Source organism: Pantoea sp. nfd-35 (assembly GCF_056892255.1).
In genome coordinates, this window is record NZ_CP122403.1 from 1,668,061 (window position 1) to 1,725,731 (window position 57,671).

A 57,671-nucleotide genomic window follows, 5' to 3' on the forward strand; every position below is an offset into this window, starting at 1 on the left:
TGCTCAGACGTCGGCGCATGCCTTTGCCAGCCAGCTTGATGCTGTGCTGCTGCTCGTGGTGAATGCCAAACAGGTTAACACGATCCTGTTTGGCGAGCAGGGGCTGGCCGCCAGGCTGAAGCCGGGCACGGCGGTAATGGTTTCTTCCACCTTGTCCGCGCAGGATGCACAGCAGATCGCCGCAAAACTGGCGGACTATCACCTCCTGATGCTGGATGCACCGGTATCCGGCGGGGCGGCCAAAGCCGCCAGCGGCGAGATGACCGTGATGGCGTCCGGCAGCGACGAGGCGTTTGCTGCTCTGCAACCGGTACTGGATGCGGTGGCCGCGAAGGTTTATCGCGTCGGCACGGAAATCGGTCAGGGATCGACGGTCAAGATTATTCATCAGCTGCTGGCTGGCGTGCACATTGCCGTCGGGGCCGAAGCCATGGCGCTGGCCGCCCGCGCCGGGATCCCGCTGGAGACGATGTATGAGGTGGTGACCAATGCGGCCGGCAACTCGTGGATGTTCGAAAACCGTATGCGCCATGTCGTCGATGGCGACTACCGACCGACATCCGCGGTAGATATCTTTGTCAAAGATCTCAACCTGGTCGCCGAGACGGCGAAAGCCCTGCATTTCCCGCTGCCGCTGGCCTCCACCGCACTGAATATGTTCACCGAGGCCAGCAATGCCGGTTATGGCCGTGAGGATGACAGTGCGGTCATTAAAATCTTCAGCGGCATTACGCTGCCTCAACGCGAGGGGGAAATCTGATGCGGTTAGGGGTCATTGCCGACGATTTTACCGGCGCAACCGACATTGCCAGCTTTCTGGTACAGAACGGGCTTTCTACCCTTCAGTTTAACGGCATCCCGAAACAGGCCGCTGTGCCGGATGCACAGGCCATTGTGGTCAGCCTGAAATCGCGGTCCTGCCCGCCCGCGCAGGCCGTCAGCCAGTCGCTTGACGCGCTGCGCTGGCTGCAGGCGCAAGGCTGTGAGCGCTTTTATTTTAAATACTGCTCCACGTTCGACAGCACCTCCGCGGGCAATATCGGTCCGGTGACGGATGCGCTCATGGCCGCACTGGATGAGACGCTGACGGTGATCTGCCCGGCGTTGCCGGTGAACGGGCGCACCGTTTATCAGGGTTATCTGTTTGTGGGTGAACAGCTGCTGTCGGATTCCGGCATGCGCCATCATCCGGTCACGCCAATGACCGACAGTAACCTGCTACGGCTGATGGAGAGCCAGAGCACGGGAAAAGCCGGGCTCATCTCTGCGACCACGATAGAGCAGGGTGCAGGCGCGATATCACGGCAACTTGAGCAGCTGCGTGCTCAGGGGGTGAATTACGCGGTGCTTGATACGCTTACTGAGCAACATCTGCTGAACCAGGGCGAAGCACTCACCTCGATGCGGCTGGTCACGGGCGGCTCCGGGCTGGCGATTGGCCTGGCGCGCCAGTGGTCAACGACCCACCGCGATGACCCGCAAGCACAGCGCGCGGGTTACCCACAGGGCCAACGGGCGGTAGTGCTCTCGGGCTCCTGCTCACAAATGACAAACCGCCAGGTCAATGCCTATCGCCAGCAGGCATCCGCCCAGGAGATCAGCGTGTCGCGCTGCCTCAGCGACGAAAAGTACGCCGAGGCGTTATGCGACTGGGTCGCAGAGCATGCTGATGAGCCCCTCGCACCCATGCTCTATGCCACCGCGGATGCGCAACAGCTGCAGTCGATTCAACAGCACTATGGCGCACAGCGCAGCAGTGAGGCGGTGGAGCAGCTGTTTGCCCAGATAGCTCGCACGCTGAAGTCCCGGGGCTGGCAGCGCTTTATCGTCGCAGGCGGCGAAACCTCTGGCGTGGTCGCCCAAAGCCTGGGCGTGACTGCATTCCATATTGGTCCGGTGATTTCGCCCGGCGTGCCCTGGGTGAGAGATATCGGGCAGCCGTTGTCACTCGCGCTGAAGTCAGGCAATTTTGGTGATGAACAGTTTTTCCGCCGCGCACAAACGGAGTTTTCCCATGACTGAACAACAGGCCCGTGAAGAGATGGTCAGGCTGGGCGCATCTTTCTTCCAGCGCGGTTATGCCACCGGATCGGCCGGTAATCTTTCGCTGCTGCTGGACGATGGCACCCTGCTGGCGACGCCCACCGGCTCCTGCCTGGGCGAACTGGATGCCCAGCGCCTGTCTAAAGTGACGTTACAGGGGGAGTGGATTGCCGGGGATAAACCCTCAAAAGAGATCGCCTTTCACCGCGCGCTCTACCTGAATAACCCCGACTGCCGGGCGGTGGTTCACCTGCACAGTCACTACCTGACCGCGCTCTCATGCCTGCAAAATCTGGACAGCCAGAACTGCATCCGCCCGTTCACGCCCTATGTGGTGATGCGGGTGGGAGACGTGCCGGTGGTGCCCTACTATAAACCCGGCGACGCGCGACTGGCGGAGGACCTGGCTCTTCTGGCGCCGCGCTACCGTGCTTTTCTGCTGGCGAACCATGGTCCGGTCGTGGTGGGCAAATCCCTGCAAGAAGCGGCGGACAATACCGAAGAGTTGGAAGAAACCGCACGCCTGATGTTTACCCTGGGCGACCGGGCCATTCGCTATCTTACCGCCGACGAAGTCGCCGAACTCAGGAGCCGATAATGCCAACGTTTGCAGCTAACTTATCTACCCAGTTCAATGAGGTGCCCTTTCTGCAGCGCTTTGCCGCCGCTGCACAGGCGGGCTTTGACGCGGTTGAATTTCTGTTTCCTTACGACTATCCGGCTGAGCAACTGAAAACGCTGCTCGATGACAACGGGCTTAAACTGGTGCTGTTCAATACCGCACCGGGCAACGTGGCTGCGGGGGAATGGGGGGTTTCAGCCATTCCCGGCCGGGAAGCGGAGGCAAGAGCCGATATCGACAGGGCTCTGGACTACGCGCTGGCGCTGGATTGCCCACAGGTGCACATCATGGCGGCAACCGTCCCTTCCGGTGCCGATCGCCAGCAGTATGTTGAGACGTTCATCGGTAATATGCGTTATGCAGCAGAACGCTTCGCCCCACACAACATCCGGTTGTTAATCGAAGCGTTAAATCCCACCACTAAACCCCATTATCTCTATGCCAGCCAGTATCAGACGCTGGAGATGGTTGAGCTCATCGATCGTCCCAACGTCTTTACCCAACTGGATCTGTTCCATGCCCAGATGGTGGACGGCAATCTCAGCCACCTCATTCGCCACTACGCCGGGCGTTATCAGCATGTGCAAATCGCCGCCGCGCCCAGTCGTCATGAACCTGACGAGGGCGAGATCAACTATCCCTGGCTGTTCAGCCTGCTTGATGAGGTGGGTTACGAGGGCTGGATCGGCTGCGAATATTTCCCGCGCGGGGACACCGTGGAAGGGCTGAGCTGGCTGGCGCCCTGGGCGAAACACCGCTGAGTTAAGGTTAAAAAATCACACCGGTGCTGCGGCAGCGGTGCAGTTCTGGTCGTCTTTAAAACGGACCAGCACCAGGTAGAGCTGTAGCCAAAAAACGCTAAAAAAGATAACTATTCCAGAGGTTTACTATGACGACTGCGTTGCTGTTAGCCATTGCGACCGCCAGCATTGTGATTTTGCTGTTGCTGGTCATTAAAGCCAAAGTCCATCCCTTTGTCGCCCTGTTGATTGTCAGCCTGCTGGTGGCGATCGCCACCGGTATTCCGGCTGAAAAAATCATGGAAACCATCATCAGCGGTATGGGGGGATTGCTGGGGCACATCACCATCATTATCGTGCTGGGAGCCATGCTCGGGGCGATTATCGAAGCCTCGGGCGGCGCCGAGTCGCTGGCGCAGCGCTTCAGCAAAACGCTGGGCCTGAAACGCACTGTTGCTGCACTGACCATGGCCGCCTTTATTCTGGGCATCCCGGTGTTTTTTGAAGTGGGTTTTATCATTGTTATCCCGCTGATCTACGGCTTTACCAAAGTGGCGCGGGTTTCTCCCCTGAAGTTTGGCCTGCCAATGGCCGGTGTGATGTTAACGGTACACGTGGCGCTGCCCACCCATCCGGGGGCCGCGGCCGCTGCGGCCATTTTGCACACCGATATGGGCTGGCTGATGATGTTGGGGATTCTGGTCTCGGTGCCGGTCGGCATTTTAGGTTATTACGTCGCAAAGGTGATGAACCGTCGCCAGTATCATCTGTCGGTCGAGGTGCTGGAACAGCTGCAGATGGCGAAGCCGGAAGGGGCGCAGAAGAAAAATGAACCTGCACCGCCGGGTGCGCTGACCATCAGCGGTTTGATCGTGGTGCCGATTGTGCTGATTGTATTAGGTACGCTGTCTCACTCGCTGCTGGCGCAGGACAGCCTGCCAGGTAAAATCATGACGGTGATTGGCACACCGCCCATAGCGCTGCTGATTGCGTTGGGCCTGGCCGCCTGGCTACTGGGCATCCGCCGTGGCTGGAGCAAAGATAAGCTGGAAGATCTGACCGGCCGGGCCATCCCCGGATCGGCGAGCGTGATTCTGGTGGCGGGCGCGGGTGGGGCCTTTGGGAAGGTGCTGGTGGAGTCCGGCGTCGGTAAAGCGCTGGCGCTAGCGCTGGAAACGCTGCACCTGCCATTAATCCCCGCGGCCTTTATTCTGTCGCTGGCGCTGCGCGCCTCGCAGGGGTCGGCTACCGTCGCGATTCTTACCACCAGCGGACTACTGACGCAGGCCGTGACCGGCATTGATGATATGCACCGCGTTCTGGTCACGCTGGCAGTGTGCTTCGGCGGGCTAGGGCTGTCTCATGTCAACGATGCGGGCTTCTGGGTGGTGACGCGCTATCTGGGCCTGTCGGTAGCGGATGGATTAAAAACCTGGACGGTACTGACAACCCTGATGGGGATGACCGGTTTTGTTCTGACGTGGGCGCTGTGGTTTGTGATTTGATATGTTGGCCGGGAAAGGCGATTCGCGTTTCCCGGCCAGTCTGAGCGTCAGGACACCAGTTCCTGCGCATACAGATACAGCGCTTTTAACTGGGCCAGCTTTTCCTGATCGCTTTCATGCAGGCTGGCCAGCGATTCCAGCTCCATCAAAAACGACTGCACCTTATCCGGATTCAGTACTTCGCGACGGTGCTGCAGCCAGCGCTGTTGTTCAGCATCATCCAGGGTGCCGGGGAAGTTCCGCGCCCGATAACGAAACAGCAGCTTCGCCACGCGCGGACTGTCAAACGTCAGATCCAGCGCGGGCAGGTTAGCCGGCGCCGTCTGGCGAATAATGTTCATGCCCGCCCGATCGGCATCGCTAAAGAAGCCATCGTAGAGCTGGGTATCCACATCATCCGACGGCGTAAAGGGTTCCGCATCGGCAAATATCGCCACCAGCTTTTCACGTATTTCAGGATGCTGACGCAGCGTCGCCAGATTATCCAGACAAGACTTGCGATCGATGCCCAACCGCCCGGCATCTTCAGGCCGCAGGGTATTCGCCGGAGCCAGCACGGGGCACTTATTGATGTGCACCAGCTTAACGGGGATGGCTGATTGATCGCCCAACTCGCTTTTGCGCGTATACAGACGTTCGCGCAGGCTGTCGGCATCCAGTGTTAAAAGCGGCGTCATATCCCCGGCCAGGTCCACCACGATTAGCGCATTGCGGTTATCCGGATGCCAGGCAAGCGGTACCACCCAACTGGTATTGCCGCGTGCTGCGCCAAACATCCCGGAAACGTGCACCAGCGGCTTCATCTGTGGAATATCGATCAGGGTCATGAGTTTGTTTTTGTTGCGATGCGTAAACAAAAACTCGAACAGCTTAGGCTGTTTCTCTTTCACCAGTTTCGCCATCGCCAGTGTGGCATAGACATCCGACATCGCATCGTGGGCGTTTTCATGGGCTACGCCGTTGGCTTTGGTCAGGTGCTCCAGCCGGAAGCTGGGAAAGCCGTCTTCATTTTCGGGCCAGTTGATGCCTTCGGGCCGTAGCGCATAGCAGGCACGCATCACGTCCAGTAAATCCCAGCGCGAATTACCGTTTTGCCAGCTCCAACCGTAGGGATCGTAGAAGTTGCGGTAGAAAATATTGCGTGTCACTTCATCGTCGAAGCGCACGTTGTTGTAGCCCACCACGCAGGTTTGTTCGGCGGTGAACAGGGCATGAATGCGGGCGGCAAACTCGGCCTCGCTGACGCCCCGCGAGGCGGCAATTTGCGGCGTAATACCGGTAATCATTACCGCTTCAGGCTGGGGCAGATAGTCGTCCGGCGGACGGCAGTAAAACACCTCTGGCTCGCCAACCGGATTAAAGTTGCTGTCGGTACGTAACCCGGCAAACTGCGCCGGACGATCCCGTGACGGACTGGTGCCGAAGGTTTCGTAATCATGGAATAAGAAAGTGAATTCAGAGGCGGGCACGTCGCTGTCCTGTCTGCAAAAAAATCAACGTTCAGGATAGTCTTCTGCGCTCGCCAGCACAACCGTACTGACCAAAGCTGCGTGGTGGCACCCGGCAGTTCATATTTTTTTTCAATTTAATTAAACCTTCTTAAGGCTTTTGCCGTAAAACGTCCGGCTGTTCCCGTCTGTTTTATTTGTGCAACTAAGGATGAAGTGTTGAAAAGGCGTCTGTTAATTACCGTAACTGTTTTTTGGGCTTCGCTGGCACAGGCCGACGATATGCCGTTTCCCGTGACGCCGCCGGCGATCGATGCCGCATCATGGGTGCTAATGGATGCCACCACGGGGCAGGTGCTTACGGCGGGCAATCCTGACGAACGCCGCAATCCGGCCAGCCTGACCAAGTTAATGACGGGCTATGTCGTTGACCGCGCCATCGATCAAAAGAAAATTACGCGCGACGATATGGTCACCGTGGGGAAAGACGCCTGGGCCGCAGGCAATCCGGTCTTTAAAGGTTCATCGCTCATGTTCCTGAAACCGGGCGATAAGCTGAGCGTGCGCGACTTAAGCCGCGGTGTCATTATCGATTCGGGTAACGATGCCTGCGTGGCGCTGGCCGATTATGTCGCGGGCAGCCAGGACAACTTTGTGAAGTTGATGAATCATTACGTGGAGAAACTGGGCCTGACCAATACCCATTTCGAAACCGTCCACGGTCTGGATGCGCCAGGACAGTTCTCCAGTGCGCTGGACATGGCAAAGCTGTCTCGCGCCATCATCGACGGCGAGCCGGATTTCTATGCCATGTACCGTGAGAAAACCCTGACCTGGAATGGCATCACTCAGAACAACCGTAATGGTCTGCTGTGGGATAACAGTCTTCACGTGGATGGTCTGAAAACAGGTCATACCGAAACCGCAGGATTTAATATCATCGCCTCAAATGTGGTCGGTCAGCATCGCCTGATTGCCGTGGTGATGGGCGGTAAAAGCGCGAAAGGGCGCGAAGAGCAGGCGCGTAAACTGCTGGTCTGGGGCCAGAATACGTTCGACACGGTCCAACTGTTCCATGCGGGCAAGAAGATCGGCAGCGAACACGTGTGGTACGGCAATCCGCATCAGGTTGAGGTGGGCACGGCAAATGATGTTTACCTGTCGCTCCCGCGCAGTGAAATTCCGAACGTGAAAGCCAAATACGTGATTAACCGTAGCGATCTGGAAGCACCGCTGAAAGCCAATGAGAACATTGGTGAGATTCAGGTCATGGATAAAGACAAGCAGATTGCCAGTTATCCGCTGGTGGCGCTCAGTGCCGTTAACGAAGCCGGCATGTTTAGCCGCCTCTCCGACTATCTGAAACGTAAGTTTTAATCTCAGGCCACGCGCACCTGCCTGCCGGGCAGGTGCCGCGAGGGCTCGCATCGCAGGACCCTATTGCCACCTGAACGTTTTATTTTGCTGATTTACCGCCACAGGTTGGTGATAATGGCCCAATGTGTCACGTATTGACTAAAATATTGACGGCGCGCCAGGACTCACACGGTGCATCGCGTAGAATCACCTCTTTACCCGCGGACAGCTATCTTGCGCTCTGATAAGCCCATCTCTAATCTGGAATTCTGGTTATATCGCCATTACCGCAGCGTGCACGGCTTGCGCATCGCGGTGGCGTTTCTTTTTGCCTTTTTGTTTGTGCGGATGACCGGCATTCCCGAAGGCACCTGGCCGCTGATTACGCTGGTGGTGGTGATGGGGCCGATCTCCACGTGGGGCAATGTGTTTCCCCGCGCCATTCAGCGCATTGGCGGCACGATTGCCGGGTCAATTTCGGGATTGATTGCGCTCAAGCTGGAGATGATTTCGCTACCGGGCATGCTGGCCTGGTGCGCGCTGATCATGTTTATCAGCGGCTATCTGACCCTGGGAAAGCATCCCTATATGGCGCTGTTGATTGGCATCACGCTCTGCGTAGTGGTCGGCGCGCCAATGGGGGATTTCACCGTCGCCATGTGGCGTGGCGGCGATGTGATTTTAGGCTCGCTGCTGGCGCTGATATTTACCGCTGTCTGGGCACAGCGCGCCTACATTCACTGGCGTATCCAGCTTTCGGATACGCTGGGCGAGATGGCAAAAATCTATCATGCAGGGTTTTCCGCTAACCTGGTGGAAAAGCCGCGACTGAATAAGCCCTTTGGGAAGCTGCTCTCCAGCGTCATCAAAATGCGCGCGCTGCTGGAGCCGTCCAGCAAAGAAACGCGTATTCCTAAATCGGTATTTGAAGCGATTCAGACCATAAACCGTAATATGGTGTACACCATTGAGATGCAAATTAATGCCTGGTGGGCATCGCGGGAAAGCCATCTGATTATGCTGAATGCGCCGACGCTGCGCCGTACCCAGCAGATGACGGAAAACGCGCTACGAACGTTGTCGGAGATGGCGGTGAAAGGGGAAACCTATGACATCATCGCGGCCAACCATGAGTTAACGGAAATCGTCAATGAACTTAAGCAGTTGATCGCCAGCGGCAGTGACCGTCTGGAGGAGACGCCAATTTATGGCTATGTCTGGTTGAGTCTGGAGCTGGCGAAGCAACTGGAGCGCATGACGGACTTACTGCGTCTGGCGCTGCGTAAATAATCACCTCAGACAATGACTTAATGCGGAACCCGGTTTTTTTGCGCTAAGATAAGAGCCAGTCCGAATTTAGCTGTGAGAATTGCCCTTAAGGCTGGCTAGCCGCTAAGCTGATCGTTTTGACTCTCTCCCTGCTTTAGCAGGCTTAAAGAAAGGTGCCATCATGGAAAATGCCAAGCAATCATTTCAGGACGTACTTGAGTTTGTCCGTACGTTTCGCCGCAAGAACAAACTGCAGCGTGAAATTGTCGATAATGAGAAGAAAATTCGTGACAACCAAAAGCGTGTTCTGCTGCTGGACAACCTGAGCGAATACATTAAACCCGGCATGAGCGTGGAAGCGATACAGGAAATCATCGCCAGCATGCGTGCGGACTATGAAGATCGCGTGGATGAATACATCATCAAAAACGCCGACCTCTCGAAAGAGCGCCGTGAGCTGTCTAAAAAGCTCAAGACCATGGGCGTGGGTGAAACCAAAGCGCCGTAAGGGCGCGCGAATAACGGAAACCCTTCGCTGCTGATAACCGGCCCGCGCAACCTTCAGGTTGGGCGGGCTTTTTTTATGGCTGGTAGACGTCGCTGAAGACTTAGCGGGTCAGCCTACGTGCAATCTGCTGGAGTTGACGCGCCAGATCCGATAAGTCCAGGTTTTGGCTGGCGGGCGCTGCGGTGGTTTCTCTGATCACCAGCATCGGCTCCAGGGTACGTGACGCCACCGCTTCACCCCGCAGTTCGGCCAGCACCTGATCCACGCTGTGGGTGCCGAGCTGCTGAAGATCCTGGCGAATGGTGGTCAGTGGCGGCTGGTACCAGGCGCTTTCTGCCGTGTCATCGTAGCCGACAAGAGAAATATCGCCCGGAATCGCCACGCCGTGCTGATGTAGCGCCCGCATCGCGCCCAGCGCCATCTCATCATTCGCCACTAAAAGCGCCTGGGGCAGGGCATTCGGGAGTTGCGCCAGCATCGCCTGATAGCCGGATTTGGCGCTCCAGTCGCCGCGCAGGACGCAGCAGGGAGATAACTGATGCTCTGCCAGCGCCTGACGCCAGACCGCTTCGCGCTGACGAGCCGATACTGAGCGCACCGGGCCATTCAGCAGGCCAATTTGCCGGTGCCCGAGCGCAATCAGATGTGCAACGGCGGCACGCGCCCCTTGTTCGTTTGAATACTGGCAATGAGATACGAGAGCATGGGGATCGGCATCCAGAAACAGTACCGGCTTTTTACCGCACATCACGCGGATTTTTTCCGCCTCGGCCGCCTCTAACGGCATATTGATCAGCACCGCATCCACGCGCTGGGCCATCAGTTCATTCACTGTCGCTTCCGCATTATCCTCACTGTCCATCGCGATCACCAGGTGATAACCGGCGCTGGCGGCGCGCTGCTGAATGGCCGAAGCAATCTGCGCCGGGGCCATCAGGGCCAGGTTACTGGTTGCAAGGCCTAAGGTTCGGGTCGCTTTTCCCGCCAGCTGCTGTGCGACCCGATTGGGCACATAGTTAAGCTGCTGCATCGCCGCTTCAACTTTTTCACGGGTGCGGGGGGAAACCTGCTCAGAGCGGTTAAGCACGCGAGAAACCGTTTGATAGGAAACGCCAGCCAGTTGGGCAACATCATCAAGGGTCACAGAGCGGGACGTCATTATTCCTCCAAAAGATGAGGCAGCGAGTGTAACAAAATTCCGTTACTCGCGCGTCCTGCGACGGCGCGGCTGCTTTCCCATCACATCCGTGTTTAACGGTTCTGTTGATAGATTTGCAGGTTAACATTTACCGCATTCAACAGTGGCACAGTCATACCATGACGACTGGCTCGTAGCAGCAGGTCGCCAATGATCGTATCGGCTTCAATAGCAAAACCCTGGGTCAAATCACGATACATGGAGGAGGTCATCGGCGTCGACGGATCGTTCAGCAATTCATAAATTTTTGCGGTAACGGCAGGGCGGGGCTGATAGCCCTCCGCGCAGATAACCTGAAGCACCTCGCTGTAAATGCCCTGAAGCAGCATCTCGCCACCGGCCTGGGCCAGTATCTGTTGCGTGTTCCCCCGCGCCAGACAACACACCGCGCCGAGCGTGCTTAACAGCAGCCATTTTTCCCATAACTCACCGATAATATTGTCGGAAAAAAACGTTTCCACGGCACTACCACGTAGCGCGGCATCGACCTGCTGCAGTCGGTCATCGTTGTTGCCATCCAGTGCGCCGTAATAGATCTGGTGTAAGGGCGTCAACTGCACCACATGGCCTTTATCGTTCAACGTGGCGTTGATTTTGCACAAGCCACCGATCACCCGATCGGCACCGAAGTGGGTGAGCAAGGTGTCAATATGTCGCATGCCATTCAGAATCGGCATGATCAGGGTTTGTGGCCCAACAGCCGGCTGGATGTCGTGAATCGCCTGCGCCAGGCCGGTACTTTTAACCGTTAAGATGATTAAGTCGTAATGCGCGTCAAGCCTGGCGGCGGTGACCAACTGGGGTTCAAGCGTTTCCTGCCCTGAGCGGGTTTGCAACACCAGGCCGGTTTGTTGTAACTGATTAAAACGGCCTTCACGGACCAGGAAGGTCACATTCTGCCCGGCCTGTATCAGCCGTGCGCCAAAATAGCCGCCGGTTGCCCCCGCACCTACAATCAAAATACGCATCCCTTCTTCCTCCATTGAACGCATCTGCCCAGATGCAGGGCAGTGATTTACGTTATGCGTTAAAACCCAATCTGCCCGCAAGCATTATTACAATCTGCACCCACACAGAATAGTGCACTGACCGCAGTCAGGTCAGCGCAAGCTATGTCAAAATTCTTGAATGTAGCGCTTAAGGATATTCACTATCCGTCACGGCGCGGCTGGCGTAACCTTATTTCATTGAGGTTTATCACGCGAAAGCATTGTTCTTTCGTCAGGAGACGTAACAGATGAAAAAGATTGGTTTTCTCTCATTCGGCCACTGGACGCCATCATCGCAGTCCGCCACGCGTTCTGCTCAGGACGTGTTGCTGCAGTCTATAGATTTAGCGGTAGCGGCAGAAGAACTCGGGGCCGATGGTGCCTATTTCCGTGTGCATCACTTCGCCCGCCAACTTAGCTCGCCGTTTCCACTGCTGGCAGCGGTCGGCGCTCGCACCAAAAAAATTGAAATAGGTACTGGCGTTATCGATATGCGCTATGAAAATCCGCTCTATATGGTGGAGGATGCCAGCGCTGCCGATCTGATTTCCAACGGTCGCCTGCAGTTGGGCCTGAGCCGCGGCTCGCCAGAGCAGGTGATTGAGGGCTGGCGGTACTTTGGTTATGCGCCGCAGGAAGGCGAGACGGATGCGGACATGGGCCGTCGCCACACAGAAGTTTTCCTGGATGCGCTGCGTGGCGAAGGTTTTGCCAAACCGAATCCACAGCCGATGTTCCCGAATCCACCGGGCCTGCTGCGTCTTGAGCCGCTGTCTGAAGGCCTGCGCGATCGCATCTGGTGGGGTTCGGGCTCCAACGCCACGTCAGTATGGGCGGCGAAGATGGGCATGAACCTGCAAAGCTCGACGCTCAAAGATGATGAAACCGGCGAGCCGTTCCACATCCAGCAGGCAAAACAGATCCGCGCCTACCGTGAAGCATGGAAAGCGGCGGGGCACTCGCGTAAGCCACGGGTTTCCGTCAGTCGCAGTATTTTTGCGCTGGTGAACGATATGGATCGGGCTTACTTTGGCCGCAGTGGACAGGATCAGGATTCAGTCGGTTTTCTGGATGAGAAAACCCGCGCCATCTTTGGTCGCAGCTATGCCGCCGAGCCGGAAAAACTGATCAAACTGTTGGCAGAGGATGAGGCGATTGCTGAAGCGGATACACTGCTGCTCACTGTACCGAATCAGTTGGGCGTGGACTACAACGCACACGTCATTGAATCGATTCTGAAGTACGTGGCGCCGGAGCTGGGCTGGCGTTAAGCCTGCTTGATCTTGCCAGATTAATAACCCCACACAGTCCTCGCTGCGTGGGGTTTTTACTAAAATAATAATGCCTCTTCTACTGTAATATTTCTCACATTCCCCGCCGATAATATTGCTGGCCAGTGCAGCGAGATGTTTAGCGTTATTAACCTCTGAAACTATCAGCCGCTGAAAACATCAGCTTTCAGATTTATCTCAATAATACATTGTTAGTTGTAAATGAATTGACATGAAGTTGTGTTAATTTTATTAATGTATAAAGGCCTTCAAGGTTAACTGTATTCTGGTTACCTGACATATTCATATTTACTGAGAAAACTCTCAGGCGTTACTATTTCTGTTAGCACGATGCAACAGCATTGATATGCTGCTGCCTGTTTCTTAATTCAAATGGCTCTAAATTCTGTCTGAACCTGCCGAATATAACGGATTGCAACACCCGTTTCATCATTATCACAGCGTAATCGGAAAAAATTAATGGCGATTGATATTTATTTGAAAGTTGAAGGGACTGCTGGAGAATCACAGGACAGCAATCATAAAGGATGGACCGACGTGCTCTCATTTAACTGGGGGGCTTCGCAACCCGGTAATATGGCGGTAGGTGGCGGTGGCGGCTCAGGAAAAGTGAATTTCAACGATCTGCGTGTTAAAGCGTTAATCGACAAATCCACTGCTGCCATTCTTAAATACTGCTCCAGCGGAAAGCATGTTTCAAAGGTAGAACTGTCGGTTTGCAAAGCCGGTGGCAACCAAATTGAGTACACGAAGATTGTGCTGGAAGATGTACTGGTTACGGCAACGGATTTTAACGGAGTAGGGCAAGGTGACACCATTGTGGTGGACTACGCCTTTCAGGCATCCAAAGTGTCTACCAGCTACTGGGAACAAAGTGCCAGCGGTACCAAAGGGGCGGAAAGCAAAGCCGGTTGGGATATTAAACAAAATAAAGAGAGCTGAGTTAATCCGCCCTTAAAATAAAGGTGAAAAATGGCTATTGATATCTTTTTGAAAATAGATGGAATTGAAGGTGAGTCGCAAAATGCAAACCATAAAAAATGGATAGATGTTCTGTCATTTAACTGGGGCGCGCAGCAACCAGGTAATATGTCCGTTGGCGGTGGTGGCGGTGCGGGAAAAGTGAATTATCGCGATTTAAGCGTTGAGGCATTGATCGATAAGGCCACACCGGCGTTAGTGAAATATTGTGCCAGTGGTAAACATCTGCCAAAAATTCAGCTGTCTGTTTGCAAGGCAGGCGGGCAGGAAGTGGAATATACTCGCATCACGCTTGAAGATGTGCTGGTTACGCAGACTGACTTTACCGGCATTGGTCACGCGTCCACGCTGGGTATGCAGTATTCCTTTCAAGCCAGCAAGGTTGCGCTGGAATACTGGGAACAGGCTTCTCAGGGAACGAAAGCCGCTTCTGTGCAGATGGGTTGGGATATCAAGCAAAATAAAGAAAGCTAATCAAAGGAACTGTTACATCTTAAAAAGAGGTTATTATGGCATTTCCAGGCATACATGTGATTGAGGGACTCACGACGAATCCCAGTTTAAATTCTGATACTTCAGGCAGCTTTTTACCCTCTGAAATTCTCAAAGAATCATTGATTCTGATGAGTTCGCTTGAGCCGATGGAAATTGCCAGTCTTTCTAAAAGGGAAACCAGTGTTATTGCCAGTGCGTTGAACGATTATAAAAATAACAGTAACAGTCGTTTTAAAAATCCTCCCACAGAGCAGGCTACAGGGCGGCGGCCGAATGGTGAGATAAAGCATATTAACAATCGCATACTCGGCATTCCTGTACAGCATTATAATACCACTTCAATGGGAGCCGTTGCGTTAAGTTCAGCCACCTTATTGGCAATCTTTTGGACCTCAACTGCAGGTTTGTTTAGCATCGTTGGACGAAGTATCGTCCCTGCTGTGGCAAGTCTTGGGGGAATTGGTTTATCGTACCATTCAAATAACCGCACCCTGTCAATTAATCAATTAGCTGCGCATTTGAAAAATCTGGCAGACAATTTTAACAGCGCGCATGATGCGCTCGTTGCTTTTTCTCAGAAGGCAAAGTTGAAAAAACATAATTTTAAACCCTCCAAAGACACAGAGCCGACTTTTGCAGGGGAGGTCATATCTAAAAACCCTATTCCAGCAGCACACCGTGAAAGAATGTCGTATATTTTAAATCAATTTACTTTTACAGAGTATCAGCGCGTCGAGCTCATTGGTGATAGTGCGAATTTTGTGAAGCTGTTTTTTAATCAGAATGAGCAATTGACTTTAACAAAGATTGAATATGGCTACCTGACTGCGATGGACATTCCCTAATTCCGCGCCCGTCAATCTAAACCTCCAGATGGTGCATTTTAACGCTTCGGCAACCCGGATGAATGATCCTTGATAAAAGGGGCATAAGTCAAATTGTGCGAGCCGGGTTCCAGCACCTGGCTTGTTATCATCTACTTTAGGCGCTATGTTTTATCTGCTTTGTAAAAGCAGATAACGGTACGCTAAAAACGCTACTGGCCAGACAGCCAGCATAAATTTTTAACAGATATGCTTTTAATTTTTTACAGCCATGGCTGGCGCATTGTGTAAATACACCATCATCAAATAAGGGAGATTATTCAATGTCTGTTACCACGCTTAATCTTGTTCAGAAACCGTCTTCCGCGATTTCAAAAACTCAGCGCCGGTACAAAGTCGGCTACGTACCTAATTTTGGCGACACCAGCACGCCTGCGCTGAATATCAGCGGCAAATGGTTGCGTGAAGCCGGATTTGATACCGGCACGCGGGTCTCGGCAGAAATTAGCGAAGGATGCATTGTGCTGCGGGTCGATAAGTCATAAAACGGAAAGGTGTGATTGATTGCTCACTTCTCAAAGTCAGCGTTGCGGGTTGCCCCTTGAATTCAGGTCAGGTGAGCATAAAACCGCCTGGCCTACTTTATTGGCAGAACAAACAGATAACGCGGTTTCCTTCACCGCGTGAATTCAGTTGCCAATAAGGAAATGCCATCCGTTTAACCTCCTCAGGGTGCGACCCGGCAGGGCCGCAAACCGCCGTCGTTAACACTGCAAATACACAACATGCGTTTGCAGATATTCCTCGAGCCCATGACGACCATCAGCACCGCCGATGCCAGATTTGCGCCAGCCGGCATGGAATCCCTGCATGGCTTCAAAATTCTCGCGGTTAACGTAGGTTTCACCAAACTTCAGCTGACGCAGGGCGGTCATTGTGGTGGTCAGGTTCTGAGTGTAGATTGAGGAAGTCAGGCCGTACTCACAGTCATTGGCCAGTGCGATAGCTTCTTCGAGCGTTTTAAAGGTCATTACAGGAAGCACCGGGCCAAAAATTTCCTCACGCATAATCTCCATCTCTTGGCGTACGCCGGTAATAATCGTGGGCTCGAAGTAAAAGCCCTCGCGACCCGCCCGTTTACCGCCCAACACAACCCTGCCGCCTTCTTCTACTGCCCTGGCAACTTTTTGCTCAACCCGCGCCAGCGCGGCGGCGGTGATCAATGGCCCCATATCGATATCGTTTTTTTCAGCCGGATTGCCAAACGTCACGTGTTGCATCGCCTCTGTCAGTGCGCTGATAAAGCGGTCATAAATCCCTTCCTGTACATAAACCCGCTCTGCGCAGTTGCAGACCTGGCCTGTATTAATGACGCGAGAGCTGACAATGGCCTTTACTGCCAGATCGAGGTCGGCATCATCCATTACAATGGCCGGCGCTTTACCCCCCAGCTCCAGAGAGACTTTGGTAACGTTTTTTGCTGCCGCTTCCATGGCGGCAATCCCGGCATTAACGCTGCCCGTCAGGCTTACCAACCCCACTTTTTCGTTGCCAGCCAGCTCCTGACCGATCTCAGGGCCGTAGCCGTAAACAACATTGAACACACCTTTTGGCAGGCCGATATCCGCAACGATCTGTGCAAACAGGGCCGCGTTATTGGGCGTCAACTCACTCGGTTTTATCGCAATCGTATTGCCGGTAATCAGTGCCGGCGCCGCTTTACGCGCAATCAAAAAAAACGGGAAGTTCCACGGTAAGATGCCGGTAGTAACGCCAATCGCTTTTTTAAAGACGAAAATATTTTCATTAGGACGATCGCTGTTCACAATCTCACCTTCGTAGCGTCGCGCCCATTCGGACATGTAGTCCAGGTAATCAGCAGTAAAAAGCACTTCGGTTTTTGCCAGCCCCTGGGTTTTACCGCCTTCTGCCACGATAGTGGCGCTGAGTTCGGGTTCACGCTGACGAATGGCTGTGGCAATTTTACGCAGCCAGCTGCCGCGCTCCACGGCCGGTAAGGCTTCCCAGCCCGGCTGCGCGGCATCGGCAGCGGCGATAGCGTCTGCGGCGTCCTGACGCGTGCCTTGAGGAATGCGTGACAGTAGCGCTTCGGTAGCAGGATTAATCACTTCAATCCACTTATCGCTGTGATTAGGCACAAAAACACCATTAATGAAATGTTGATGATGTGTTGTCATATGCAGGGCTCCGCTTTTAACTCGTTAACGTTATGTGAAAACAGAGTGAAACAGATTACGACGATACACCTTTTTATCTTTGCCAAAGCCGCACTGCAGATGGCAGGGAAGGGAAGAAAGACACGACGAAGCCAGCATTTCCACAGCGTGTTTTGTTATCTGAGCGGTCAGCGTCTTATGAGAAGGGGCGACGGGCTGAAACCCTGTATTCGCCAGCAAATGCCGGAACGCCTGGGATGGCGATAAGCTCGTGCCTGCCCGCGCAGTCAATGACGAAGCGGTAGGCTTTTGACGGTAGGCATCCCCGGCCGATTGTCCTTTCGGTTTGCCCTGCCACGCAAACGTCTCATTGCGTGACTGCAGTTAATAACATGCGCAGCGACTACTGCGCTGAATCGTAGAGTGCTTATCCAACATCATGCGATCTCCCGCTGATCACAGTATCCCCACTAGCCTTGAGTCATATCACAAACCTTTTCTGCCGACCGTTTTCCCTCTTCGTCCGCCAAACCATCTTTGCAGCGAACCCGCAGCTCAACTTTATGTCATTGCCACGTTAATAAGCGTGCTGGCAGTAAGATTAAAACTGTGCCGATCAACACAACAAACAACAAAAATATCTCGAATAATAAGCGGTTTAGGTAAAACGTCCGGTTACTGTCCTTAAATGTGAATTTGTGATCTTTATGTTGAAAATTCACCGGATTTTGCCAGCGGCCTGTGTTTTCCGGCAGCCATTCAAAGGCTGAGTGAAAGCAGCTCCCTCTAGACTGCTGCTTATCAGGAAACGTCGGTTTCCTGTTTGGCCTCAACCTTGCGAAGGAATAACAATGAACAGTGCCATTATTGCCGGTATTTTCTGGCATCTGGTGGGTGCCGCCAGTGCCGCATGTTTTTATGCGCCGTTTAAACAGGTCAAAAAATGGTCATGGGAAACCATGTGGGCAGTAGGTGGCTTGATGTCGTGGCTGATTTTGCCATGGGCAGTCAGTGCCGTACTGCTGCCGAATTTCTGGGCGTACTACAGTAGTTTCAGTCTGTCACAGCTGCTACCTGTGTTTTTGTTTGGTGCAATGTGGGGCATCGGCAATATTAACTACGGCCTGACCATGCGCTATCTCGGCATGTCGTTAGGCATCGGTATTGCTATCGGCATTACGTTAGTCGTCGGGACACTCATGACGCCGTTGCTGCAGGGCCGTTTTGTCGCGCTCTTTAGCTCGGCTGGTGGCCGTATGACGCTGCTTGGCGTTCTGGTCGCGCTGATTGGCGTGGCAATTGTATCGCGAGCCGGTTTGCTGAAAGAGCGCGCGCTGGGCATTAACGCCGAAGAATTCAATCTGAAGAAAGGGCTGATACTGGCGGTTATCTGCGGTATTTTCTCGGCCGGCATGTCCTTCGCTATGGATGCCGCAAAGCCGATGCATGTTGCGGCAGCTAATCTGGGTATTAATCCGCTGTACGTGGCGCTACCCAGCTATGTGGTGATTATGGGCGGTGGTGCGCTGATTAACCTGGCGTACTGCTTTATCCGCCTGGCGGTTAAGCCGGAGCTCTCCCTCCGCCGGGACTTCTCCGTGGCAAAACCGCTGTTAATTGCCAATATCGCTTTCGCTATTCTTGGCGGCACCATGTGGTATCTGCAGTTCTTTTTCTATGCATGGGGCCATGCCAAAATTCCACCGCAATATGACTTTGTCAGTTGGATGCTGCACATGAGTCTGTATGTGCTGTGTGGTGGTCTGGTCGGACTGATGCTGAAAGAGTGGAAATCTGTCGGGCGTCGTCCGGTTAGCGTCCTGTCGATTGGCTGCATAGTCATTATCATCGCTGCCAATATTGTCGGGCTTGGCATGGCTGCCTGACTCCGCAGAGATAAAAGCCTGATGCGTTAACGCGTATCAGGCTTTTGCGTTATCAGTTAGCGTGGCGCATTGCGGTACAAAACGTTGCCGCCAGGCACTGGGCGTCATGCCGGTTTCACGCGTAAACACCACCGAAAAATAGTTACTGTCATCAAAGCCGCAGCGTGAAGCAATCTCGCTGATTAAACTTTCCTGGGTGCGCAGTAAGTATTTTGCCTGACAGAGTTGAAGCTGACGCAAATAGTGGCCAATTGTCATGCCGGTTTGCTGGCGAAACAGCTGTTTAAGCGCTCGCTCGCTGAGTTGGTGCTGCTCGCAAAAGTGGGCGAGGTCAAACGGACGGCTGATATCGGCCAGCAGCGACGACATCAGCAGATCAAGCTGTTCGCCTTCCGGTAGCGCCCAGGAACGATCGGCCGCGTAACCGTGGTGGCGCAGAATCAGCGCCAGCTGTAAAAACAAGGCTTCAGAAAGCTGAATGGACAAGGGATCGTTTTTGCGGCTTTCCCGCTCCAGTTGGCTGATGACGCCACGCGCCAGCGCCATACCGTGGGTGGTTAATCGCCAACCGGACTGAGCATTCTCTTCCTGAGGCGGTATAAGCTGGCTCCAGTCAAGATCGAGCCGAAAGCGATCGCGGCAATAAAGAATGTTGTCGAGCGCCAGGTCATGGACGCTGTCATAGCTATGGCAGTCGCTGTCGCGAATATAAAACACATCGCCGCAGGTAATCAGCCAGGGGCGATCGTTGAGGATGTGCAGCCCGTTGCCGCGCCAGACAATTACAATCTCGCTAAACCTGTGTTGATGAGGCGGGAAAGAGGGTTGTGGCATACGTTCGGCCACTGCAATGGGCAGGTTTCTGGCAGGAAAGTAGTCCTCGCGCGACAGAATTAGCGACATATTAAAAGCTCCAGTTACCACATCTGTTGACGCTCCATGCGGGGCGCGTAGCCAAATTCACGCCGGAACAGCGTGGAGAAGTGGTTGCTGTCACCAAACCCACACTGATAGGCGATGTCCGTTATACGCATATCGCTGTGGCGAAGCAGATGACGCGCCTGCAATAACCGCAGCCGATTCAAATAACGCTGTGGCGTACTGCCTGTCTGCTGCTTCATCTGGCGGTGCAGCGTACGCAGCGACAGTGAAAAGCTGTCGGCCAGCGCCTCCCATGCGATGTCTTCACTGTAATGCTCATTCAGCCAGTCAAGCAATCGGTGCAGTCTGGCTTCCTGGTCCTGCGCGTTGTCATTGCGAGCGGCCTCACGTAGCAACACCAGCATTTGCAGAAAGAGTTGCTCCTGATGTGCCTGACGTTCGAGTGACCACAGAGGTTGCTGCTTCATCTGTGTCACCAACTGCAAAGCGTGCCCCATCACTTTTTGATTAATGCGCCAGTGCGACGCGTACCGGCCGTCCTCTTCACGCGGCAATAGTGCCTGCAGCCCGGAAAGAAAGCGGAACGCCCCCGGGCTTCGGTACAGCACATTGGTCAGGCAAAGGTTGTCGGTTTTTTCATACAGATGGCGATCGTGGTCGCGTACAAAGCACACGCAACCGGCACTCAACGCCTGCGGCTGACCATTAAACACATGAATACCTGATCCCTGTTCAACCAGCACAATTTCATGGAAATCATGATGATGCTCTGGAAAAGCCTGCTGTGGCACGCGTGGCTCGATGGCAATGGCGTAATTTCCGGCGGGAAAGAAATCCGCGCTATGCAGAACGGTCATGGCTTGCTCTCCGTTAACAATGTTGCAACTGAGTCTACGCAGGCGCTGCGGACATCACCTTGAATTTTGAACGGGGCGGCGCAAGAAAATGGCGAATTATTTAAGATCGCCTAAGTGATTGATAGAAATGCGGCAAAGCTCACAACTCTATCGTCACGCGGTTCTGTGAGCTGTCTCACGAACACCTTTGCAAACCTGCCAGCGAAGATCCTCTGCTGGCACTGCGCCTAAGGTGGCAGGCCTGCAGGCTTTTTATTCTGTAGCCATGTCATTTCAGGAAAACATGCCATGAATATGCGTAACATCGTTGCCATTGATTTAGGCGCATCCAGCGGGCGCGTGATGCTTGCGCAGTGGACGTCGGACAACCAGAAAATCGCTCTGCGTGAAGTCCGTCGTTTCGCGAATCAGCGGGTTCAGCGCGGCGGCTATGACTGCTGGGATCTGGATCGTCTGGAGCAGGACATTCGCGCCGGACTGCAGCAACTGGATGATGAAGGCATCGTGCCGGACAGCATGGGTATTGATACCTGGGGCGTTGATTTGGTACTGCTGGATGCAGACGGACATCGCGTTGGCGAAGCCGTGAGCTACCGTGACAAACGCACCGAGGGCCTGATGGCCCAGGCGATTGACGATCTCGGCCAGCAGGCGATATACCAGCGCACCGGCATTCAGTTTCTGCCATTTAACACCTTATATCAGCTGCGCGCGCTGCATCTGCAGCAGCCGGACTGGCAGTCGCAGGTGAAACATGCGCTGATGATTCCGGACTATCTACACTATCGTCTCACCGGCGAAATGAACTGGGAATACACCAACGCCACCACCACGCAGTTACTGAATATTCAAAGTGGTGAGTGGGATCGTGACTTGCTGGGCTGGGCTGGCGTCGACTCCGCCTGGTTCGGCACACCGCATGCACCGGGCAATAACGTGGGTTATTGGGCCAGCGCCAGCGGCAAGCGGATCCCGGTGATTGCCGTAGCCACGCACGATACGGCCAGCGCGGTGCTGGCCACGCCACTGATGCACGACGATGCAGCCTATCTCAGTTCAGGTACCTGGTCGTTAATGGGGATTGAAAGTCTCCAACCCTATGTGAATGCGACTGCTTTAAAGGCCAACATAACCAATGAAGGCGGCGCGGAAGGTTACCGGGTGCTGAAAAACATTATGGGGCTGTGGCTTTTACAGCGCGTCTGTAGCGAACTGAACATCCGCGACTTGCCCCTGCTTATTGCGGATGCCGCAAAACAGCCAGCCTGTCGCTCGCTCATAGATCCTAACCACCCTCGCTTTATTAACCCAGACAACATGGTGCAGGCAATCCAACATGCCTGTGCTGAACAGGCGATGCCGATACCGCACACTGCGGCCGCACTGGCACGCACCCTCTTTGACAGTCTGGCGCTCTTATATCGTCAGACAATCCTGGAACTCGGCCAGCTACGCGGCACACCGCTACGGCAGCTGCATATCGTGGGCGGCGGCAGCCAGAATCCTTTACTCAACCAGCTGTGTGCCGATGCCTGTCAACTGCCGGTGATTGCCGGTCCGGTAGAAGCCTCCACGCTGGGAAATGTGGGTTGCCAGCTCATCGCGCTAGGTGAACTGCGTGACGTCGCGGATTTGCGCCGCTGCATCAGCCGTAATTTCCCGTCAGACATCTTTGAACCGCTCGACAACAGCGCGTTTGCGGCCCATCAGGCGCGCTTCACCGCGCTGCTCCAACCTGCTAAGGAACTTGCATATGACAAAGCTGATTGAACAGGCCTTTGACCTGGCGAAACAACGTTATGCTGAGAATGGCGTTGATGTGGACCTTGTGATGGCGCAACTGGATGAGATCCCGGTCTCGATGCACTGTTGGCAGGGTGATGACGTGCGCGGTTTTGAAAATCCCAACGGGCAACTCACCGGCGGTATTCAGGCCACCGGCAACTATCCGGGACGGGCACGCAACGCCGACGAATTGCGCGCCGACATTGAAAAAGCCATATCGCTGATTCCGGGCGCCTTACGTCTGAATCTGCACGCGATCTATCTTGAAAGCAGCCAACCCGTTGAGCGCGATGCCATCGAGCCGAAACACTTCAGCAACTGGGTAGCGTGGGCAAAAAGCAACAGGCTGGGGCTGGATTTCAATCCAACCTGCTTTTCACATGCAAAGAGTGCCGATGGCTTTACGCTGTCGCACGCCGATTCAGGTATTCGCCAGTTTTGGATCGACCACTGTAAAGCCAGTCGCCATATTTCGGCTTACTTTGGTGAACAGCTCGGTACGCCTTCCGTGATGAACATTTGGGTGCCGGACGGCATGAAAGATCTCACCATCGACCGCTTTGCGCCGCGCCAGCGCCTTGCCAGCGCGCTTGACGCGATCATCAGTGAGCAACTCAACCCGCAACACCATATTGATGCTGTGGAAAGCAAACTATTCGGGATTGGTGCGGAAAGCTACACCGTGGGTTCCAACGAATTCTGCCTTGGCTACGCCAGCAGCCGGCAGATTGCGCTGACGCTGGACGCCGGGCATTTCCACCCGACTGAAGTCATCTCCGACAAAATCTCTACCGCGATGCTGTACGTGCCGCGCCTGCTGCTGCATGTGAGCCGTCCGGTACGTTGGGACAGCGATCATGTAGTGCTGCTCGATGATGAAACCCAGGCGATTGCCCATGAGATCGCCCGCCAGAAACTCTTCGATAAGGTGCATATCGGCCTCGACTTTTTTGATGCCTCAATCAACCGCATTGCCGCCTGGGTCATTGGTACGCGTAACGCCAAAAAAGCGTTGCTGCGGGCGCTGCTGGAGCCCAGCGATCGGCTGCGTAGGCTGGAGAGTGAAGGGGATTTCACCACACGGTTGGCCCTGCTGGAAGAGCAAAAGTCGCTGCCGTGGCAGGCGGTGTGGGAAGTATGGTGCCTGCGTCATGACGTTCCTGCCGATGCCAGCTGGCTGAGCGACGTCCGTCATTACGAACAACATACTTTGCGTCAACGCTAAGGGATAAACCATGCAAAACATTCTGACATCCTGGTTCGTACAGGGGATGGTAAAAGCCACCAGCGATATGTGGTTGAAAGGCTGGGATGAGCGTAACGGCGGTAACGTTAGCCTGCGCCTGCTTCCCGAAGAAGTGCAGGACTTCGCCAGCGACTTTTATGCCGAACCGCGCTGCATTGAACTGAGTAAACCGGCACCGGCGTTAGCTAACGACTGGTTTTTAGTGACCGGGTCCGGCAAGTTTTTTCGTAACGTGCAGCTCGACCCGGCAGACAGTCTGGTGCTGCTGCAGGTGGATGACCAGGGGTTGTCGTATAAAATTCACTGGGGATTAAGCAACGGTGGGCTGCCGACCTCTGAACTGGCGGCGCATTTCCAGTCGCACAGCGTACGCAAGCAGGTGACTCAGGGAAGCGATCGGGTGATTATGCACTGCCATGCTACTCACTTTATGGCGCTGAGCTACGTTGTAAATCTGGATTCGGCACGCTTTACGCGCCTGTTGTGGGAAGGCAGCACAGAGTGTCTGGTGGTGTTCCCGGACGGGGTGGGCATTTTGCCATGGATGGTGCCGGGCACTGACGGTATCGGTCAGGCAACGGCAGATGAGATGGCGATCCACAGCCTGGTCATGTGGCCCTTCCACGGCATCTTTGGCGCGGGTCCTAATCTTGATGAGACCTTTGGTCTGATCGACACCGCTGAAAAATCATCGGAGGTTGTCGTAAAAGCTCTATCTATGGGCGGTATTCGTCAGAGCATCACTACCGCGCAGCTGATCGCGCTGGGTGAACGCTTTAACGTTAAACCCTGGCAGGCAGCACTGGATGCGGAGCGCAGCGATGTTACGTAAAGCTTTTGTCATGCAGGTGCATGCTCACTGCCACGATGAATACCTGCGTCGCCATTCACCCATCTGGCCGGAACTGGAACAGACGCTAAAAGCGCATGGTGCCCATCACTATGCTATCTGGCTGGATGCCGATCGTAACCTGCTGTTCGCCAGCGTTGAGATTGAATCAGAAGCCCGCTGGCTCGCGGTGGCGCAAACCGAGGTTTGCCAGCGCTGGTGGGCATCGATGAAAGATTTAATGCCGTCTAATGCGGATAACAGCCCGATAAGTGCAGAGCTTAAACCGATGTTTTTTCTGCCTTAGAGAGCTGATGAACAGAACGACACAATCCCGAACCGCGCATAACCAAACCCGCTAGCCATAACGCGCTAGCCAAATGGCAAAAAACATAAAGCCCGCTCGGGTTTCCCTGAGCGGGTTTATCGATACAGATCGTAAAACGCTAAATGTCCTCGTAGCCATTCACTTAAACAACCGAATGCGCCTTCAGCTTTGCAGCAATACCGTATGAACCCCTCATTCCTTCGCGCCATACTTCTCTTTATCGCTTTACACCTATATAGCATTTAACCTATATCCCGGAGTTGTGTGGCCGATTAAAACAACGGATACGTTTGACTGCTGGTTTACCTCGCTTAGCGATATCGACAGGGCTGACGTGCTTGCAGCATTGTTGGTCCTGCGGGAGAAGGGGCCGGGTTTGTCCAGACCTTATGCCGATACGCTCAAAGGCTCCCGCTATAGCAACATGAAAGAACGACGTATCCAGAGCCGGGGCGATCCTTTACGGGCATTTTTTGCCTTTGACCCGGCCCGAACCGGCATTGTGCTTTGTGCCGGAAATAAGGTCGGCAATGAAAAACGTTTTTACGACGCGATGCTCCCGGTTGCTGACCGGGAATTCACGAACTGGCTTAACGCATTAAAAAATAAGGAGTAACGCGATGGGCAGAACGCTGGAACAGCTTATTGCGGATGAAAAAAATGACGTCGTGGATGAAGCTCAGGCGATGGCGACGGACATCCTGCTCAATATTCACCTTGCCGAACTGCGTGAGAAAGTACAAAAAACGCAGGTAGAAATGGCGCAGGCGCTGGGCATCAAACAACCTACCGTTGCAGGAATGGAAAAACCGGGGCGCGACCTGAAGCTGTCCACGCTCAAACGCTATGTTGAAGCGACCGGTGGCAAGCTTCGCCTTGATGTTGAACTGCCGGATGGTTCTCACTACGCTTTTGTGCTTTAAACCCGCAGGGCCGTTCAACGTAGCCAGCCGATCGTTTCTTAGGGTTTTGCACGATGCCTGCGCGACGGCCTCAACGCATTTACCGTTCGCGCGGCGACGCTTTCAGCCAGGTGTTGCTGCGCGAGACAGCTGTTCTTTGTCAGTCGTTAACGGATAAACTCGCGCTGCTGGCGGGCATCGGAAACAAAGTAAAGCCTGCGGGCGGGCACCCGCACGATATAGGATTCTTTTCGGATGAAGAGATAGTTGAATACCAAAGACGTGAATCGCCTGAATCAACAAGCAGAGACGGACCATAAGAATCGGTCAGTTCAGGGGTTTTGCGGGACGTGATACTACGGATTTTCAGGGCTGACAGGGGGCAGGTTTGTCATGCCATTATCTAACTGAAATAAAAGGAATCGTACAACTCATTTCGCCGGACGCGCAGGGGAGGTCAATACGCGTCGGGGAACATTTTCACGCTAACTTACGGCAACCTGGCAGAGCAGGTACGTATCAGTAGGCCTGAAAACAGGAAGATGGCTCCTCTGACTGGACTCGAACCAGTGACATACGGATTAACAGTCCGCCGTTCTACCGACTGAACTACAGAGGAATCGTTTGAACGGGGCGCATATTATCGACGTCCCGCAGGCTTGTCAAAGCTCTTTTTCACAAAACTGTCTAATTGCTGAAATACTCGCCAACTCCCGCGTTTTAACCGTTTCGCTTAGCGTACTGACGCAATCGAATAGCTGTAATTTTGCACCTTTTATTCAGTAAACAGAATCTCCGTTTCATTTTTATAAAGCTTTGCACGACATTCCCTCACGAATGTTCTTTATGTTCGTCACATTTATTTCATTTTTAATTTGAAATACTCATAAATGGAATTTAAATTTCATTTAATCCTTTCTCTGTCAGCCCGGAGTTAAAATGAACAAAGTCAGAATCGGCATGATCGGTAGCGGCTATATCGGTCGTTGCCACGCGATTGCCTATGCCCAGGCACCCGCGGTGTTTGCGTTAAAAGGGGAGATCGTGCGTGAAATGCTGGCAGAGGTTAATCCCGAACTGGCCGCAAAGCAGGCTGCCACCTTTGGTTTTTCCCGCTCTACGGGCAACTGGCGCGAGCTGGTGAGCGACCCGAATATTGATGTTGTGGACATCTGCGCGCCCAATTTCTTGCATAAAGAGATGGCGCTGGCCGCCATTGCTAACGGCAAACACGTGTATTCCGAGAAGCCGTTATCCCTGACGGTGGCCGATGCGCGGGAAATGGTTGAAGCGGCCAATACAGCAGGGGTTAAAACCCTGGTGGGCTTCAACTATATGAAGAATCCGACCAGTCAGCTGGCAAAAGAGATCATCGCGCGCGGTGAAATCGGCGAGGTGGTGCACTTTTACGGCACGCACAACGAAGACTACCTGGCAAAGCCGGAAACGCCACTCGACTGGCACTGCCAGAAAGCGCTGGCCGGGTTAGGCGCGCTGGGCGATCTGGCGGCGCACATCGTCAATATGGCGCACTACCTGGTGGGCAATATTGCGGAAGTCAGTGGGGATATGATGACGGTGATTAAAACCCGTCCTGACCCAAAGGATCTCAGCCGTCAGTTGCCGGTGGAAAATGAAGATCAGGCCAGCGCCTTGCTGCGCTTTCACAACGGTGCGCACGGTGTGATTGAAACCTCGCGTATCGCCTGTGGGGCTAAAATGGGGTTGACCTATGTCGTGACCGGCACCAAAGGTACCCTGCGTTACACTCAGGAGCGCATGGCCGAACTGGAGCTGTATATCCATGATGAACCGGCGGGGCGGCAGGGCTTTAAAACCCTGCTGACCGGCCCTGCGCATCCGGACTATGCTAACTTCTGCGTCTCTGCAGGTCATGGTATTGGCTTTAACGATCAGAAAACGGTAGAAATTCGCGATCTCATTAATGGCATTGCCGCTGGCGACCCTATGTGGCCTGATTTTGCAGAAGGATTGCAGGTGCAGAAGGTGCTTGAGGCCATCGCGCTGTCGGCGGCAGAAAGGCGCTGGATGGCGGTATAGCCTTTTAGTGACATTATACAAAACCAGTCCATGATCCGGATGTGGCCCCGGGCTTAGTGCCGGGGCCGGTTGATGCTGATCAGGCTGAGACTTTATCCCACCACAGTTTATCCATCGCATAATAGCGATCACGCTGACTAACAGGCTGAGACAAATCGCGCTGCCACGGCTTATCCAGAATGTAATGCAGGTTCTTCACCTCTTCACATTCCCACAGCTTATCGTGCTGGAAACGCAGCGTTTTTAGGGCATTGTAGACATAGGAGAGCGGCAGCCACTGGCCTTTAAAAGCCTCGTTCAGCAAATCCTGCTCTGAAAAGGCGTACTGGCTCAGGTCCTCTATAGCGGCAATGCGCGCTTCAAGTTTTTCAAAAACGGCGTTATCAGGCTCCAGCACCAGAAAGCCGCCGTTGAGGTAATAATCCACATGTGCGGGCGGCGACTCCTCACGTTCCTGCCAGGTGTAGTGGCAGAACTCGGGCTGCCAGCTGTCTGGATAGGCCTCGATCTGATTCGGATTGCAGCGGCAGGCGTGGCAGGCGGCCAGCGCATGGCCACCCAGATCCAGCGAGAACAGCTCATCCATATTCTGTAATACCAGCATATCGGCATCCAGAAAGACCACCCGCTGATAGTCGGTTAACTGCCAGGCGCGCAGTTTGGTCCAGACTTCACCAAAACGTTCAGATGCATACTGCGGGTTCAAATCGCTGTGCGGATAAAGCCCCTCCACACGGTGGATTACGCAGCCTTCCTCTTCCAGGATCGCGCAGTCTTGCTCATCAATGGCAGCGGTTGCCATCACGACCAGGGGCCAACGCGTTTGACTTTGAGTGAGTGAACGGTGCAGCGCTTTTACGCCGACCAGATAATCCGGTTGCGTCAGTAAGGTTACCCAGGCAAACATATCATCCCTTATCGAATTGATTAAACAGTGCAGCGGTGTAGTCGTTGCTCAGACGGCCTTGCGGATCGAACTGCTCACGCAGAGCACGGAAGGACGCCCAGTGCGGGTAGAGATCCTGCCAGCGGTACAGCGAGGCGTCGTAGTACTTGCCCCAGTGAGGGCGACCGCCTTCTTCTGCCAGCAGCTTCTCCACCTCACTTAAAAAGTGCAGGCCCGCTTCAGAAAGGGAGCCGTCGTCGGCGTAATACACCACAAAGCCAAAGAAGCAGGTGGGCTGGTCAAAGGCCGGGCTGAGCCATGCCGATGACGCACCGGTACAACGCAGGATGATGGGATAGTGCATATGCGGGCGATTGTCGGCGTACCAACGTTTGATTTTGCTGATGACTGCTGGCGTTTTTTCCAGCGGTACGCCAATTTCGACGTTGATCTGCGGCACGGCGATACCGCGACAGAACAGCTGATAGATGTCGCCTGTCACATCGGTAAAATCCCGAAAGCGCGTTACGGTACGGAACTGTTTGCCGCCCTTGCCGTGAATTTGGGTGTCGCGATGCATGTGTTCCAGCGTCTGATCGATCGTGTCGTTGAGGCTGTCGTCGCCTTCATCGGCGTGTTCCACCACCTCACGATCGTTCTGCGCATAATGGTGGCTCTCCTCCTCGCTGGCCTGATGTGCATTCCAGACGTGGATAAAATTGTCATCCACAAACCACCAGGCTTTGCTGAGTTCGTATTCATCATTCCAGCGCAGCAAATCACTTTCCAGGCTGTCCGCCGACACCGCATTTTTATGGCAGGTGAAAATACGAAACGGCTGCGTGCGCAGGGTCACTTCGGTCACAATACCCAGCACGCCCAGCGACACCAGTGCGGCAGGAAAATCTGCATCGCCACGTGACAGCTCACGGACCGAGCCGTCGCTCAGCACCATGCGAATGTGCTCAGCCTCATCGGCAATGGAACTCTGGTGCAGGCCCTGACCGTGAGTGCCGGTAGCCATCGCGCCAGCCAGCGTCTGAACCGAAATCACGCCGGGTGAGGAGGCGAGCATACGATCCATTTCCGTTAAGGTACTGTAGATTTGTTCCAGCGGGGTCGCGCCGGCGAACGTGACGCTGTGTGCATCACTGCGGATCAGGCCGGACAGTGCACTCAGATCCAGCAGCAAATCATCGGGGTGCACGGCCAGCATTCTGCCTGGGGAGTAGGTTTTACCGGTTACGCGCACTTTGCCGCTTGACTCACGCAGTAACTGCCGGAGTGCGGCCTCGTCAGCAGGGCGTTTAACCTGCTGCTGCGTACCAATCTGTGCGTTTTGCGCCCAGTTCCAGACTGCATCATCTTGTGGATCAAGGTGGGTCTGGCGAAGCGGATAAAGGTTGGCGTCTTTGCTCAAACTGCTTTCCTTACTTAAGTGATATTAAGAATACCCCTTAAGCATAGACTATCGCTTTCAACGCCCTGTGAGCCTACTGATGCCGACAGATATAACGCAGCGTGGCCGTCACCGCTAACTGGCGATTGCGGCTGATAATATCCTCTTCACTTTTGTCCGGACTGAACAGCGTATTAAACGTGAACCGGTTAGAAACCTGATGTACGCAGATACTACTGATAAGGCGATGTACATCCAGCGTGTCCAGCGGCTGAATAAACAGCCCCTGCTGCTGACCGCGCGTCAGGATGTCATCCAGCAGATCCAGCGCGCTGCGGTTAAGCTGGCTCAGCCGCACGGATTGTGAGATGTAGCGTCCGCGAGAGAGGTTCTCCATGCAGATCAGCCGAATAAAATCAGGATGCGAAACGTGATAATCGAAGCTGGCCTCAACCAGTTTCGTAATGGCCTGTCCGGGTTCCATTGCCGCCAGATTCAGGCCGGTTTCATGTTCCCTGATCTGCTGATAAACCTGCTCCAGCACATCAATATAGAGCTGCTCTTTATTGCCAAAGTGGTAGACCACCATGCGTTTCGTCGTCTGAGCACTCTCGGCGATCTGCTCCAGCCGGGCGCCCTGCATGCCGAACTCAGCAAAGATTTTGAGTGCGCCAGCCAGAATGCGTTTTTTAAGCCCTTCAGGATCGTTTTTGCGTTTTGTCGTGTCCGTCATAGTGCTCAGTGGGTTGCCAGGTAACGAGAAGGTAAGGGGGCGATATTACCACAGCGTAACCATGCGGGTGGGGATACAGCAGTAAAATCCCCTTTAAGCAGGATGAATCAGCCTGTTCTGAAGCCCCGTTATCCACAAGGCAGCCGTCACCTACCTGTTATTTCGCCGAGTTACAGCGTTTTAACAATCATACCCATGGCAGCCAGCAGCATCATCACGCCCACGACCCGGTACATGATCCGCAGCGAGCGCGGGCGGGTCAGAAACACGCGGACTTTCACCGCCGCCAAAATAAACATCGCGCCCACGGCCAGTAATACGGCAGCGGTAACGGGAACCAGTACGGCACCCCAGAATTTCAGTGAAATTGCCTCCAGGGAAATAACGAGCGGCAGTATTGCCAGATAAAAGGCAATCGTTTTGGGGTTGCCCAGCGTAATACTCAGCCCCGACAGCCAGGCGGAGACCAGTTGCTGACGGGTAATCTTCTGGTCAATGCTGATAGCACGGGGTTGATAAGACCAGAACTGCCAGGCCAGATAGCCCAAATAAAGCGCCGCCGCCCAGTTAATCAACGTAAAGAGCGCGGTGTAGGTCTTGGCCACAATGCCCAGACCAAATACGGCCAGGGTTAAATAAAACACATCGCCCATTATCACGCCGATAAGCGCAGCAAAGCCTGCCAGGGAACCCCCATTGATGCTACGCGCAACGATCGTCGTCATCCCGGGGCCCGGAATCGCGGCGGCCAGTCCCAGCGCCAAAATATAAGGCAGTAATTCAGTATGAAGCGACATGATGTTTCCTTCATTCAATAGGGATAAGAACGTTGTTTACAGGCGTGATTGCGTTAACAGAGCGTGCATTCTGGAAAGAATGCGATGCCGCTTGCTCATCCCGCTTCTGAGCATAAGAACCTGCTCTGTGCCGTTTAATGCCATTCCTCTGCTGCGCAATACAGCCTGATTAAAGTATGCCTGAGCTGGGCAGAAATACGTTGTCTGAATCTCGCTTCTGTGCCGTAATTATGGCAATAATTTGCCTGTAAAATAGGTTAAACAGAAAGGATATGACTGATATGCCGCTTGATAAGACAGAGGTGAAAATTTTAAGCATCTTGCAGGATGATGCCCGGATGACCAATCAGGAGCTTGCCGATAAGATCGGTATGTCTGCCTCGCCCTGCTGGCGCAAAGTCCGCAAACTGGAAGAGCAGGGCGTGATCAAGGGCTATCGGGCAGTGCTGGACCGTAAGAAAACCGGCTCGGGCGTTATGGTTTTTATTCGGGTGGTCATTGACTGCCACAGCGAAGCTGAAGCGGAAAAGTTTGAGCAGCAGGTGACCGCGCTAGAGGATGTTGTGGCCTGCTACAGCATTGGGGGCGACGCCGACTTTCTCTTACAGGTGGTAGCGAGCGATCTTGACTCGTACGCGGAGTTCGCCATGTCGGTGGTACGCAGGCTGCCGCGCATTAAAGAGATGCAAAGTATGTTTGTTTTGAAAGAGATTAAACCGCTGACATCTTTCCCCGTTAAAAATCTGGGTTGAAACGCCTGACTCATCTCTGGCCGAGGATAATATATTGGGTCACGATGGTCGTGTCGTTGACGTTCTTTTTCATCCGGCTCGCAGGCGGGACGAGCAAACCGATGCCGCAATTTCGCGTAATTTTACCTGCATATTTCGCTTTTGTATTTGTAAACGGCTGGTTAACTATGGCTGCCAGTAATAAATAATGCTAATAGGTATGGGAGAGGAGTGTGCTTACTCATCCCTGTCTGTTTACTGCCTGAAACCACAGGAAAAGGCAGGTAAAAGTGAATTATGGCAATGCGTTAAGTTTATCCTCTCTTCGATTTTTGTGTCTTACGGGTCTGCTTTTTTGCCAGTTACCCGCACAGGCAGAGGATCCTCTATCAATCAATCCGGCTAACCTCACGCTGCAGCCTCCGGTAATCAATATGTTTAACGGTATGCCCGTGCAGTCCGGTCAGGCTGGCGACGTGCTTAACCGGAAGCAGCCGAACGAGGGATTCAACCCACGCTGACAGGGTGGCTGTGTATCGCTGGCGCTCAGGCAGCCAGTCGATTTTTTCGGTCATAATGCCGCATGATGAGCAGCGCAGACGGCGGACGGGAACATCAAGCCAGACCTTCCGGTCAGGCAGTTCACGCTCTCTGACGCGTCACAGGGAAGTGTCGTGAATATGGGGAGTACTGCGGTTACACCCGCGGCAACATGGCGCCCGGGAAGCCGCGGACTGAAGACGGATGAGCAACGTGTCGTGGGAAATTTCAGTGTATGAAGAGACACTGAATCCTTCATAACAACGGCGGCTTTGAAGGTTCAGGGTGTGTTTTGGCAAATACAAACCTAAACGTTCTGGCTGCCGTTTTCTATTGGTTCACGCTAACCTGCGATGAACCGAAAAAAAGCCCGGTACAACATACCGGGCTGCGCAATGTGCTAACGAGAGCAAACAAAAAGCCCGCTCAGGTTTCCCTGAGCGGGCTTCTTTAAATCTGGCTCCTCTGACTGGACTCGAACCAGTGACATACGGATTAACAGTCCGCCGTTCTACCGACTGAACTACAGAGGAATCGTGCTACAGGGCGCATAGTAATGGAGTCGGCATGCTGAGTCAAAGCGGTTTTACGCACTTCCGGATCGTTTGCTGAAGGATTCAGCAGCCTGGTTATTTCATCCACAGTTTACCACATGGCAGGGCCATTCAGGCTGATATCAAATCGTCAGGAAAGGCCAGTTTAAGACGCCGAAACAGTCTTATAGAGACCATGTTTTCTGCAAGTTAGCCACTGTGTCGCAGCGCCGCAATGTGCCGCCTGTTCCGTGATAAACAGCTATGGTTAAAGAGAGCAAACCCAACCATGGAGATGCGAATGAACGAGCAACTGAAAGCGCAGATAGCCTCAAGGCTGGCGATTACGGCCGGGCAACGGCAGCAGACGCGCACTGCGCTCAGCCAGGGCCAGCAGGCGGAACCGGACTCACGACGAGCGCAGCGCTATGCGTTTCAACAGCGGGCCCGCCAGAGCGTCATTATGGGCGCTAACGACTTGCTGCCGGTGTCATTTTTACAGCAGGGGTTACGCGCAGCCCGCGCCGTCGCGCTGGTCAGAGAAGATGGCATACCTAAGGGAAGTGGATTTCTGACCTATGGCAACCTCTTCGTCACGAATCATCACGTGCTGCCTGAAGCCGCCATTTCGGGGCGCATCACGCTGCAGTTCGGTTATCGCCAGGGCGAATCCGGCGAAATTCTTCCAGGACGTCTTTATGCGGTGGATGCCGACAGCTTCTGGCTTTCCAGCCCAACGGAGGCGTTCGACTGTACGTTAATAGCGCTTGGCGAGGCGCTTAACGACAGCGGTGAGCAACCGCTGCCGCTGGCACTTAACGATCGTAATGATAAACATGCGCTGGGCATCAGCCTCAATCTCATCCATCATCCGGGCGGTACGCCACAGCAAATCACGCTGCGCAACAATGCCCTGTTAGCACGTCACGAACAGTTTCTGCACTATGAGGCCGACAGTGAAGGCGGCTCGTCAGGTGCACCGGTCTTCAACGACGGCTGGCAGCTGGTGGCCCTTCATCATGGCGCCACAGAAGACAGCGGAAAATGGGTTAACGAAGGCATTCGCATGAGTGCGCTCACCGACTGGCTGAAGGGCGAGTTGCCAGCGCTGTCCCCGCATGGGCAGGCAATCCTGATGCAGGCGCTCACGGCCGATAATGCACCGCTACTGCCTGAGTCCAGTGCCGCCGCGCCAGATGAAAACTACGCTAATCGCGACGGTTTTCAGGCAGACTTTCTGGCGGACAATCCTGTCGATATGGCACAGATCATCGCGCCGCGTGCAGGGGAAGTCGCCCCTCTGCGTGACGGGCGCAACGGCGCTGATGCCAGGCTGAATTACGAGCACTTTTCTCTGCTGATGAATGCCGAACGACGGCTGGCTTTTTTTACTGCCACCAATATCGATGGGGCACGCTATATCAACATTGACCGCGGCAGTGGGCAACCTTCGCTGTTGCCCGAAGGTGACCGCTGGTATGAAGACAGCCGCATCGACAGCCGCTATGTTACTGGTCAGTCGTTTTATAGCGCGTTCAGTCGCTGGTTCGATCGCGGTCATCTCACCCGCCGCAGCGATCCCACCTGGGGCACGGCGGCTGAGGCGGTGCGCGCCAATAAAGACACGTTCCACTTCACTAATTGTTCCCCGCAGCATTTTCGCTTTAACCAGAGCGTGCAGTACTGGCAAGGGGTTGAGCGCTATATCCTGGAATACGGCGTGTTAAAAACCAAACAGCAAATTAGTGTACTGACCGGCCCGGTACTGAACGATCAACATCGGCAGTACGGGGATTTGCAGGTCCCGCTGCTGTTCTGGAAGGTCGTTCTGCGCATCGGTCCACAGGGCACGCCGCAGGCCACCGCACTGCTGGTCAGTCAGGATAAGCTGCTGGATGAGCCTCGCCGCGTGTTGCCGCTTTTACAACCGGAAGCGGTGCCGCAAGTGGATGAATATCGCGTGGCGGTTCGTTCACTGGAAACCCTGACCGGGCTTGATTTCAGCGCATTTCGCGACTGGGACAGCTGGCAGCCCGATCCCAGCCTGCTGGCCGAGCCTGTGCAGGCAAAGCTTATTATGACGTGGCCGGAGCTATTGTAAACGCGAAGAAAACGTCACTGGCTGACGCCTCAAGCTGGTGCTGCATATTCCCAAGGCGTGCGGTATGGGCATCTTCGGCACCTGCAAGGTGAAATGCCTGGAAGGGGAAGTGGAGATGAACCACAACGGCGGCATCACCGATGAGGACGTAGAAGAGGGCTATATTTTGTCGTGCTGTAGCATTCCCAAAGGCAATATTGTCGTCGAGTTTTAACCCCATGCAGACGAAGGCTTGCGGGGAGCATCCTCTTTTTTCCGACGTTGAGGCGTCAGTGAACAGCGAACCTCATCGAGATTCGCTGTGTAATGCCATTGTAAAAAACAGGCGGGAGCGCGTGAAAGGGGGGCTACTCCGGGTGTGGCGATTGTTGTCATACGTGCGCAACAACGGCAGCAATGCCAGCCTGAACCCTGTGATTTTCTGTGCTGTGGATCAGGGCTTTATTCCTGTGCCGTCACCCGTTGAACCGGGATGCGCTACGAAAACAGAAAATATGCTTCACCATGAACCCACAACCCGTTTTCAGACATGAAACGCCGCTACCATACCGCGCAGCGCCTGCGCCTGTTCAGACAGCGAACGCGAGGCTGAAGACGACTCCTCGACCAGCGCCGCATTGTTCTGCGTCACGCCGTCCATCTGACTCACCGCCACGCTGACCTGTGAAATCCCCTGCATCTGCTCGGAGGACGCCAGAGAGAGGGAGTCCATGGCCTCCGCCAGCTCGCCGACCATCCCGACAATTTTGATGATGCTCTGCCCGGTTGAGGAGGCCACGGCAACGCCGCTTTCCACTTGCTCAACGGCCTGTTCAATCAGGACCTTGATATCGCGGGCCGCCGTGGCGCTGCGCTGCGCCAGCGTGCGCACCTCACCGGCCACCACGGCAAAACCGCGGCCTTCCTCGCCGGCGCGCGCCGCCTCCACCGCGGCGTTCAGGGCCAGGATGTTGGTCTGAAACGCGATGCTTTCAATGACCGAGGTAATGTCCCGGACTTTAGCGGCACTGACGGAAATATCCTGCATTGTGCCAGACATCCGCTGCACGTCGGCCTCACCCGAACGGGCCAGGCGGGCCGTATCGCGGGCCGATTCAGCGGTTTGCTGCGCGCCAGCGGTGTTGCTCTTCACCGTGGCGGTCAGCTGCTCCATGCTGGCAGCGGTTTCCTGCAGGGCGGCCGCCTGCTGCTCGGTTCGTGACGACAGCTCGGTGTTGCCCTGGGCGATTTCGTCGGCCGCCAGCGCCACGGAAGTGGAAGCATCCTTTATCTGCGATACCAGGCCGCGCAGCCTGGCCTGCATGCTGTCCAGTGAGGCGAGCAGGCTGCTGGTGTCGTTGCGACGCAGCAGCACGGTGGAGGTGAGGTCCCCGGAAGCGATGGTCGCGGCCAGCGCCTGAGCCTGTGCAGGTTCACCGCCCAGTTGGCGCATCAGCTTCCTGCTGATGACGAGACAAATCAGGGCGCCGGAAATGACGGTTGCAATGATGAGAGCAATAAAGGTTTTGATAACGCGGCTGGCGGATGCGTTACTTTCCACGGCGGTGTTTTCAGCAAAGGCACGCTGCATGTCCGTGAGTTCGTTGAGACTGGAGATAAGGATTTGCTGAGGGGGACGAACAACGTTGGTCAGATAATCTGCGAGGCCATTCAGTTGTCTCTGCCTGCCCATGTTTGCCGCCGTCGCGAGTGTCGTGAGCGCGGCCTGTTCATTCTGCTGTACTTTCCTGAGTAGGCCAATTTCCTGCTGGTTATGGTCGCGTTCGATCATGGATGCAAGCTCAGTGCGTTTCTGGGTATAAACCCCTTTCTGAGTTTCAAAGCGGCCCCACTCATTCTCAATTGCTTTTTGATCAGAGAAGAGCGCCATATTTCTCACCTCAACAAGCATGTTTCTCAGCGCCGTACCTGCATCATTAGACAAAGTCACTTTTTTAAGGTTGGTGTTGACGATCTCATCAATATTCTGACGCGTCTCAAGCAGATTGCTGATTGCAACCGCTGAACTGATGACGAAAAGCAGTATCAAAAAAGCAAAGCCAGCAGACAGTCGTGTCGATACCTTCATCATTCTCTCCGGTTATGGTGTTGTCGTACCCATGTTGTTTTCGGCAAAGAACGAGTGAACCTAAGTGTCCTTTTCAGAAACCGCAGAACGACGCTTTTTTAAGACGGAGGGGATATCGGTAGGGGCTGACGCCATAAAAGCCACTATTTTTATATCAACACATGACTCAAGACTTCTGTTGCCTGTAAACATACCTGACCACGCCAGCGCTATGGGTAGCGCTTCCTTGCCCAATGCTGTCGCGGACAGCGCCACGCTTCACAAACAGAAAGCCTTGGCCGTGTAGACGTTAGCCAAACCGGGCGCAGAACAGCGCGGAAAAACCCAGCTTTCAACAGGATACCTCCTTTTACTGCGCCAGCCTGCAGGTCGGAATCTGAACCAACTTTTCCAGTTCAGTGCGGTTATGCGGGATTGATCTTCTTTTTCAGCCAGTTACGCATAGCGTCGCGCGGATGGCAGACGGAGTCAGTGACGGGCACCTGATGCAATGCGAGATTCTTTTTGGTCGAGGCGCTCTCGGAGAGGACAGCGGCGTGAACCGTTCGGATGGACAAGCAGAGAAAGAGGCTGTGAATCAGTCAGTATAAAAGGCGATCACAAGGGGGATGCTGGGGCTTTTCACGTAGGGCAGGGGAACAGATTTATGACGCTATTATCGAGCGGGAATGATGCAAATCAGACTTGCTGTTTCGCCGAATGCGCAGGTAACCCCACTACGCATCGGAAAAATTTCTCACGCAGACGTAATAAAACCGGGTTGAAAGGCTTTAAAGCATGCCTGAAAACAAGAATTTGGCTCCTCTGACTGGACTCGAACCAGTGACATACGGATTAACAGTCCGCCGTTCTACCGACTGAACTACAGAGGAATTGTCAGAACGGGGCGAATAGTAGCGGCGCCGGCTAGGGATGTCAAAGCCCTCTTTCATGGTTTGCGTTTAAGTGCTCGTAAAAGCAGCGCATTGGTGAATATCAGACACATTCGCTTGCTTTTCAAACTGCTAACAGGATCTCACTTTAACGCCATTTCTCAGTAGATGTTAGACGCATGTCAAAGTTTTGTTATTTGACGATATCAAAACGCTTGTTTCAGTGCTTTTATGATAAAAATTTCAAAAAAGAAATATATGGAATAAACAAACTGCTTGGCGCCTGAAAGTGGGATGGACGTACCAGCGTCAGGACAATACCGTCAGCATGTTAAGAAAAATCATGCGGATAAGAAAAGCAGTGGTGATTTTAGCAAAAGCATCAACGTAGTCGTCTTACCTCAAATTTTCCATAAAAACGCCGGCGAGGCAGTGTGAATGTAAAAGATATTTTTCATTCGAAACGTAAATCGCTAGCAAGTTAACAAATAAGAAGGGTCCCTATGAACATCAAAAAAACGATTGTTGCCTCACTGTTAGCCTGCATGTTGCCCGCCGCTGCGATGGCGAAAGATATTTCCGTGGGTGTTTCTATGGCGGTGTTTGATGACAACTTTCTGACGATTGTGCGTAACGCTGTACAAAATGAGATGAAAAAAGATGGCGTGAAAGGCCAGATCGAAGATGCCAAAGGCGATGTGGCCCAGCAGCTCCAGCAGGTACAGAACTTTATTGGACAGGGCGTTGACGCCATCATTGTTAACCCCGTCGACACTGACGCCGTAAAACCCATTATCGATCAGGCGTCCAAGGCCGGTGTGGCGTTGGTATTTGTTAACCGTAAACCCCAGGCCCAGCTAGGCGACAAAATGGCGTTTGTGGGCTCTGACTCTGAACTGGCGGGCCGTCTGCAGATGGAAGCCCTGGCGAAGGCGATGAACGGCAAGGGCAACGTTGCCATTTTATTAGGTGATCTGGCTAACGAATCGACCCGCGAACGCACCAAAGGCGTGGAAGCCGTAGTGGCGAAATACCCGAATATTAAAGTGGTGCAAAAGCAGACGGCGAAATTCAGCCGCAACGATGCGGTAGATGTCGTGAGCAACTGGATGACCGCTGGCGATGATATCAATGCCATCGCGTCAAACAATGATGAAATGGCGATTGGTGCCATTCAGGCATTAGGCAAGAACGATAAACACATTCTGGTGGCAGGCGTGGATGGCACACCGGATGCGTTGCAGATGATCAAGAACGGCAAGATGGTGGCCAGCGTATTCCAGGATGCAAAAGGGCAGGGTGAAGGCGCTGTTCAGACCGCAATCAAACTGGCAAACGGTGAAAAAGTGCAGAAGATTGTTGATATCCCATTCCAGCTGATCACCAAAGACAACTACACCAAATATACCAGCATGAACCAAAAATAAACGTCTGAACCCGTAGTACGGAGGTGATGTATGACCGCTTTTGCGCTTGAAGCCGAAGGCATCAGCAAGTTCTTTCCGGGTGTGAAGGCACTGGACAATGTGTCGCTGCGCGTCCGCTCCGGAACGGTACATGCTTTGATGGGTGAAAATGGCGCGGGCAAATCCACTTTAATGAAGTGCCTGATCGGGATTTACCGTCCCGATCAGGGCACCATCAAGATTAAAGGGGAGCCAGTGCAGTTCAGGGACACCATGGATGCGTTACGTTCAGGTGTGTCAATGATCCACCAGGAGCTGAATCTGGTGCCGCACATGACCGTGGCCGAGAATATCTGGCTGGGGCGGGAGCCGATGAAATTTGGTTTTGTCGATCATGCCCGGCTAAATAAAGATACGCAGGCGCTGCTTAACCGGCTCAATATCAAACTGAAAGCCGACCGCATGGTAGGCGAACTGAGCATCGCCTCACAGCAGATGGTGGAAATCGCCAAAGCGGTGTCCTGGGATGCCGACATTGTCATTATGGATGAGCCCACCTCCGCGTTGACGGAAACCGAAGTCGCACATTTATTTACCATCATTCGCGATCTGCGCGAACAGGGTAAAGCCATCGTTTATATCAGTCACAAAATGGATGAGATCTTTTCCATCACGGATGAGATCAGCGTATTTCGTGACGGCAGTTGGGTGGGTAGCGACAGCACCAGTGCGTTCACGCGCCAGTCTCTGATCACTAAAATGGTCGGGCGTGAGCTGACACAGCTTTTCCCGAAATTCAACAATGCCATCGGGGAAGAGGTGCTGACCGTTCGTCATCTGAGCTGCAAAGACCGCTTCACCGACGTCAGTTTCGGTGTGCGCCGGGGAGAAATTCTCGGTGTGGCAGGCCTGGTCGGAGCCGGGCGCAGTGAAGTGATGGAAAGCCTGTTTGGCATGACGCATTTTGACAGCGGCGAAATTCTGATTGACGGCATTCCGGCGAATATTGACTCACCGTCGGTCGCCATCGAAAAGGGCATGGCATTTTTGACTGAAGATCGTAAAAAGTCAGGATTGTTTTTGGTGTTGTCGGTGCTGGAGAACATGAGCATTGTCAACATGCCGGAATACAGCGGCAAAAGCGGCTTTGTCAGCCATGTCAAAATGGCTCAGGACTGCATGGATCAAATTCGCCGTCTGAATATTAAAACCCCTACCATGGATCAAATCATCAATAACCTGAGCGGCGGCAATCAGCAGAAAGTGCTTATCGCCCGCTGGCTATTGGCTCAACCGAAAATCCTGATCCTGGATGAGCCGACGCGCGGCATTGATGTTGGGGCAAAAGCAGAAATTTATCGTTTGATTAGTGAGCTTGCCAACCGTGGCGTTGCCATCATTATGGTGTCCTCAGAGCTGCCTGAAATTCTGGGCATGAGTGACCGCATCATGGTGATGCATGGTGGGCGCATTACCGGCATCCTCGATAAAGAAGAGGCCGATCAGGAAACTATTTTGTCGTTAGCATCCGAATGAGGCGCAAAACCACGATGAGTAATATGAAAGCCACGGCCGCTCAGGCTTCTGAGCAACAACCCTCTTTCCTGGCAAGCCTGCGTCACCGGGTTCCAAAGGATACCGGCATCTTTGTGGTAATGGTGGGGATTGCCTTAATTTTTGAAATTTTTGGCTGGTATGTTCGCGATCAGTCGTTCCTGATGAACACGAACCGCCTGATTTTAATTGTATTGCAGGTCGCTATCATCGGTATCATCGCCGTCGGTGTAACCCAGGTGATCATTACGACCGGTATCGATCTCTCTTCCGGTTCGGTGATTGCGTTGACTGCGGTGGTGGCTGCCAGCCTGGCGCAAACCTCAGATACGCTGACGCCGATGTTTCCATCCCTGGTGAATATGCCTGCGGCCGTGCCGATTGCTGCCGGCATTGGCGTCGGTTTACTGTGCGGGTTGATCAATGGCGTATTGATTACCCGCACCGGCATCCCACCTTTTATTGCCACACTGGGTATGATGGTTTCTGCGCGCGGTCTGGCGCAGTATTACACCCAGGGTAACCCCATCAGTTTTCTGTCCGATGGATTCACCTCTATTGGTCAGGGTGCCATGCCGGTGGTGATTTTTCTGGTTGTGGCGCTGGTGTTTCACGTTGCGCTGAAACATACCCGTTATGGCAAATATGTTTATGCCATCGGCGGCAATATGACGTCGGCCAAAGTGTCCGGCATTAACGTCAACAAATACCTGATTATCGTTTATACCATTGCGGGGGCGCTGTCAGGCCTGGCGGGCGTAGTGCTGGCGGCACGCGTCAGCAGTGGCCAGTCAAGCATGGGCGTGGGCTATGAACTGGATGCGATTGCCGCAGCGGTGATCGGCGGCAGCAGCCTGATGGGTGGTGTGGGCCGTATTACCGGCACGCTGATTGGTGCGGTAATTCTTGGTCTGATTAAAAGCGGATTCACCTTTGTTGGGGTGGATGCCTATATCCAAGACATCATCAAAGGCATCATCATCGTCGCCGCAGTTACCATCGATATGCGACGCAATCGCGCTAAACGCTAAAATACGCTGCCGCCTTTGCGCCGTAGCGGCGTTGGTACCAGGCGCTTATCCCAGTCACATAGTTTACTATGCTCCTGGGCCTAAGCGCCTGGCGCCGCCTTGCTACAACATAAATGCGTTTGCGTATTCGCACTTCGCTGGCTGGGGTGAACAAAAGACAGCAAAACCAAAAAGCGTTTAAACGGAATCCCGTGGGGGTTTTCTCTGGTGCCAGAGAATCGCCGCCTTGCTACAACATAAATGCGTTTGCGTATTCGCGCTTTGCTGGCTGGGGTGAACTAAAAAAGACAGCAAAACCAAAAAGCGTTTATACGGAATCCCGTGGGGGTTTTCTCTGGTGCCAGAGAATCGCCGCCTTGCTACAACATAAATACGTTTGCGTAGTCGCCTTTCTGACCTTTTTAAAAAAAACGTGAGCGTATTGAGCGTTGCAGGTGGGAAGACGTTTCGAATCGATCAACCGCTCAGGCAATAAACCTGTTTCTCCTCAGCCAACAGTCTTAGACTTTTACGCAGCCACGCAGCCACGCAGCCACGCAGCCACGCAGCCACGCAGCCACGCAGCAACACATCTCACTCTCTTTCTGCTTTTTCTCCTGCATAACCGGGCCGGACACTGGCACGTCGATAACCTTTGCTGGCACAGGGCCGACGCTGCACGCTGGTTTGACATGTTTCGCACTGTTGCGGTGCAGCTCACCCTGTGTCGCCGCCTGAATGCGGCGGTGCTCCCCGACTTACCTCTTTGGAGGTACAGAGAAACGCTGTTTATTCTGATGCTTAGCAATTATTTCCCGACATGTTTCGCGATCTGAATAAACCTGGTCTGCATATTGCAATTCATCTGTATACAGGCTGGTTGATACGGATCAGCCAGAAACCTTGACGTAGCAACGGAGGCAAGATGAATTTAAGACGGCTGAAATACTTTGTGAAAATCGTCGATATCGGTAGCCTGACGCGGGCAGCAGAAGTGCTGCATATTGCCCAGCCTGCGTTAAGCCAGCAGGTTGCTACGCTTGAAGGTGAGCTGGAGCAGCAGCTTCTGAATCGCACCAAACGCGGCGTAACACCTACGGAAGCCGGAAAATTACTCTACAGCCATGCGCGCGTTATTCTGCGACAGTGTGAGCTGGCACAGTCAGCGGTGATGAATGCCGGTGAAGTGGTGAAAGGGCAGGTTTCCATTGGACTGGCTCCCGGAACGGCCGCCTCCTCGCTGACGATGCCATTGCTGCAAACGGTACGGGAACAGTATCCGGATATCATTGTTTACCTGCATGAAAACAGCAGCAGCGCCCTGAATGAAAACATTATTAGCGGGCAGCTGGACATGGCCGTGCTGTATGACCGTGCGCCGACGGCAGGGATCAACAGTCTACCGCTGCTCAAAGAAGATCTGTATCTGGTCGGCACCACTGCCTGTCCGGGTACCAATGTGGATCTGGCTGAAGTGGCACAGATGAGCCTGTTTTTGCCACGCGATTACAGTGCCGTGCGTCAGCGCGTTGATGAGGCATTTTCACTGCGCCGCCTGAGTGCGCGTATTATTGGTGAAATAGAGTCGCTTTCCACGCTGACCGCCGCGATATCCAGCGGGATGGGCGTCACCGTATTGCCGGAATCCGCCGCCCGGGCGCTGGTGGGTTCCACCCAGGCATGGATGGCGCGTATTACCAGCCCGACGATCAGCCTGCCGTTATCGCTCAACCTTTCACATCGGTTACCTTTATCGCCCCCGGCGCAGGCCGTTAAAAATATCCTGCTGTCGCTGCTGAACAAACCGCTGACGGAAAAACGGGAACTCACCCTGGTCAGCTAGAACGCCTGTCCTGAGCATCTTTCTCTGAAGCAGGGCGCGTAGATATCGCGCCGCTGCCCTTTCTGTGACTGTCCATCAGGATGCAGCTCAACGTCTCCCGCCCTGTTCTATATGCTTCAAATGCATAAATAAAACTTTTTTAGTATTTCCAGTTATCGAAAATCCTTTTTACCCTCTGTTTATCAGATTGTGTAAAGAGAGGTAAATAGTGTGAATTTCCAGCAACTTAAAATTATCCGCGAAGCGGCACGACGGGAGTTCAACCTTACAGAGGTCGCAAGCACGCTATTTACTTCGCAATCGGGCGTCAGTCGCCATATTCGCGATCTTGAAGATGAGCTTGGGGTTGAAATCTTTATCCGACGCGGCAAGCGGCTGCTTGGCATGACAGAGCCCGGGAAAGCGCTATTAACCATTGCGGAGCGCATTTTGGACGAAGCCGGTAAAGTCCGCCGTCTGGCAGACGTGTTTACCAATGAATCCAGCGGTATCCTTTCCATCGCCACCACGCATACGCAGGCGCGTTACAGTCTGCCGCCCGTCATCAAGGCGTTTCGCCAGCTTTATCCCAACGTCAGGCTTGAACTGAACCAGGGCTCACCGCAGGAAATTGTGAACATGCTGCTGGCAGGCGAGGTGGATGTCGGAATTGCCAGTGAGATGCTGGTGAATAACAGCAGCCTGGCGGCGTTTCCGTGGTTTAGCTGGCATCATGCCCTGCTGGTGCCGCACGATCACGAGCTGGTGCAGCAACAGCCGGTATCGCTCAATGCGCTCAGTCACCATCCGCTCATTACCTATCGCCAGGGGATCACCGGGCGTTCACGTGTGGACCGGGCCTTCCAGGGGGCAGGCTTAAAGCCGGACATCGTGCTCAGCGCACAGGATTCCGATGTGGTGAAAACCTATGTCAAACTTGGCCTTGGTGTCGGTATTCTGGCCGATCAGGCCTGTGAAACCGAACCGGGCGGTGAGCTGGTCAGGCTGGATGCCACGCATCTGTTTGAGGCTAATACCGTGTGGCTGGGGCTGAAACGGGGCCAACTGCAGCGCAACTATGTCTGGCAATTTCTGGAGCTGTGCAACGCCAACTTATCGCTTGAAGAGATTAAAGAGCAGGCACTGTCCTCCTCGGGTGACGATGAGCCGGTTATCGATTTTCAGATTTAGCGACCCTGAACATCCAGCGCCCTGGCGCAACGGCATAAAATTTTTTTTCTGCCGTAAATCCTCACAGCGAACGCTTTCTGGCCGGCAATAACAACATCCTGCGCTTCCCCCCTCCCGATAAAGTGGAAAGATCTGAACAAAGGGGGATGCGATGTCACGTATACAACTAAAAGATCACACGCTGTTGCGTCAGCAGGCGCTGTTTGCAGGTCAATGGCAGAACGGTTATCAGGGCGAAACGCTGCCGGTTATCGATCCGGCAACCGGTGAGACGCTGGCGACGGTTCCGGCACTGGGGCGGAAGGAAACCGAGGCGGCGATCGATCATGCGGAGTCGGTACGCCATGACTGGGCCAAAACACCCAATGCCACACGCGCCGCACTGCTGGAAAAGTGGTATCAGTTGATTGTCGATAACGCCGACGATCTTGCCATCATCATGACGGCCGAGCAGGGCAAACCGCTGGCGGAAGCCAGAGGCGAAGTCCTGTACGGCGCCAGTTTCGTTAAGTGGTTTGCCGAAGAGGCGCGTCGCATTTACGGCGATACCATTCCCGCGCCCACGTCCGACCGCAGAATCATCGTGTTAAAACAGCCGGTCGGCGTAGCGGCAGCCATTACGCCGTGGAATTTTCCCATTGCCATGATTACCCGCAAGGTGGCGCCTGCGCTGGCGGCAGGTTGTCCGATTATCGTTAAACCTTCTGACCTGACGCCGCTGTCTGCCCTGGCGCTGGCGGTACTGGCAGAGCGCGCCGGTTTTCCGTCCGGTGTTTTGCAGGTGGTTACCGGTATGCCGACGGAAATTGGCGCCGCCCTGACTGAAAGCCGCCTGGTGCGTAAAATTTCATTCACCGGCTCAACCCGTGTGGGTCAGTTACTGATGAAACAATGTGCCGACAGCGTAAAACGGTTGAGTCTGGAACTGGGCGGCAACGCGCCGCTAATCGTTTTCGATGACGCCGATATTGAGATCGCGGTGGCTGGCGTCATGACCAGCAAATTCCGTAACGCCGGGCAAACCTGTGTCTGCGCCAACCGAATTCTGGTACAGCGCAACATCTATGAACGCTTTTCCGCCCGCTTACTGGAAGCCGTGGCCACCCTCAAGGTGGGCGACGGATTTGCGGCCGGTAGCACCCTCGGGCCCCTGATCAATACCGCCGCGGTTGAAAAGGTCAATGCACATATCGACGATGCCTTACAGAAAGGGGCGATGCTGTTAACGGGCGGCATCAGCAGCGGAGCGGGAACCTGGGTTCAGCCTACCGTTCTGGGGCAGGTGACGAGTGAGATGCGCATTGCGCAGGAAGAGACCTTTGGCCCGGTGGCACCACTGTTTGTGTTTGACGATGAGGCGCAGGCATTGGCGATGGCGAACGACACGCCTTATGGCCTGGGCGCGTATTTCTTTACGGAGAATATTCGACGCGCCTGGCGGGTAGCGGAAGCGCTGGAATTTGGCATGGTAGGATTTAATACAGGCGTAATCTCTTTAGAAGTGGCGCCCTTTGGCGGCGTTAAATTATCGGGAATCGGTCGTGAAGGTTCACGTTACGGAATTGATGAATATCTGGAACAAAAAACATTCCATCTCGGCAGTTTGTAATTTAAGACGTAATACCTGAATTCAGGCGCCAGCATAATCGTTATGCTGGCGCTTTTTTTTGTGCGTCAGATCTGGTTTTTGCGCCTTTTCTCCTTTTTAGTGCAAGTTTCATGCGCAATGCACCAAAGCAAGGCGGGTTTTTTGTGAGGTAAATCATCTGTTTAACGCTTCGGCAATTCCGCAATAAATCCGTCATTAATACGGCAGAAAAATTTTTTTGCGTCGTTTTAAACGCATTTTTATTTTTTTAACGGCTGGCATACTTTCTGCATTACCTAATTACTTATTCAGAAAAGCATTGCCGAAATTTAACCAATCCAGAGTGTGATGGGTGTAACAAATAAGGATTCTTCCATGTTGAGTTTCGACCCGGAAAGCGTGCCACTCCCGTTAGGCCATTATATCGGCGGGAAACATGTGCAAACACAAGGCGAATCTTTTGCCGTTAAACGCCCCTCAGATGGTCGTGTTTTTGCCACCCTGCATGAAGCGCAGGCGGACGATGTTGATCGTGCCGTGATGACGGCGCATCAGGCACTAAAAACCAGCGGCTGGTCAGGTTGTTCCCCCCGTGAACGCGGTCGGGTTTTGCGCCGCTGGGCGGACTTAATCGAACAGGATCTGCTGCTGGCCCAGCTTGAAGCACTTGGCTCAACGCGTCCGATCGCCGACGTGGTACAGCATGAAATTCCCTTCACCGCCGAAGCCATTCGTTTCTATGCCGAATGTGCTGACAAATACAGCGGTGACCTGTTTCCCACGCGGGATAGCAGCCTGGGAATGCTGATTGCCGAACCCTATGGCGTGATCGGGGCGATTACGCCCTGGAATTTCCCCCTGTCGATGGCCTCGTGGAAATGCGGGCCGGCCCTGGCAGCAGGAAATGCGGTGGTGCTGAAACCCTCTGAACTCACCCCGCTTTCTACCGTACGCATGGCAGAGCTGGCGGTTCAGGCTGGTTTACCCGCTGGCATCCTGAATATCGTGCAGGGCAGCGGGGCGGTAACGGGCAGCGCGCTCGTCAGACATCCGCGCGTGCGCAAAGTGTCTTTCACCGGTTCCACCCTGACCGGCGCGCGCATCATGAGCGATGCCGCACAGTTTGGCATGAAGCCCGTTACGCTGGAACTGGGCGGTAAAAGCCCCCAACTGGTTTTCGATGATGCAGGGGATATTGAGGTGCTGGCGCAGCGTATTCTGCGCGGCTTCACCGCAAATGGCGGCCAGGCCTGCGTTGCGGGTACGCGCTTAATCGTGCAGCGCGGCATTGCCGATGCGCTGACGGAACGGCTGGCGGCGTTATGTCGTGAGGCCAGGCCAGGCGTTACATGGCAGGACACCTCGCGTTATGCACCGCTGATTGATGCGCGCCAGGGCAATAAAGTGCGTTCGGTCATTGAAGATGCCAAAGCGCAGGGCGCTGAGGTGCTGGTGGGCGGCGAACGCTTCGCGGACACCGATGAGGGCTGGTTCTGGCAACCCACGCTGTTAAGCCAGGTGAAGCAGGATAATCCGGCGGTACAGCAGGAAATTTTTGGTCCGGTACTGACCATTCAGACCTTCGACGATGAAGAGCAGGGGCTGGCGCTGGCAGCACATGATACGTACGGCCTGTGTGCCGGTGTGCATACGCTGAGCCTGCCACGGGCCATGCGGGCGATACGGGCGATTGACGCCGGTACCGTGTGGGTCAATCGCTATGGACGCTCCGGCGATTTCATCATTCCAACCGGCGGTTTTCTGGGCTCGGGTATTGGTAAAGATTTGGGACGCCAGGCGTTCCAGGCCTGCCAGCGCCAGAAAAGCGTACTTATCGATTTTTAAGCACCACACCTGACAATAACGAGGTTAATTCCATGGCACTGTTTAAACCCAAATTCATCACTTTTGATTGTTACGGCACGCTGATCTTTTTTGATATGGCAGGTGCAGCAAAGCGCTGTTTTGCGGAGCGGGTGGACGCGAATGCCATGGATGCCTTTGTCGCTGACTTTTCGGGCTATCGTCTGGATGAGGTGCTGGGTGCCTGGAAGCCTTATTACGACGTGGTCAGCAATGCGATTCAGCGCACCTGTAAAAAATGGGGCGTGAAATGGGAGCAGGCAGACAGTGATTTTATCTACACCGACTGCGCCACCTGGGGACCGCATCCGGATGTGCCCGCCGGATTAGCCAAAGTGGCGAAAGAATTCCCGCTGGTGCTGCTGACCAACTCGATGAACGACCTGATTCCGCATCACATTCCTCGTCTTGGCGCGCCTGTGCATATGGCGATTACGGCGGAAGAGGCCGGTGCCTATAAACCGCAGATGAAAGGCTTTGAATACATGCTGGAAAAACTGGACTGCCGTCCGGACGAAATTCTGCATGTGTCATCCAGTTTCCGTTATGACCTGATGACCGCGCACGACCTGGGCATTAAGCATAAGGTCTGGGTCAATCGCGGGCATGAACCGGCCAATCCCTATTATCAATACACCGAAATTAAAGATATTGGCGGCCTGCCTGGCGTCGTCGGTCTTTGAGGACACCGTCATGAAACTGGAATCGTACTGGCAAGCCACCGCCCCGTCGTTCAGCGCCGCCGCTAAAGCCCCCTTACCTGCACAGGCCGATGTGGTCGTGATTGGGGCGGGTTTTACCGGTGTGTCCGCAGCGCTGACGCTGGCGCGTAGCGGAATTAATGTGGTGGTGCTGGACAGCGGAGAGGTGATGAGTCAGGCCTCGTCACGCAACGGCGGCCATTGCAACACCGGCGTGGCGCAAAACTTTGCCTCGCTGGTTGGCAGCCACGGACTTGACCAGGCCAGTCGCTTCTACAAGGCATTTGACGATGCGGTGACCTATGTTGAGCAGTTAATTAAACAAGAGCAGATCGACTGCGATTTTCGTCTGTGCGGCAAGCTCAAACTGGCCAGCAAGGCATCCCACTTCTCCGGCCTGCAGGACGCCTGGACACTGATGCGCCGCACCGTGGATCCCGATATCCAGTTACTGAGCAAAGATGAGGTTCAGCGTGAAATTGGCGGTGGCGACTTTCATGGTGGACTCTTGCAACAGCATGGCGGCCAGATGCACATGGGCAAGTTTGGTGTGGGCCTGGCCGAAGCTGCGGTGCGCAGTGGCGCAAAAATCTATACCCATCATCACGTCACTCAGCTGATACGGCTCGACGGCTATCGTCACCGGGTGGTCACCAGCCAAGGCGAAATCCTGGCCGACAAAGTGCTGATGGCAACCGGCTGCTCCAGCGAAGGCCCGTTCCCGTGGTTTCAGCGTCGTATTGTGCCGGTGGGCAGTTTTATTGTCGTCACTGAGCCACTGGATAACGCGCTGCTTCATGCGCTACTGCCCGAAAACCGCAACTACGTGACCTCGATGAACATCGGTAACTACTTCCGTACCACGGCGGATAGCCGTCTGGTGTTTGGCGGCAGGGCGCGCTTCGCCATCAGCAATCCGACGTCGGATTCACGCAGCGGCGACATCCTGCATGCGGCAATGGCGAAAATGTTCCCCCAACTGGCTAACACGAAGATCGACTACTGCTGGGGCGGCATGGTGGATATGAGTGCCGATCGTCTGCCACATGCCGGTGAACAGGACGGGGTGTTTTATTCGCTGGGTTACAGCGGGCATGGCACCCAGATGTCGGTATGGATGGGCCGGGTGATGGCCGATCTGATAAGTGAGAAATCTCGCGATAACCCCTGGCAGCGCGAGGCATGGCCTGCACTGCCGGGCTATCACGGAAAACCGTGGTTTTTGCCGCTCGCCGGCCTCTACTACAAAGCAAAGGATCGCCTTTCATAAATTCACACTGTTTTTCAGGCCGCTCTGGGCGCGCAGTGAATGACGACTCGCCAGCCCGGCAGCGGAACGGCCAGCCAGCATGCGCCGTCTGAATGACGCAGGGGATGTTTCCATGTTCTCTCGAACACGTAATGAGGGTGTACAGATGAGTAAAATTGATAATAAAGAATCTGACGTAACCAATCCTGCTCTGACGCGGATGATCACGGAGGGCACGCTGTCCCGTCGCAGTTTAATGAAGCTGCTTTCCGCCGGTGCGGTGATGAGCACCGGACTGATCGGCTTTCCCGGCATGGCGCTGGCAGAAAGCAAACCGGTTCAGGGCGGAAAAATACGTGTCGGCATGTCTAACGCGTCTGCGACTGATACGCTTGATCCGGCAAAAGGCAGCAACAGTGCCGACTACACGCGCCAGTTTATGTTTTACAGCTGTCTGACAGAGGTCGACAAGTCAATGTCGGTTAAGCCCGGCCTGGCAGAGTCGGTGGATTCTGACGACGGTATCACCTGGAGCATCAAACTGCGCAAAGGCGTCACGTTCCACGACGGTAAGCCCTTTACCGCGAAAGACGTGATTTTCTCGCTTAACCGCCATAAAGATCCCGCCGTGGCCTCAAGTGCATTCAAGCTTGCCGAACAGTTCAAGACCCTTACAGCTGTCAACGACAATGAAGTTCAGCTTGTTCTCGTGGCACCTAACTTTGACCTTCCTTACATGCTGACGACATCTCCCTTCCTGATCGTTCAGGATGGCACCAAAGATTTCAGCAAAGGGATCGGCACCGGCCCCTTCGTGTGCAAAAGCTTTACGCCCGGGGTCAATACCGTGGGCACCAAAAACCCCAACTACTTTAAACCGGGGCTACCGCATCTGGATGAAGTGGAACTGCTGGGTGTGACCGATCAGGCCGCCCGCGTCAACGCGCTGCTGTCGGGCGATATCCAGGTGGCCTCGGGCCTGAAAGCGCCGGACAGTATGCGCATCAGCCGTACGCCGGACCATGCGGTGCTTGAAACCAAAGGTGGCATGTACACCAACCTGATTATCCGCACCGATATCAAACCCGGCAGCAACCCGGATTTCGTGCTGGCGATGAAATATCTGCAGCCCAGAGAAATCATCGTTAAAACCGTGCTGCAGGGCTTTGGCGACGTGAGTAATGACACGCCGGTTCCACCCTGGCATCCGCTGTTTAACGCCGATCTTAAACCGCGTCCGCTCGATCCCGAAAAAGCCAAATTTTATATCAACAAAGCGGGCATGACCGGGCAGACCATTGAGATTGTGACCTCTCCGCCGCTGGAAGGCGCAACGGAAGGGGCACAGCTGATTCAGCAGGTAGGACGCAATGCAGGCCTGAACGTCAACGTGCGCCGCGTGCCTTATGAAGGCTACTGGGGCACCCACTGGATGAAAGATCCGGTGGGCTACGGCTCGATCAACCCGCGCCCAACGCTCGATATGCTGTTCTCACAGTTCTACCTGTCAAGCTCATCCACCAACGAGAGCGGCTGGAAAAACCCTCAGTTCGATCAGTTGGTGATTGCGGCACGTGGCGAACGTGATAAAGCCAAACGCAAGCAGATGTACGGCGATATGCAAACCCTGATCTATGACCACTGCGGTACGCTCATCCCGGCATTTATCAGTTCCATGGACGGTTACAGCAAGAAGGTTAACGGACTTGAAGCCTGGCCATCGGGCATGCTGATGGGCTATCGCTTCCATGAGTTCGCCTGGCTTTCAGCCTGATAATCGTCTGAAGAAGGAGTTCGCCGATGAACCGATACATGATGTTCCTGATTGCCCGGCGCATTGGCGCTGGCATCCTGACCTTGCTTATCGTCTCGGCGGTGGTGTTTTTTATCACCAGCCTGCTGCCGGGCGATGCGGCGCAAATGATCCTGGGGCAAAACGCCACGCCGGAAACCGTGGCGGCCCTGCGCCAGCAGTTGGGCTTAGATCAGCCCCTGCTGGTGCGCTATTTCACCTGGCTTGGCGGTATGCTGACAGGGAATTTTGGCACCTCATTTGCCAGTCATCTGCCGGTAGCACAGCTGGTGGCGCAGCGCTTGCCTGCCACCTTTGAACTGGCTGCCACCACCACGGCAATTTGTGTCCCGCTGGCGCTGATTATTGGCATCGCGGCGGCCATGAATCGTGGCTCAAAACTCGATCGTGCCCTGGTGATTGGCACCATGGCAACGGTTGCGGTACCGGAGTTTCTGGTTGCAACCGTCGCGGTCCTGATTTTTGCGGTGAAGCTGCACTGGGTTTCGGCCATGTCGCTGGGCAGCCCCAATATGGACTTCGCCAGCTACCTTAAAGCCTATGCGCTGCCGGTGATGACGTTATGCTGCGGCCTGGTGGCACAAATGGCGCGCATGACCCGCGCGGCCATTATTAACCAGCTCGACAGCCCTTATCTGGAAATGGCCTTGCTGAAAGGCGTTTCCCCGATGCGGGCGGTGCTCCGTCATGCCTTACCGAATGCCGTTGGCCCTATCGCTAACGCTATTTCCCTCAGTCTTTCTTACCTGTTTGGTGGGGTCATCATTATCGAAACCATCTTCAGCTATCCCGGCCTGGCCAGTCAGATGGTCGATGCGGTCAGCAACCGCGATCTGCCGGTAGTTCAACTCTGTGTGATGCTGTTTGCCAGCTGCTATCTGCTTCTGCTGCTGGCGGCCGATATCCTGACTATCGCCTTTAACCCGAAATGGAGGAGCTGATGAAAATATTGCTTCCCTGGCGCATTTTTCAGTCACTGTCTTTATCGGGCCAGTTAGGCCTGGTGGTGACCTTGTTCTGGCTGATTATCGCGCTCTTCGGTACCTGGTGGGCGCCCCATAATCTCGACGACATTGGTGCGGGCCCGTTAATGGGGGGATTTACGCATGAAAACCTGCTGGGTACGGATTACCTGGGGCGGGATATCCTCAGCCGCATTATGTACGGGGCGAAATTTTCCCTTGGCCTGGCGCTGGGCGCTGCGGTGCTGGCCAGCCTGATTGGCACCCTGCTGGCGCTGTTAGCGGCGGTGACCGGGCGCTGGCTGGAAGAGCTGCTGGGCCGTATCAACGACGCCATGCTGGTGTTACCGGGGAAAATCCTGGCGCTGATGATCGTGGCAGTGTTCGGATCTTCATTGCCGATGCTGCTGATTACCGCGGTATTCACCTACTGGCCTGGCGCATTTCGTATCGCCTTTGCCCTGGCCAGCAACTTGCGCAATATGGACTATGTCCGCGCCTCCCGCCTGCGGGGAGAAAGCCGCTGGTACATCGCCATCCACGATATTCTGCCCAATATGGTGCACCCGGTCCTGGCCGATTTTGGCCTGCGTTTTGTGTATATCGTTTTACTGCTGAGCGGGCTGAGCTTCCTTGGCTTGGGCGTTCAGCCACCTTATGCCGACTGGGGAACATTAGTGCGTGAAAATATTCAGGGGCTGTTTGATGGTTCACCCGCCGTGTTGATGCCCGCGGTGGCCATTGCCAGCCTGACCATCGCCGTTAACCTGTTTATTGACAGCTTGCAAAGCATGCGTCCGTTGACGCTGGCAAAGGAGGGGGCATGAACGTGACGCAACATACGGCAATGCCTGTAATATCTGTCGATAACCTGCGCGTAACGGCGCATAACGACAACGGGGATGAGCTGGATATCGTGTCCGATATTCGCTTCACGGTGCAAAAGGGCGAAGTGCTGGCGCTGATTGGCGAATCCGGCTCGGGTAAAACCACCATTGCGATGGCGCTCATGGGCTATGCACGCCACGGCTGTAAAATAGCCGAGGGCAATATTCATGTTGCGGGGACCAACATCATGAATCTTACCCCCGCACAGTTGCGTGTTTTTCGCGGCAACAAAGTCGCCTACATTGCCCAGAGTGCGGCTGCCTCTTTTAACCCCGGCATGAAAATTATCGATCAGGTCATTGAACCGGTCGTGATTCACGGCACCATGACGCGCAAGGCGGCGAAGGCCAAAGCGCTGGCGTTGTTTCGTGAGCTGGCGTTACCCAACCCGGATACGATTGGCGATCGCTTCCCCCATCAGGTCTCGGGCGGGCAGTTACAGCGTTTGATGACGGCGATGGCGCTGATCAGCGATCCGGACGTGGTGATTCTGGATGAACCCACGACGGCGCTGGATGTCACCACCCAGGTTGAAGTGTTGAAAGCCTTTCGTCGGGTGGTCAAACAGCGCGGCGTAACGGCAATTTATGTCAGTCATGACTTGGCCGTGGTGGCACAAATGGCCGATCGCATCCTTGTTCTGCTGCAAGGTAAAATCGCTGAGTACGGCACCACTGCGCACCTGATTGGCGCGCCGCAAGCGGACTATACGCGCCTGTTGATGGATGCGGCTCAGCAGAAAGAGCGCCCCAGCCACTGGTGCCCGGCGAAAGCCGGTGAACTGCCGCTACTGGAAGTGCGCGATCTGTCTGCCGGTTACGGCCCGAAAGGCAGCGATGGCTTACCCAAAGTGCGCATCCTGGAAAACATCAATCTGACGCTCTGGAAAGGTCAGGCCATCGGCATTATTGGTGAATCCGGCTCGGGCAAAACCACCCTGGCTCACGCTATCGCTGGCCTCAATCCGGCCTGCCAGGGGCAAATCTTGTTTAATGGCTACACGGTGGCCGATCAGATGCAAAAGCGCACGGATAACGAGCTGCGCCGTATTCAGTATGTTTTCCAGATGGCGGATACGGCGCTCAATCCGGCGCACAGTGTGGAGCGGATTCTGTCACGTCCTCTGACGCTGTTTCATGGTCTGAGCGGCATCGCCCGGCAGAACCGGCTGTATCAACTTCTGGATCTGGTGAAGTTGCCGCGCACGGTACTCTCGCGCCGTCCCTGGTCGTTGTCCGGTGGGCAAAAGCAGCGTGTGAATCTGGCACGTGCCCTGGCGGCAGAACCGGATGTCATTCTCTGTGATGAGGTGACCTCGGCGCTCGATACCGTAGTGGCCTCGGCGGTGCTGGATCTGATCAGTGAACTGCGCCGTGAGCTGGGATTGTCGGTAATGTTTATCAGCCACGATATGCACGCCGTGCGTGCCGTGTGTGACGAGATCGTTGTGATGCGCAATGGCGCTATCGTGACCCAGCTGGCACGCGGTAACTACGATCAACCGACCAGTGAGCTCTATTTCGAACGCCTGAAACGTGCGGTTCCTGAGCTACGTCAGGGCTGGCTGGACGAGCATGAAGAGATTCTGAAAGCCGAATAACCGGCACCGCCATTTTGGCAAGCAAAACTCATTTTGGGGCAGCTGAACCAGGGTCATTCTGCCCCAATACACGACGAGGTTGTGACGTCATGCCTGCACCGATTCGTTATGTACAGGACAGCCCGGACTTCCCGGATGCCGCTGATGTGGTGGTGATTGGTGCCGGTATCGCCGGTGCCGCTGCCACCTGGTATCTGGCAAAGCAGGGCCTGAAGGTGGTGCTGATTGAGAAGGGCCTGGTCGGGGCTGAACAATCCAGTCGCAACTGGGGCTGGTGCCGTCAGCAGAATCGCGATGAACGTGAACTGCCGCTGGTGATTGAAGCCTTACGAGGCTGGGAAGAACTCAGTGTGGAAACCGGTGAAGAGCTGGGTTTTCGCCGCAGCGGACTGGTTTACGCCACCCGCAATGAAGCGGACATCGCCGCCTGGGATACATGGGGCCAGATGGCCAAACAGTATGGCGTACGCAGCGACATATTAAATGCGCAGCAGGCGAAAGCCCTGACGCCGGGCAGCACTACAAACTGGCTGGGCGGCGTTTCGGCCCCCACCGACGGTGCAGCAGAGCCCAGACTGGCCGCACCGGGTATAGTGATTGGCGCACAGAAAAAAGGGGCGCTGGTGTTTCAGCAATGTGCGGTGCGCGGGCTGGATATTTCAGCAGGACGCGTCAGCGGCGTGATAACCGAACGGGGAGTCGTCAAAGCCCCCCGCGTGATCTGCGCAGCGGGTGCATGGACCTCGATGTTTTGCCGTCGGCACGGCGTCGATCTGCCGCTGGGGAATGTGATTGGCACCGCCTTTCGGACTCAGCCCATCGAGCAGGCCATTGCCGTTCCTTTTTATACCGAAAGCTTCGCCTGTCGGCCGCAGCTGGATGGCAGCTATACCGTTTCCGTATCGGGCCGTGGACGGCTGGAGCCCGGTGCTCAGGGCTTGCGATATCTGCGTCAGTTTTATCCCACGTTCAAAAGTCGTCGTAAAAATCTTACCCTGAATCTGGGGGTGAAGCCGTTCTTTCACGGCCCTGAGGCGATGGGGCGCTGGGATCTGGATGCCGTTTCGCCTTTCGAGCGGATGCGTATTCTGGATCCGGCTGCCGATGCCTGGGTCGTGGAAAGCGGACTGGCCGCCATGCG

The 57,671-nt window shown here is 54.5% G+C and carries 49 protein-coding genes, 3 tRNA genes and 1 pseudogene (2 of these 53 only partly in view); 38 read left to right on the forward strand and 15 right to left on the reverse strand.

Annotation, left to right across the window (positions count from 1 at the left end; translation table 11 throughout):
- From ltnD to P9J57_RS07795, 5 genes are all read left to right on the forward strand, one after another.
- On the forward strand, positions 1-760 hold the 3' portion of the coding sequence (gene ltnD, locus P9J57_RS07775) for an L-threonate dehydrogenase (RefSeq protein WP_013026338.1). It extends 146 nt beyond the left edge of the window; the window shows 760 of its 906 coding nt (coding positions 147-906); its start codon lies off the left edge, out of view; the stop codon is at positions 758-760.
- On the forward strand, positions 760-2,022 hold the full coding sequence (gene otnK, locus P9J57_RS07780; RefSeq protein WP_013026337.1) for a 3-oxo-tetronate kinase: 1,263 nt from the start codon (positions 760-762) through the stop codon (positions 2,020-2,022). The genes ltnD and otnK overlap by 1 nt, the downstream gene beginning before the upstream one ends.
- Positions 2,015-2,641, forward strand: coding sequence for a 3-oxo-tetronate 4-phosphate decarboxylase (gene otnC, locus P9J57_RS07785; protein ID WP_014605475.1), 627 nt, complete (start codon positions 2,015-2,017; stop codon positions 2,639-2,641). The genes otnK and otnC overlap by 8 nt, the downstream gene beginning before the upstream one ends.
- Positions 2,641-3,426, forward strand: coding sequence for an HPr family phosphocarrier protein (locus P9J57_RS07790; protein WP_013026335.1), 786 nt, complete (start codon positions 2,641-2,643; stop codon positions 3,424-3,426). The genes otnC and P9J57_RS07790 overlap by 1 nt, the downstream gene beginning before the upstream one ends.
- 128 nt (positions 3,427-3,554) lie before the next feature.
- Positions 3,555-4,910 (forward strand): GntP family transporter, encoded by a 1,356-nt coding sequence (locus tag P9J57_RS07795; RefSeq protein ID WP_014594048.1) that lies wholly within the window; start codon positions 3,555-3,557, stop codon positions 4,908-4,910.
- Between the two features lie 47 nt (positions 4,911-4,957).
- Here P9J57_RS07795 and sbcB read toward each other — a convergent pair whose 3' ends face one another.
- Entirely contained in the window at positions 4,958-6,379 is a 1,422-nt protein-coding gene (gene sbcB / locus P9J57_RS07800; RefSeq protein ID WP_013026333.1) for an exodeoxyribonuclease I, read from the reverse strand.
- A 198-nt stretch (positions 6,380-6,577) separates the two neighbouring features.
- On the opposite strand from sbcB, the gene dacD reads away from it, so the two are divergent.
- The 3 genes from dacD (at position 6,578) to tmaR (ending at position 9,491) form a co-directional block, all read left to right on the forward strand.
- A complete protein-coding gene (dacD, locus tag P9J57_RS07805; RefSeq protein ID WP_014605477.1) occupies positions 6,578-7,735 on the forward strand; it encodes a serine-type D-Ala-D-Ala carboxypeptidase DacD in 1,158 nt (385 codons plus the stop codon).
- 213 nt (positions 7,736-7,948) lie between these two features.
- Positions 7,949-9,004 carry an FUSC family protein gene (locus P9J57_RS07810; protein ID WP_024471873.1) on the forward strand — a complete coding sequence of 352 codons (1,056 nt, stop codon included), beginning with the start codon at positions 7,949-7,951 and terminating at the stop codon, positions 9,002-9,004.
- Between the two features lie 160 nt (positions 9,005-9,164).
- The gene (tmaR, locus tag P9J57_RS07815; protein ID WP_013026330.1) at positions 9,165-9,491 is read left to right on the forward strand and encodes a PTS system regulator TmaR; all 327 of its coding nucleotides are present in this window, start codon (positions 9,165-9,167) and stop codon (positions 9,489-9,491) included.
- 100 nt (positions 9,492-9,591) lie between these two features.
- On the opposite strand, the gene P9J57_RS07820 is transcribed toward tmaR, so the two are convergent.
- Both P9J57_RS07820 and P9J57_RS07825 read right to left on the reverse strand, forming a co-directional pair.
- Positions 9,592-10,650, reverse strand: a complete 1,059-nt coding sequence (locus P9J57_RS07820) for a LacI family DNA-binding transcriptional regulator (protein ID WP_015699965.1) — start codon at positions 10,648-10,650, stop codon at positions 9,592-9,594.
- A 92-nt stretch (positions 10,651-10,742) separates the two neighbouring features.
- A complete protein-coding gene (locus P9J57_RS07825; protein WP_028715312.1) occupies positions 10,743-11,657 on the reverse strand; it encodes a ketopantoate reductase family protein in 915 nt (304 codons plus the stop codon).
- Between the two features lie 269 nt (positions 11,658-11,926).
- On the opposite strand from P9J57_RS07825, the gene P9J57_RS07830 reads away from it, so the two are divergent.
- From P9J57_RS07830 to P9J57_RS07850, 5 genes are all read left to right on the forward strand, one after another.
- The gene (locus tag P9J57_RS07830) at positions 11,927-12,949 is read left to right on the forward strand and encodes an LLM class flavin-dependent oxidoreductase (protein ID WP_014594042.1); all 1,023 of its coding nucleotides are present in this window, start codon (positions 11,927-11,929) and stop codon (positions 12,947-12,949) included.
- A 480-nt stretch (positions 12,950-13,429) separates the two neighbouring features.
- Entirely contained in the window at positions 13,430-13,912 is a 483-nt protein-coding gene (locus tag P9J57_RS07835) for an Hcp family type VI secretion system effector (protein ID WP_015699968.1), read from the forward strand.
- A 30-nt stretch (positions 13,913-13,942) separates the two neighbouring features.
- Complete coding sequence (locus P9J57_RS07840; protein ID WP_013026325.1) at positions 13,943-14,425, forward strand: Hcp family type VI secretion system effector; 483 nt, start codon at positions 13,943-13,945, stop codon at positions 14,423-14,425.
- Positions 14,426-14,460: 35 nt separating this feature from the next.
- Positions 14,461-15,291 carry a hypothetical protein gene (locus tag P9J57_RS07845; RefSeq protein WP_013026324.1) on the forward strand — a complete coding sequence of 277 codons (831 nt, stop codon included), beginning with the start codon at positions 14,461-14,463 and terminating at the stop codon, positions 15,289-15,291.
- 302 nt (positions 15,292-15,593) lie between these two features.
- Complete coding sequence (locus P9J57_RS07850; protein ID WP_013026323.1) at positions 15,594-15,815, forward strand: SymE family type I addiction module toxin; 222 nt, start codon at positions 15,594-15,596, stop codon at positions 15,813-15,815.
- Between the two features lie 219 nt (positions 15,816-16,034).
- On the opposite strand, the gene aldA is transcribed toward P9J57_RS07850, so the two are convergent.
- Positions 16,035-17,468 (reverse strand): aldehyde dehydrogenase, encoded by a 1,434-nt coding sequence (aldA, locus tag P9J57_RS07855; protein ID WP_014605480.1) that lies wholly within the window; start codon positions 17,466-17,468, stop codon positions 16,035-16,037.
- An 830-nt stretch (positions 17,469-18,298) separates the two neighbouring features.
- Here aldA and rhaT point away from each other — a divergent pair.
- Positions 18,299-19,333: an L-rhamnose/proton symporter RhaT gene (gene rhaT, locus P9J57_RS07860; protein ID WP_014594040.1), complete on the forward strand. Its 1,035-nt coding sequence runs from the start codon at positions 18,299-18,301 to the stop codon at positions 19,331-19,333.
- A gap of 36 nt (positions 19,334-19,369) precedes the next feature.
- Here the strand turns inward: rhaT and rhaR are convergent, their stop codons facing one another.
- A complete protein-coding gene (gene rhaR / locus P9J57_RS07865; protein WP_483279449.1) occupies positions 19,370-20,236 on the reverse strand; it encodes an HTH-type transcriptional activator RhaR in 867 nt (288 codons plus the stop codon).
- 14 nt (positions 20,237-20,250) lie between these two features.
- Positions 20,251-21,072 carry an HTH-type transcriptional activator RhaS gene (gene rhaS, locus P9J57_RS07870; RefSeq protein ID WP_041457708.1) on the reverse strand — a complete coding sequence of 274 codons (822 nt, stop codon included), beginning with the start codon at positions 21,070-21,072 and terminating at the stop codon, positions 20,251-20,253.
- A gap of 288 nt (positions 21,073-21,360) precedes the next feature.
- On the opposite strand from rhaS, the gene rhaB reads away from it, so the two are divergent.
- From rhaB to P9J57_RS07900, 6 genes are all read left to right on the forward strand, one after another.
- On the forward strand, positions 21,361-22,842 hold the full coding sequence (rhaB, locus tag P9J57_RS07875) for a rhamnulokinase (RefSeq protein ID WP_483279450.1): 1,482 nt from the start codon (positions 21,361-21,363) through the stop codon (positions 22,840-22,842).
- Positions 22,826-24,082 carry an L-rhamnose isomerase gene (locus P9J57_RS07880; protein WP_483279451.1) on the forward strand — a complete coding sequence of 419 codons (1,257 nt, stop codon included), beginning with the start codon at positions 22,826-22,828 and terminating at the stop codon, positions 24,080-24,082. Before rhaB ends, P9J57_RS07880 begins: the two co-directional genes overlap by 17 nt.
- Positions 24,083-24,092: 10 nt before the next feature.
- Positions 24,093-24,935 (forward strand): rhamnulose-1-phosphate aldolase, encoded by an 843-nt coding sequence (rhaD, locus tag P9J57_RS07885; RefSeq protein ID WP_013026315.1) that lies wholly within the window; start codon positions 24,093-24,095, stop codon positions 24,933-24,935.
- Positions 24,925-25,239, forward strand: coding sequence for an L-rhamnose mutarotase (rhaM, locus tag P9J57_RS07890; protein WP_015699977.1), 315 nt, complete (start codon positions 24,925-24,927; stop codon positions 25,237-25,239). Before rhaD ends, rhaM begins: the two co-directional genes overlap by 11 nt.
- Before the next feature lie 283 nt (positions 25,240-25,522).
- Complete coding sequence (locus tag P9J57_RS07895) at positions 25,523-25,876, forward strand: type II toxin-antitoxin system RelE/ParE family toxin (RefSeq protein ID WP_013026313.1); 354 nt, start codon at positions 25,523-25,525, stop codon at positions 25,874-25,876.
- Between the two features lie 4 nt (positions 25,877-25,880).
- On the forward strand, positions 25,881-26,183 hold the full coding sequence (locus P9J57_RS07900) for a helix-turn-helix domain-containing protein (RefSeq protein WP_161610845.1): 303 nt from the start codon (positions 25,881-25,883) through the stop codon (positions 26,181-26,183).
- Between the two features lie 522 nt (positions 26,184-26,705).
- Here P9J57_RS07900 and P9J57_RS07905 read toward each other — a convergent pair.
- Positions 26,706-26,781: transfer RNA gene (locus tag P9J57_RS07905), tRNA-Asn, on the reverse strand.
- A gap of 320 nt (positions 26,782-27,101) precedes the next feature.
- Between P9J57_RS07905 and P9J57_RS07910 the strand changes: the two genes are divergently transcribed.
- A complete protein-coding gene (locus P9J57_RS07910; RefSeq protein ID WP_014605487.1) occupies positions 27,102-28,223 on the forward strand; it encodes a Gfo/Idh/MocA family protein in 1,122 nt (373 codons plus the stop codon).
- Positions 28,224-28,302: 79 nt separating this feature from the next.
- Here the strand turns inward: P9J57_RS07910 and P9J57_RS07915 are convergent, their stop codons facing one another.
- The 4 genes from P9J57_RS07915 to P9J57_RS07930 form a co-directional block, all read right to left on the reverse strand.
- Complete coding sequence (locus P9J57_RS07915) at positions 28,303-29,130, reverse strand: glycosyltransferase family 8 protein (protein ID WP_013026310.1); 828 nt, start codon at positions 29,128-29,130, stop codon at positions 28,303-28,305.
- A 1-nt stretch (position 29,131) separates the two neighbouring features.
- A complete protein-coding gene (locus P9J57_RS07920; RefSeq protein ID WP_013026309.1) occupies positions 29,132-30,529 on the reverse strand; it encodes a D-arabinono-1,4-lactone oxidase in 1,398 nt (465 codons plus the stop codon).
- Between the two features lie 73 nt (positions 30,530-30,602).
- Positions 30,603-31,241, reverse strand: coding sequence for a TetR/AcrR family transcriptional regulator (locus P9J57_RS07925; protein ID WP_013026308.1), 639 nt, complete (start codon positions 31,239-31,241; stop codon positions 30,603-30,605).
- A 170-nt stretch (positions 31,242-31,411) separates the two neighbouring features.
- Complete coding sequence (locus P9J57_RS07930) at positions 31,412-32,038, reverse strand: LysE family translocator (RefSeq protein ID WP_041457707.1); 627 nt, start codon at positions 32,036-32,038, stop codon at positions 31,412-31,414.
- Between the two features lie 281 nt (positions 32,039-32,319).
- Here P9J57_RS07930 and P9J57_RS07935 point away from each other — a divergent pair, with 281 nt between their 5' ends.
- Complete coding sequence (locus P9J57_RS07935) at positions 32,320-32,790, forward strand: Lrp/AsnC family transcriptional regulator (protein WP_041458004.1); 471 nt, start codon at positions 32,320-32,322, stop codon at positions 32,788-32,790.
- A gap of 368 nt (positions 32,791-33,158) precedes the next feature.
- On the opposite strand, the gene P9J57_RS07940 is transcribed toward P9J57_RS07935, so the two are convergent.
- Positions 33,159-33,344, reverse strand: coding sequence for a helix-turn-helix domain-containing protein (locus P9J57_RS07940; protein ID WP_013026304.1), 186 nt, complete (start codon positions 33,342-33,344; stop codon positions 33,159-33,161).
- A 422-nt stretch (positions 33,345-33,766) separates the two neighbouring features.
- Positions 33,767-33,842: transfer RNA gene (locus P9J57_RS07945), tRNA-Asn, on the reverse strand.
- 301 nt (positions 33,843-34,143) lie between these two features.
- On the opposite strand from P9J57_RS07945, the gene P9J57_RS07950 reads away from it, so the two are divergent.
- On the forward strand, positions 34,144-35,943 hold the full coding sequence (locus P9J57_RS07950; protein ID WP_483279452.1) for a DNA/RNA non-specific endonuclease: 1,800 nt from the start codon (positions 34,144-34,146) through the stop codon (positions 35,941-35,943).
- A gap of 31 nt (positions 35,944-35,974) precedes the next feature.
- Positions 35,975-36,157 (forward strand): annotated as a pseudogene (locus P9J57_RS07955) (2Fe-2S iron-sulfur cluster-binding protein); the annotation flags it as partial.
- A 309-nt stretch (positions 36,158-36,466) separates the two neighbouring features.
- Here the strand turns inward: P9J57_RS07955 and P9J57_RS07960 are convergent.
- Together P9J57_RS07960 and P9J57_RS07965 are read right to left on the reverse strand one after the other, a co-directional pair.
- On the reverse strand, positions 36,467-38,011 hold the full coding sequence (locus P9J57_RS07960) for a methyl-accepting chemotaxis protein (protein ID WP_041457705.1): 1,545 nt from the start codon (positions 38,009-38,011) through the stop codon (positions 36,467-36,469).
- Between the two features lie 796 nt (positions 38,012-38,807).
- Positions 38,808-38,883: transfer RNA gene (locus tag P9J57_RS07965), tRNA-Asn, on the reverse strand.
- Positions 38,884-39,386: 503 nt separating this feature from the next.
- Here P9J57_RS07965 and P9J57_RS07970 point away from each other — a divergent pair.
- The 14 genes from P9J57_RS07970 to P9J57_RS08035 form a co-directional block, all read left to right on the forward strand.
- Positions 39,387-40,310, forward strand: coding sequence for a sugar ABC transporter substrate-binding protein (locus P9J57_RS07970; RefSeq protein WP_013026300.1), 924 nt, complete (start codon positions 39,387-39,389; stop codon positions 40,308-40,310).
- A gap of 30 nt (positions 40,311-40,340) precedes the next feature.
- Positions 40,341-41,825, forward strand: coding sequence for a sugar ABC transporter ATP-binding protein (locus P9J57_RS07975; protein WP_013026299.1), 1,485 nt, complete (start codon positions 40,341-40,343; stop codon positions 41,823-41,825).
- A gap of 23 nt (positions 41,826-41,848) precedes the next feature.
- A complete protein-coding gene (locus P9J57_RS07980) occupies positions 41,849-42,874 on the forward strand; it encodes an ABC transporter permease (RefSeq protein ID WP_024470980.1) in 1,026 nt (341 codons plus the stop codon).
- Between the two features lie 904 nt (positions 42,875-43,778).
- Positions 43,779-44,696, forward strand: a complete 918-nt coding sequence (gene nac, locus P9J57_RS07985) for a nitrogen assimilation transcriptional regulator NAC (protein WP_013026297.1) — start codon at positions 43,779-43,781, stop codon at positions 44,694-44,696.
- Positions 44,697-44,906: 210 nt separating this feature from the next.
- Positions 44,907-45,866: an HTH-type transcriptional regulator Cbl gene (gene cbl / locus P9J57_RS07990; RefSeq protein WP_019106488.1), complete on the forward strand. Its 960-nt coding sequence runs from the start codon at positions 44,907-44,909 to the stop codon at positions 45,864-45,866.
- Between the two features lie 151 nt (positions 45,867-46,017).
- Complete coding sequence (locus P9J57_RS07995) at positions 46,018-47,475, forward strand: NAD-dependent succinate-semialdehyde dehydrogenase (protein WP_273756914.1); 1,458 nt, start codon at positions 46,018-46,020, stop codon at positions 47,473-47,475.
- A 354-nt stretch (positions 47,476-47,829) separates the two neighbouring features.
- Positions 47,830-49,299 carry an aldehyde dehydrogenase family protein gene (locus P9J57_RS08000; RefSeq protein WP_014605498.1) on the forward strand — a complete coding sequence of 490 codons (1,470 nt, stop codon included), beginning with the start codon at positions 47,830-47,832 and terminating at the stop codon, positions 49,297-49,299.
- Between the two features lie 32 nt (positions 49,300-49,331).
- Entirely contained in the window at positions 49,332-50,000 is a 669-nt protein-coding gene (locus P9J57_RS08005) for a haloacid dehalogenase type II (protein ID WP_013026293.1), read from the forward strand.
- Positions 50,001-50,010: 10 nt separating this feature from the next.
- Positions 50,011-51,288 (forward strand): NAD(P)/FAD-dependent oxidoreductase, encoded by a 1,278-nt coding sequence (locus tag P9J57_RS08010; protein WP_029568959.1) that lies wholly within the window; start codon positions 50,011-50,013, stop codon positions 51,286-51,288.
- A gap of 145 nt (positions 51,289-51,433) precedes the next feature.
- Positions 51,434-53,041, forward strand: coding sequence for an ABC transporter substrate-binding protein (locus P9J57_RS08015; protein ID WP_014605500.1), 1,608 nt, complete (start codon positions 51,434-51,436; stop codon positions 53,039-53,041).
- 26 nt (positions 53,042-53,067) lie between these two features.
- Positions 53,068-54,021, forward strand: a complete 954-nt coding sequence (locus P9J57_RS08020; protein WP_014594019.1) for an ABC transporter permease — start codon at positions 53,068-53,070, stop codon at positions 54,019-54,021.
- Positions 54,021-54,869, forward strand: a complete 849-nt coding sequence (locus P9J57_RS08025) for an ABC transporter permease (RefSeq protein ID WP_483279453.1) — start codon at positions 54,021-54,023, stop codon at positions 54,867-54,869. Before P9J57_RS08020 ends, P9J57_RS08025 begins: the two co-directional genes overlap by 1 nt.
- Positions 54,866-56,530, forward strand: a complete 1,665-nt coding sequence (locus P9J57_RS08030) for an ABC transporter ATP-binding protein (protein WP_013026288.1) — start codon at positions 54,866-54,868, stop codon at positions 56,528-56,530. The genes P9J57_RS08025 and P9J57_RS08030 overlap by 4 nt, the downstream gene beginning before the upstream one ends.
- 89 nt (positions 56,531-56,619) lie before the next feature.
- On the forward strand, positions 56,620-57,671 hold the 5' portion of the coding sequence (locus P9J57_RS08035) for an NAD(P)/FAD-dependent oxidoreductase (RefSeq protein ID WP_015699996.1). It continues 280 nt past the right edge of the window; only the first 1,052 of its 1,332 coding nucleotides appear in the window; the start codon lies at positions 56,620-56,622; the stop codon falls past the right edge of the window.

Bases quoted from the DNA above. Each gene is read 5' to 3' on its own strand.
- otnK (WP_013026337.1), top strand. From the start codon at position 760: ATGCGGTTAGGGGTCATTGCCGACGATTTTACCGGCGCAACCGACATT.
- otnC (WP_014605475.1), top strand. From the start codon at position 2,015: ATGACTGAACAACAGGCCCGTGAAGAGATGGTCAGGCTGGGCGCATCT.
- P9J57_RS07790 (WP_013026335.1), top strand. From the start codon at position 2,641: ATGCCAACGTTTGCAGCTAACTTATCTACCCAGTTCAATGAGGTGCCC.
- P9J57_RS07795 (WP_014594048.1), top strand. From the start codon at position 3,555: ATGACGACTGCGTTGCTGTTAGCCATTGCGACCGCCAGCATTGTGATT.
- tmaR (WP_013026330.1), top strand. From the start codon at position 9,165: ATGGAAAATGCCAAGCAATCATTTCAGGACGTACTTGAGTTTGTCCGT.
- P9J57_RS07820 (WP_015699965.1), bottom strand. From the start codon at position 10,650: ATGACGTCCCGCTCTGTGACCCTTGATGATGTTGCCCAACTGGCTGGC.
- P9J57_RS07825 (WP_028715312.1), bottom strand. From the start codon at position 11,657: ATGCGTATTTTGATTGTAGGTGCGGGGGCAACCGGCGGCTATTTTGGC.
- P9J57_RS07830 (WP_014594042.1), top strand. From the start codon at position 11,927: ATGAAAAAGATTGGTTTTCTCTCATTCGGCCACTGGACGCCATCATCG.
- P9J57_RS07835 (WP_015699968.1), top strand. From the start codon at position 13,430: ATGGCGATTGATATTTATTTGAAAGTTGAAGGGACTGCTGGAGAATCA.
- P9J57_RS07840 (WP_013026325.1), top strand. From the start codon at position 13,943: ATGGCTATTGATATCTTTTTGAAAATAGATGGAATTGAAGGTGAGTCG.
- P9J57_RS07845 (WP_013026324.1), top strand. From the start codon at position 14,461: ATGGCATTTCCAGGCATACATGTGATTGAGGGACTCACGACGAATCCC.
- P9J57_RS07850 (WP_013026323.1), top strand. From the start codon at position 15,594: ATGTCTGTTACCACGCTTAATCTTGTTCAGAAACCGTCTTCCGCGATT.
- aldA (WP_014605480.1), bottom strand. From the start codon at position 17,468: ATGACAACACATCATCAACATTTCATTAATGGTGTTTTTGTGCCTAAT.
- rhaT (WP_014594040.1), top strand. From the start codon at position 18,299: ATGAACAGTGCCATTATTGCCGGTATTTTCTGGCATCTGGTGGGTGCC.
- rhaR (WP_483279449.1), bottom strand. From the start codon at position 20,236: ATGTCGCTAATTCTGTCGCGCGAGGACTACTTTCCTGCCAGAAACCTG.
- rhaS (WP_041457708.1), bottom strand. From the start codon at position 21,072: ATGACCGTTCTGCATAGCGCGGATTTCTTTCCCGCCGGAAATTACGCC.
- rhaB (WP_483279450.1), top strand. From the start codon at position 21,361: ATGAATATGCGTAACATCGTTGCCATTGATTTAGGCGCATCCAGCGGG.
- P9J57_RS07880 (WP_483279451.1), top strand. From the start codon at position 22,826: ATGACAAAGCTGATTGAACAGGCCTTTGACCTGGCGAAACAACGTTAT.
- rhaD (WP_013026315.1), top strand. From the start codon at position 24,093: ATGCAAAACATTCTGACATCCTGGTTCGTACAGGGGATGGTAAAAGCC.
- rhaM (WP_015699977.1), top strand. From the start codon at position 24,925: ATGTTACGTAAAGCTTTTGTCATGCAGGTGCATGCTCACTGCCACGAT.
- P9J57_RS07900 (WP_161610845.1), top strand. From the start codon at position 25,881: ATGGGCAGAACGCTGGAACAGCTTATTGCGGATGAAAAAAATGACGTC.
- P9J57_RS07910 (WP_014605487.1), top strand. From the start codon at position 27,102: ATGAACAAAGTCAGAATCGGCATGATCGGTAGCGGCTATATCGGTCGT.
- P9J57_RS07915 (WP_013026310.1), bottom strand. From the start codon at position 29,130: ATGTTTGCCTGGGTAACCTTACTGACGCAACCGGATTATCTGGTCGGC.
- P9J57_RS07925 (WP_013026308.1), bottom strand. From the start codon at position 31,241: ATGACGGACACGACAAAACGCAAAAACGATCCTGAAGGGCTTAAAAAA.
- P9J57_RS07930 (WP_041457707.1), bottom strand. From the start codon at position 32,038: ATGTCGCTTCATACTGAATTACTGCCTTATATTTTGGCGCTGGGACTG.
- P9J57_RS07935 (WP_041458004.1), top strand. From the start codon at position 32,320: ATGCCGCTTGATAAGACAGAGGTGAAAATTTTAAGCATCTTGCAGGAT.
- P9J57_RS07940 (WP_013026304.1), bottom strand. From the start codon at position 33,344: ATGACCGAAAAAATCGACTGGCTGCCTGAGCGCCAGCGATACACAGCC.
- P9J57_RS07950 (WP_483279452.1), top strand. From the start codon at position 34,144: ATGAACGAGCAACTGAAAGCGCAGATAGCCTCAAGGCTGGCGATTACG.
- P9J57_RS07960 (WP_041457705.1), bottom strand. From the start codon at position 38,011: ATGAAGGTATCGACACGACTGTCTGCTGGCTTTGCTTTTTTGATACTG.
- P9J57_RS07970 (WP_013026300.1), top strand. From the start codon at position 39,387: ATGAACATCAAAAAAACGATTGTTGCCTCACTGTTAGCCTGCATGTTG.
- P9J57_RS07975 (WP_013026299.1), top strand. From the start codon at position 40,341: ATGACCGCTTTTGCGCTTGAAGCCGAAGGCATCAGCAAGTTCTTTCCG.
- P9J57_RS07980 (WP_024470980.1), top strand. From the start codon at position 41,849: ATGAAAGCCACGGCCGCTCAGGCTTCTGAGCAACAACCCTCTTTCCTG.
- nac (WP_013026297.1), top strand. From the start codon at position 43,779: ATGAATTTAAGACGGCTGAAATACTTTGTGAAAATCGTCGATATCGGT.
- P9J57_RS07995 (WP_273756914.1), top strand. From the start codon at position 46,018: ATGTCACGTATACAACTAAAAGATCACACGCTGTTGCGTCAGCAGGCG.
- P9J57_RS08000 (WP_014605498.1), top strand. From the start codon at position 47,830: ATGTTGAGTTTCGACCCGGAAAGCGTGCCACTCCCGTTAGGCCATTAT.
- P9J57_RS08005 (WP_013026293.1), top strand. From the start codon at position 49,332: ATGGCACTGTTTAAACCCAAATTCATCACTTTTGATTGTTACGGCACG.
- P9J57_RS08010 (WP_029568959.1), top strand. From the start codon at position 50,011: ATGAAACTGGAATCGTACTGGCAAGCCACCGCCCCGTCGTTCAGCGCC.
- P9J57_RS08015 (WP_014605500.1), top strand. From the start codon at position 51,434: ATGAGTAAAATTGATAATAAAGAATCTGACGTAACCAATCCTGCTCTG.
- P9J57_RS08020 (WP_014594019.1), top strand. From the start codon at position 53,068: ATGAACCGATACATGATGTTCCTGATTGCCCGGCGCATTGGCGCTGGC.
- P9J57_RS08025 (WP_483279453.1), top strand. From the start codon at position 54,021: ATGAAAATATTGCTTCCCTGGCGCATTTTTCAGTCACTGTCTTTATCG.
- P9J57_RS08030 (WP_013026288.1), top strand. From the start codon at position 54,866: ATGAACGTGACGCAACATACGGCAATGCCTGTAATATCTGTCGATAAC.